Origin of the sequence: Marinomonas arctica, assembly GCF_003259225.1 — a bacterium.
Lineage (GTDB): Bacteria > Pseudomonadota > Gammaproteobacteria > Pseudomonadales > Marinomonadaceae > Marinomonas > Marinomonas arctica.
In genome coordinates, this window is the sequence record NZ_QHJF01000016.1 from 115,344 (window position 1) to 159,915 (window position 44,572).

The 44,572-nt window shown below is 44.5% G+C and carries 43 protein-coding genes and 1 pseudogene; 18 read left to right on the forward strand and 26 right to left on the reverse strand.

Annotated elements, in window-relative coordinates; genetic code table 11:
- Positions 1–11 precede the first annotated feature (11 nt).
- A complete protein-coding gene (locus DK187_RS11360; RefSeq protein ID WP_223232277.1) occupies positions 12–1,931 on the forward strand; it encodes an alpha-amylase family protein in 1,920 nt (639 codons plus the stop codon).
- A gap of 98 nt (positions 1,932–2,029) precedes the next feature.
- On the opposite strand, the gene DK187_RS11365 is transcribed toward DK187_RS11360, so the two are convergent.
- The 4 genes from DK187_RS11365 to prlC form a co-directional block, all read right to left on the reverse strand.
- A complete protein-coding gene (locus DK187_RS11365) occupies positions 2,030–2,845 on the reverse strand; it encodes a DUF3037 domain-containing protein (protein WP_111607463.1) in 816 nt (271 codons plus the stop codon).
- Entirely contained in the window at positions 2,842–3,552 is a 711-nt protein-coding gene (locus DK187_RS11370; protein WP_308422563.1) for a HipA family kinase, read from the reverse strand. Before DK187_RS11370 ends, DK187_RS11365 begins: the two co-directional genes overlap by 4 nt.
- Positions 3,553–3,586: 34 nt before the next feature.
- Positions 3,587–3,847: a YheV family putative zinc ribbon protein gene (locus DK187_RS11375; protein WP_111607465.1), complete on the reverse strand. Its 261-nt coding sequence runs from the start codon at positions 3,845–3,847 to the stop codon at positions 3,587–3,589.
- Positions 3,848–3,953: 106 nt separating this feature from the next.
- A complete protein-coding gene (gene prlC, locus DK187_RS11380) occupies positions 3,954–5,984 on the reverse strand; it encodes an oligopeptidase A (protein ID WP_111607466.1) in 2,031 nt (676 codons plus the stop codon).
- A 168-nt stretch (positions 5,985–6,152) separates the two neighbouring features.
- Between prlC and DK187_RS11385 the strand changes: the two genes are divergently transcribed.
- From DK187_RS11385 to DK187_RS11415, 7 genes are all read left to right on the forward strand, one after another.
- The gene (locus DK187_RS11385; protein ID WP_111607467.1) at positions 6,153–6,707 is read left to right on the forward strand and encodes a gamma carbonic anhydrase family protein; all 555 of its coding nucleotides are present in this window, start codon (positions 6,153–6,155) and stop codon (positions 6,705–6,707) included.
- Positions 6,708–6,777: 70 nt separating this feature from the next.
- Positions 6,778–7,407 (forward strand): RNA polymerase factor sigma-70, encoded by a 630-nt coding sequence (locus DK187_RS11390; protein ID WP_111607468.1) that lies wholly within the window; start codon positions 6,778–6,780, stop codon positions 7,405–7,407.
- Positions 7,408–7,599 (forward strand): zf-HC2 domain-containing protein, encoded by a 192-nt coding sequence (locus tag DK187_RS11395; protein WP_111607469.1) that lies wholly within the window; start codon positions 7,408–7,410, stop codon positions 7,597–7,599.
- 100 nt (positions 7,600–7,699) lie between these two features.
- Positions 7,700–7,981: a BufA1 family periplasmic bufferin-type metallophore gene (locus DK187_RS11400; RefSeq protein ID WP_111607506.1), complete on the forward strand. Its 282-nt coding sequence runs from the start codon at positions 7,700–7,702 to the stop codon at positions 7,979–7,981.
- 15 nt (positions 7,982–7,996) lie between these two features.
- Positions 7,997–8,884 carry an MNIO family bufferin maturase gene (gene bufB / locus DK187_RS11405; RefSeq protein WP_111607470.1) on the forward strand — a complete coding sequence of 296 codons (888 nt, stop codon included), beginning with the start codon at positions 7,997–7,999 and terminating at the stop codon, positions 8,882–8,884.
- On the forward strand, positions 8,877–9,632 hold the full coding sequence (locus tag DK187_RS11410) for an HvfC/BufC N-terminal domain-containing protein (protein ID WP_111607471.1): 756 nt from the start codon (positions 8,877–8,879) through the stop codon (positions 9,630–9,632). The genes bufB and DK187_RS11410 overlap by 8 nt, the downstream gene beginning before the upstream one ends.
- A 26-nt stretch (positions 9,633–9,658) precedes the next feature.
- Positions 9,659–10,132 carry a DoxX family protein gene (locus tag DK187_RS11415; protein ID WP_111607472.1) on the forward strand — a complete coding sequence of 158 codons (474 nt, stop codon included), beginning with the start codon at positions 9,659–9,661 and terminating at the stop codon, positions 10,130–10,132.
- A gap of 12 nt (positions 10,133–10,144) precedes the next feature.
- On the opposite strand, the gene DK187_RS11420 is transcribed toward DK187_RS11415, so the two are convergent.
- The 11 genes from DK187_RS11420 to DK187_RS11470 all read right to left on the reverse strand — a co-directional run bounded on the left by DK187_RS11420 (position 10,145) and on the right by DK187_RS11470 (position 22,081).
- The gene (locus DK187_RS11420) at positions 10,145–11,773 is read right to left on the reverse strand and encodes a methyl-accepting chemotaxis protein (RefSeq protein WP_111607473.1); all 1,629 of its coding nucleotides are present in this window, start codon (positions 11,771–11,773) and stop codon (positions 10,145–10,147) included.
- A 204-nt stretch (positions 11,774–11,977) separates the two neighbouring features.
- A complete protein-coding gene (locus tag DK187_RS11425) occupies positions 11,978–12,565 on the reverse strand; it encodes a biliverdin-producing heme oxygenase (protein ID WP_111607474.1) in 588 nt (195 codons plus the stop codon).
- A gap of 83 nt (positions 12,566–12,648) precedes the next feature.
- Positions 12,649–13,035: a YbaN family protein gene (locus DK187_RS11430; protein ID WP_188322987.1), complete on the reverse strand. Its 387-nt coding sequence runs from the start codon at positions 13,033–13,035 to the stop codon at positions 12,649–12,651.
- 84 nt (positions 13,036–13,119) lie between these two features.
- Entirely contained in the window at positions 13,120–13,578 is a 459-nt protein-coding gene (locus tag DK187_RS11435) for a pilus assembly protein (RefSeq protein ID WP_111607475.1), read from the reverse strand.
- A 96-nt stretch (positions 13,579–13,674) separates the two neighbouring features.
- Positions 13,675–14,466 carry a zinc ABC transporter permease subunit ZnuB gene (znuB, locus tag DK187_RS11440; protein ID WP_111607476.1) on the reverse strand — a complete coding sequence of 264 codons (792 nt, stop codon included), beginning with the start codon at positions 14,464–14,466 and terminating at the stop codon, positions 13,675–13,677.
- Between the two features lie 39 nt (positions 14,467–14,505).
- Positions 14,506–15,282, reverse strand: a complete 777-nt coding sequence (gene znuC / locus DK187_RS11445; RefSeq protein ID WP_111607477.1) for a zinc ABC transporter ATP-binding protein ZnuC — start codon at positions 15,280–15,282, stop codon at positions 14,506–14,508.
- The gene (locus DK187_RS11450; protein ID WP_111607478.1) at positions 15,279–15,815 is read right to left on the reverse strand and encodes a Fur family transcriptional regulator; all 537 of its coding nucleotides are present in this window, start codon (positions 15,813–15,815) and stop codon (positions 15,279–15,281) included. Before DK187_RS11450 ends, znuC begins: the two co-directional genes overlap by 4 nt.
- Positions 15,815–16,798 carry a nickel/cobalt transporter gene (locus tag DK187_RS11455; protein WP_111607479.1) on the reverse strand — a complete coding sequence of 328 codons (984 nt, stop codon included), beginning with the start codon at positions 16,796–16,798 and terminating at the stop codon, positions 15,815–15,817. The genes DK187_RS11450 and DK187_RS11455 overlap by 1 nt, the downstream gene beginning before the upstream one ends.
- 95 nt (positions 16,799–16,893) lie before the next feature.
- Entirely contained in the window at positions 16,894–17,505 is a 612-nt protein-coding gene (locus DK187_RS11460; RefSeq protein WP_111607480.1) for a MarC family protein, read from the reverse strand.
- A gap of 278 nt (positions 17,506–17,783) precedes the next feature.
- Positions 17,784–20,888 carry an efflux RND transporter permease subunit gene (locus DK187_RS11465; RefSeq protein WP_111607481.1) on the reverse strand — a complete coding sequence of 1,035 codons (3,105 nt, stop codon included), beginning with the start codon at positions 20,886–20,888 and terminating at the stop codon, positions 17,784–17,786.
- Between the two features lie 50 nt (positions 20,889–20,938).
- Positions 20,939–22,081, reverse strand: coding sequence for an efflux RND transporter periplasmic adaptor subunit (locus DK187_RS11470; protein WP_111607482.1), 1,143 nt, complete (start codon positions 22,079–22,081; stop codon positions 20,939–20,941).
- A gap of 235 nt (positions 22,082–22,316) precedes the next feature.
- On the opposite strand from DK187_RS11470, the gene DK187_RS11475 reads away from it, so the two are divergent.
- On the forward strand, positions 22,317–22,874 hold the full coding sequence (locus tag DK187_RS11475) for a TetR/AcrR family transcriptional regulator (RefSeq protein WP_111607483.1): 558 nt from the start codon (positions 22,317–22,319) through the stop codon (positions 22,872–22,874).
- A gap of 24 nt (positions 22,875–22,898) precedes the next feature.
- On the opposite strand, the gene DK187_RS11480 is transcribed toward DK187_RS11475, so the two are convergent.
- From DK187_RS11480 to DK187_RS11490, 3 genes are read right to left on the reverse strand one after another with little or no spacing between them, the layout of a single operon-like run.
- Complete coding sequence (locus DK187_RS11480) at positions 22,899–23,534, reverse strand: LysE family translocator (protein ID WP_111607484.1); 636 nt, start codon at positions 23,532–23,534, stop codon at positions 22,899–22,901.
- A 38-nt stretch (positions 23,535–23,572) separates the two neighbouring features.
- A complete protein-coding gene (locus DK187_RS11485; protein ID WP_223232276.1) occupies positions 23,573–24,139 on the reverse strand; it encodes a DUF1007 family protein in 567 nt (188 codons plus the stop codon).
- On the reverse strand, positions 24,136–25,098 hold the full coding sequence (locus DK187_RS11490) for a homoserine kinase (protein ID WP_111607485.1): 963 nt from the start codon (positions 25,096–25,098) through the stop codon (positions 24,136–24,138). Before DK187_RS11490 ends, DK187_RS11485 begins: the two co-directional genes overlap by 4 nt.
- A gap of 237 nt (positions 25,099–25,335) precedes the next feature.
- Here DK187_RS11490 and DK187_RS11495 point away from each other — a divergent pair, with 237 nt between their 5' ends.
- The 4 genes from DK187_RS11495 (at position 25,336) to DK187_RS11510 (ending at position 30,452) form a co-directional block, all read left to right on the forward strand.
- Positions 25,336–26,430, forward strand: a complete 1,095-nt coding sequence (locus tag DK187_RS11495; protein ID WP_111607486.1) for a GGDEF domain-containing protein — start codon at positions 25,336–25,338, stop codon at positions 26,428–26,430.
- Between the two features lie 110 nt (positions 26,431–26,540).
- Positions 26,541–29,294 (forward strand): DNA polymerase I, encoded by a 2,754-nt coding sequence (gene polA, locus DK187_RS11500; protein WP_111607509.1) that lies wholly within the window; start codon positions 26,541–26,543, stop codon positions 29,292–29,294.
- Between the two features lie 208 nt (positions 29,295–29,502).
- The gene (locus tag DK187_RS11505) at positions 29,503–29,886 is read left to right on the forward strand and encodes a hypothetical protein (RefSeq protein ID WP_111607487.1); all 384 of its coding nucleotides are present in this window, start codon (positions 29,503–29,505) and stop codon (positions 29,884–29,886) included.
- Positions 29,887–29,891: 5 nt separating this feature from the next.
- Entirely contained in the window at positions 29,892–30,452 is a 561-nt protein-coding gene (locus tag DK187_RS11510) for a hypothetical protein (protein ID WP_111607488.1), read from the forward strand.
- A 387-nt stretch (positions 30,453–30,839) separates the two neighbouring features.
- Here the strand turns inward: DK187_RS11510 and DK187_RS11515 are convergent, their stop codons facing one another.
- On the reverse strand, positions 30,840–32,003 hold the full coding sequence (locus DK187_RS11515) for an MFS transporter (protein ID WP_111607489.1): 1,164 nt from the start codon (positions 32,001–32,003) through the stop codon (positions 30,840–30,842).
- Positions 32,004–32,096: 93 nt separating this feature from the next.
- Here DK187_RS11515 and DK187_RS11520 point away from each other — a divergent pair, with 93 nt between their 5' ends.
- On the forward strand, positions 32,097–32,576 hold the full coding sequence (locus DK187_RS11520) for an Lrp/AsnC family transcriptional regulator (protein ID WP_111607490.1): 480 nt from the start codon (positions 32,097–32,099) through the stop codon (positions 32,574–32,576).
- Between the two features lie 619 nt (positions 32,577–33,195).
- Here the strand turns inward: DK187_RS11520 and DK187_RS21085 are convergent.
- The 4 genes from DK187_RS21085 to DK187_RS11535 all read right to left on the reverse strand — a co-directional run bounded on the left by DK187_RS21085 (position 33,196) and on the right by DK187_RS11535 (position 38,181).
- Positions 33,196–33,366, reverse strand: a complete 171-nt coding sequence (locus DK187_RS21085) for a hypothetical protein (RefSeq protein ID WP_162623500.1) — start codon at positions 33,364–33,366, stop codon at positions 33,196–33,198.
- Positions 33,367–33,376: 10 nt separating this feature from the next.
- Positions 33,377–34,996 carry an SNIPE associated domain-containing protein gene (locus tag DK187_RS11525; RefSeq protein ID WP_111607491.1) on the reverse strand — a complete coding sequence of 540 codons (1,620 nt, stop codon included), beginning with the start codon at positions 34,994–34,996 and terminating at the stop codon, positions 33,377–33,379.
- Between the two features lie 367 nt (positions 34,997–35,363).
- Entirely contained in the window at positions 35,364–36,584 is a 1,221-nt protein-coding gene (locus DK187_RS11530; RefSeq protein ID WP_162623501.1) for a PDDEXK-like family protein, read from the reverse strand.
- A gap of 211 nt (positions 36,585–36,795) precedes the next feature.
- On the reverse strand, positions 36,796–38,181 hold the full coding sequence (locus DK187_RS11535; RefSeq protein WP_162623502.1) for a DHA2 family efflux MFS transporter permease subunit: 1,386 nt from the start codon (positions 38,179–38,181) through the stop codon (positions 36,796–36,798).
- Between the two features lie 129 nt (positions 38,182–38,310).
- Between DK187_RS11535 and DK187_RS11540 the strand changes: the two genes are divergently transcribed.
- Complete coding sequence (locus DK187_RS11540; RefSeq protein WP_162623503.1) at positions 38,311–39,123, forward strand: AraC family transcriptional regulator; 813 nt, start codon at positions 38,311–38,313, stop codon at positions 39,121–39,123.
- Between the two features lie 297 nt (positions 39,124–39,420).
- Positions 39,421–40,281: a DUF6624 domain-containing protein gene (locus DK187_RS11545; protein WP_111607495.1), complete on the forward strand. Its 861-nt coding sequence runs from the start codon at positions 39,421–39,423 to the stop codon at positions 40,279–40,281.
- Between the two features lie 723 nt (positions 40,282–41,004).
- Here DK187_RS11545 and DK187_RS11555 read toward each other — a convergent pair.
- Entirely contained in the window at positions 41,005–41,865 is an 861-nt protein-coding gene (locus DK187_RS11555) for a DMT family transporter (protein WP_111607496.1), read from the reverse strand.
- A 130-nt stretch (positions 41,866–41,995) separates the two neighbouring features.
- On the opposite strand from DK187_RS11555, the gene DK187_RS21240 reads away from it, so the two are divergent.
- Positions 41,996–42,349: a GntR family transcriptional regulator gene (locus tag DK187_RS21240; protein ID WP_204355621.1), complete on the forward strand. Its 354-nt coding sequence runs from the start codon at positions 41,996–41,998 to the stop codon at positions 42,347–42,349.
- Positions 42,350–42,376: 27 nt separating this feature from the next.
- Positions 42,377–43,024, forward strand: coding sequence for an aminotransferase-like domain-containing protein (locus DK187_RS21245; protein ID WP_223232375.1), 648 nt, complete (start codon positions 42,377–42,379; stop codon positions 43,022–43,024).
- A gap of 271 nt (positions 43,025–43,295) precedes the next feature.
- On the opposite strand, the gene DK187_RS11565 is transcribed toward DK187_RS21245, so the two are convergent.
- A complete protein-coding gene (locus tag DK187_RS11565) occupies positions 43,296–44,084 on the reverse strand; it encodes a BRO-N domain-containing protein (RefSeq protein ID WP_111607497.1) in 789 nt (262 codons plus the stop codon).
- A gap of 173 nt (positions 44,085–44,257) precedes the next feature.
- Positions 44,258–44,572 (reverse strand): annotated as a pseudogene (locus DK187_RS11570) (transposase); the annotation flags it as partial.

Below are 44,572 nucleotides of genomic sequence, written 5' to 3' on the forward strand. Positions count from 1 at the left end.
ACTATATGGTCATGGATTTCTCTTTCGAAGCACAAAAAACACAGCAACGCCTGTTATCCGAATTGGATTTTAGTCCGCTCACTTCGCAACAAAAAACCACGTTCATCTCACGCTTAGAAACGAATTTTCAACCATTGTTTGAGCAAGTTTTTCCACTCTATCAGCACTGCTTTGATCTGCATTTTCACCTCAAAACCTTACTGCAATCTTTTATTGATTTTCAAAAGAAAAAACGCCCCGCACAAATCAAAGACAAATCAGAGTTTTGGTTCGAATCCAATCAAAATGTTGGTATTGCGGTATACGTTGATTTGTTAGCCGATGACCTAAGTTCTCTGATAGACAAGATTCCGTATTTTGAATCGTTAGGCATTAATTACGTGCATTTAATGCCACTGTATCTATCACCAGAAGGTAACAGTGACGGCGGTTATGCGATTTCAGATTATCGTACTGTGTCTCCTAATTTAGGCACCAACAAAGACTTAAAAGATCTCGCTGCCGCGCTGCACAAAAAAGGCATTCGCATGGTGTTGGACTTTGTGTTCAACCACACTTCCGATGAGCATCGTTGGGCCGAAGCCGCCAAATCTGGCGATAAAGAGTATCAAGAATATTATTACTTCATGGGCGAACAAGACGCCATGGAATACAACCAAACCGTACGCGAAATTTTTCCACAAATTCGTCGCGGTAGTTTTACCTATTTACCCGAATTAGACCGCCACGTCTGGACGACTTTTAACTCATTCCAATGGGATTTGAACTACTCCAACCCAGCTGTGTTTGTCGCCGTCGTAGAAGAAATGCTGCATCTTATTTTAAACGGCTGTGATGTCTTGCGACTCGATGCCTTAGCCTTTGTTTGGAAAGAAAAAGGCACAGTATGCGAGAACTTGCCGAAGGCCCACAATTTAATCAAGGCATTCAAAGCCTGCTTAGACATTGCCGCACCACAAGTGGTGTTTAAATCCGAAGCCATAGTTCACCCAGACGAAGTGAACAAATACATTGGTGCCGACGAATGCACCCTGTCTTACAACCCCTTGATGATGGCATTATTGTGGGAAAGCCTAGCGACACGTCAAACCAGCTTGCTTTATCAGTCCCTGGAGCGCAGTTTCAAGATCCCAGCACACACGACTTGGATTAACTACATTCGCTGTCACGACGACATTGGCTGGTTGTGGGACGACGCGCTCTCAGACCGTCTTGGTATCGATGGCATCGGCCATCGTCGCTTCTTAAACCAATTCTATACGGGACAGTTTGAAGGCTCTTTCGCGGCCGGCGTCCCCTTTCAAGAAAACCCAGTCAATGGCGACTGCCGAGTGTGTGGTACCTTAGCATCGCTGGCCGGTGTCGAAACCGCTATCGCCGCAGACGATCCGCTGCTACTGGATCATGCCATCAAACGTATTCGCGTACTAAACGGTATTAACTTCGCTATGCCAGGTATTCCATTGTTGTATCAAGGCGACGACCTTGGCGTGCTTAACAATAATGATTACTTAAATGATCCAACAAAAGTCGATGACAGCCGCTGGGTACATCGTAAGAAGCTCACCAACGACGATTTCGCGTTGGCTGAAGACATCAGTACCCCTCAGGGCAAAATTGCTCAGTTGATCCGAGAAATGATTCAAATCCGCAAAGCCAACCCACTTTTTGCGGCGCAAGAGTTTGAGCTGGTTTCTTTGGGCAGCGAACACCTATTCGCCTTTAAGCGACAACAAGGGGACAAGACACTCGTCGTCATCGCCAACATGAGCGAACACCTAATACCGCTGGAACGCCTTCCTCTTGGGAAATCACTCAGCGAATTAATGGGTCAAGACACCGCCATTAACTTACTCGACAAATCGTTGATTGATTTACCATCCCTGAACCTTATCGAGCCACTAGATGTACTTTGGTTAATCAAGGCTTAACGTTATATTGACTGTAAGCTTGATTTAACATGTAAAAAGCAAAAAAAAACGGACCGACGGTGAAGTAGGTCCGCTTTTTTGTGTTCAACATCACACAATCAGTGCTTCGCAAATTTCTCAATAGCTGCTTTATTCTGAATATCGACTAATTCACCAATATTGCTCAACTCACTTTTAACAATAGACCAAGCCTCATCAGCTTCTTTCGTCCTATTTTCGCTCAAAAAAAACGGGAGAAGGACTTTCTTGGGAAGCAATTCTAAGCTAGCCATACGATTTAAACGTACTTCATTACCATCAACCACTTCAAAAATTTCTTTTGGAGTAAGTCGATCACTTAGCTCAATAGGTTGAATTAGCTTTAATGGTTCGCCTTTTTCTCCTAATTGCGTAAAGTTATAAGTTGCTTCGAACCCACTTTTTGCAAACCTATGCTGCCTAAACGGTCTTTCTAGGTGCAATAAGTCTAATTGGGACCTTAAAAGGCCGCTGAGTTTTTGCCTACTTTTAGCCTGAGAACTTGAGCTGTGGCTAACCATACGAGCAAATATACTATCAAGTGTTCCGTCAATTGAGTCCGTTATAACGGTTCGAACTTCGCTAAAACGCAGCAAGGTTGCACGAGGCTTCACCAAGAAATCAAAAGCCTCTTGTGCGGTCATGTGATGGTGAGCTACTTGCTCTTGAATAAAAGCCAACTCTTTCTGATAAGAAGCCATGGCAAATTTAAAAACCTGCTTATCATCAATACGAAAAAATCTTGATACCCTAGCACCAATATCAGTAGTATCTAACTTGAACACAAAGAAATTATGGCTTTTTGAATAAAGAAGTACGCCCACATTGGCAAACTCGCCAGTTTCACTGTAGGGAGCAAAGCGTAGAACAACGTATTTGCAAGCATATTTTTTCATACAAAAAACCAAAAATCATCGTCAGTATAACGGCTTAAAGTGTTCTCTATTGCAACAAGATCAACATCTGCTTTAAGGGTGTTGATAGGTGAATCACTATACTGCCACTCTTCTGGCAAAGAACCAATAATGTTATTTAAATTAAGTAAAATATCCTCAACCTGTCCAATAAACTCGGCTCTAAACACCAAATCATTGAGCCATTTTTTGTTAATCTGATCATAAAAAAGATGATTTAAAGCATCACTTTTCGTGTATTTTTTATCAAAAGCATTATTGTGATCGATTACTCTAATACGCTTATCACTAACCAAAAGGTTCGTGTTATCACTATTTCTATCAGCATTTTTCACCCAATAATCAAAAAGGAAAATCTTTAACTTTTCCTCTTCAGTGACGATATGCTGCATCGTTTTAGGCTCAAACCACTGCGCCAACTGGATCTTCTTCGAACCAAAAATAGGGCCGCAACCTAGATCAAACTGAGTATCAAAATCTAATTCAAAATATAACTCTTCAGGTATTTCAACCAGCTCGTATTCTGCAATAGGAAGACCAAATGCCGTTGCTAAGTTAGCACATATCCACTCATTAATTTGACTCGAGCGAGGCAAGCCTTTAACAATAAAAGAATTCCCATCCTCATCCAAGCACTCATATGGATTGCTATAACCTTGTTCAACCTTTCCAATCACTTCCACTATCATTTTCACAATAAAGATCCCTCTAACTTGTAATAATCTAGTGCTTGGTCATACCCGGATTCGGTATAAAGTTAATCACCATTTCTTCCGCTTGCGGCGCACTGCTGTGCGGTTTATTGACGCGAGTCGGAATCTCGGTTGGCTGTGCTTGCACCACAGTCGACTGCTCATCCGTGTAACCACACACTATGCATTCGCGATATTGCTTTTCAACCTCATCATCGCGCCATGCACGAATCTTATCCATCTCACTACAACGAGGGCACACTGCCCCTGCGATAAAGCGTTTTACAGTCATAACCCTAGCCACCTTTAAAAAGTGACGCCCTTAACGACGTCATAAAAAAGCAGCGTCTCACCTGATAGCCATCAAGTGAGACGCTGCTTCCTTGAAAAAACAAAACCTACGCCGCGATGCCGCTGTGTCTCAATAAGGCATCGGTACTTGGCTCACGACCACGGAATTCCGCGAATAATTCTGCGGCTGGACGAGAACCGCCATTGGCCAATATGGTATCACGGAAGCGTGCACCGGTATCCCTATTGAAAATACCGTCCTCTTCGAATTTCGAGAAGGCATCGGCCGACAAGACTTCCGCCCATTTATAGCTGTAGTAACCCGCCGCGTAACCACCAGCAAAAATATGCGAGAAGCTGGTTTGGAAACGGTTAAACTCAGGTGGCGTTATCACGGCCACTTTGCTGCGTACGTCGTTAATAACGGATTGCACAGAAATGCCTTTTTGGTATTCCATGTGCAAACGGAAATCGAACAAAGAAAATTCAAGCTGACGCATCATCTGCATGCCCGATTGGAAATTCTTCGCCGCCAGCATCTTGTCTAACAAGTCTTGTGGCAATGGTTCGCCCGTTTCGTAATGACCTGCGATATGGGCCAGCGCCTCTGGCTCATAGCACCAGTTTTCCATAAATTGACTTGGCAATTCCACCGCGTCCCACGCGACACCGTTAATACCTGATACGGATGAAACATCCACTTGGGTCAACATATGATGCAAGCCATGGCCAAACTCATGGAACAAGGTGGTGACTTCGTCATGGGTTAACAAAGCTGGTTTGTTACCGATAGGTGGCGTAAAGTTGCATACCAAATACGCAATGGGTAGCTGTAAACGGTTGTCGCTCAAGCGACGACGAGTACGACAAGAATCCATCCATGCGCCACCGCGTTTTGCTTCGCGCGCGTAAGGATCTAGATAAAAGCGAGCAATGTCCTCACCGTCTTTGCTGATAGTGAAAAGTTGCAAGTTCTTGTTATAGCTATCAAATTCTTTTTCTTCGCGAATATCCACACCAAATAAGGTTTGTGCCACGTGAAACAATCCAGACAAAACCTTGTTCATTGGGAAGTAAGGGCGCAGCTCTTCTTGAGAAATACTGTACTTATGCTGACGCAATTTTTCTGCGTAGTAAGTCATGTCCCAAGCATTCAATGTTTCAACGCCATTTTCGTCTTTCGCAAACGCTGTTAGCTGTGCAAGATCTTGTTCTGCCGAGCTTTTTGATTTTTTAGCAAGATCTTCCAAGAAGTCGATAACTTGCTGTCCGTTGTCCGCCATTTTTGTCGCGACGGACAATTCAGCGTAGTTTTCAAAACCGAGAATATGCGCCATTTCATGACGCAATGCCAAAATCTCGTCGATCAAAGGCGCGTTATTGAATTTGATGTCGCCACCTTGATCTGAGGCGCGTGTGGCGAAAGCACGGTACATTTCTTCGCGTAACTCAGCGTTGTCTGCGTAGCTCATCACAGGCATGTAAGATGGAAAGTCTAAGGTAAACAGCCAGCCGTCTTTTTCTTTGGCTTCGGCCATTTGTTTCGCTTGCGCCAAAGCCGATTCAGGTAGACCAGACAGCTCGCTTTCGTCGGTGATTAACTTGCTCCACGCTTGTGTCGCATCCAACACATTCTCACCAAACTGACTACCCAACTCAGACAAACGTTGGCTAATCTCGCCATAACGTTTCTTGCTCTCGCCTTCTAAACCCACACCCGATAATTCAAAATCCCGAATGGTTTGCGTTAAGGCTTCGGTTTGTGCTGCGGTCAGAGTGTTGGCCGCATCGCTTTGCGCCAGAGTTTTATAGGCTTGGTACAAGGCTTTATTTTGCCCAAGATCTGTGTAGTACTGGGTCAGTTTTGGCAAACAAGCATTATAAGCGGCTCGCAATTCAGGTGTATTTTTGACTGAATTCAAATGGCCAATCGGCGACCAAAAATTGTTTAGGTCATCGTGCAATTGATCCAGTGGCAACACTAGGCTTGCCCATGTTGGGTGAGTGTTTTCACTGACACAAGCATCGATGGCTTCTTGATTGCGCTTTAGCAGTTGCTCTAGATCCGCTTCGATGTTCGCAACATCGACGTCGGTAAAATTCGGTAAGCTGGTCGCGTCCCATACAGACTGTGACATATCATGATATCCTTTTATATTAATTGAACGCTGTATTGCATTGATCAATACTATGCTTACTAAGATAGGTTGTCTTAATACTTTTTCAATGCATAAAACCCTATTGTGCTAATAGTTCCCTCATTTATTAACACATTTTACTAACAAGCTCCCTTTAAGAGAGAATTTATGGTGATGAAATCTTTCCGTGGTAAAACACCACAATTAGGCGACCGAGTTTGGGTCGATGACAGCGCGGTGCTTATTGGCGATGTCACCATAGGCGAAGACAGCTCGGTTTGGCCATTGGTCGCTATACGCGGCGATATGCACCGCATTCGCATTGGTGCGCGCACCAGCATCCAAGATAATTCTTGCCTGCATATTACCCACGCTAGCGCATACAAGCCAGAAGGTCATCCTCTGACCATTGGCGACGACGTCACAGTAGGTCATATGGCTATGTTACATGGCTGCACCATTGGCAGCCGAGTCTTGGTTGGCATGGGAACCACCATTCTGGATGGTGCGGTGATTGAAGACGAAGTCATTATCGGTGCGGGCTCTTTGGTACCACCGGGCAAGCGTTTGGAAACAGGCTTTATGTACATGGGGTCTCCAGTGAAACAAATCCGGCCACTTAACGACAAAGAAATCGAATATTTTCAGTACGCTGGATTGAATTACGTCAAATTAAAAGATGAATACTTAGCGGAGGCACAAGCGAGCTCAAAAAATACATAAAAAACACATTTGAAACGTAATAAAAGCCACACTCACAGCGTCTAAACACGACAAATACCGCGAGGCTGAAATGACTAACGCGCATCTTTCTATTGATAGGGACCATTCAGAGGCAGAAAACATCTTTCAAGATGCCGCTTTTATGGAAGCATTGCGTGTTCAGATGCTGAAATTTGCCAAACTGCAAGTACGAGACAGTCAATTAGCAGAAGACGCGGTGCAAGAAGCCATGTTGTCCGCTTATCAGCATATTGACCGTTTCGCGCGCCAAGCGGCATTTAAGACTTGGGTGTTTTCTATTTTAAAGAATAAATTGATTGATCTACTACGCAAAGAAAAGCGCCACACGGCTGCCAGCCAACTAGAAGAAGGCCCAAACCTAAGTGGTGACGCCTTGATCGAGCATCTTTTTGAAGAAAATGGCCACTGGCAGCAAGACGAGCGCCCTAAAAAATGGGATCAACCAGATCATAATGTAGAAAATGACGATTTTTGGCGTATTTTCGATGCATGCTTGGAGGCCTTGCCCGCAAAATATGGTCGGTTGTTTATGATGCGCGAATTTCTCGAAATGGATACGCCTGAAATTTGTCATAACGAAGAGGTGTCAGTAAGCAGCCTAAATGTCACCTTATATCGCGCTCGCCTGCGCTTGCGCGAATGCTTAGAAGATCACTGGTTTCAAAAGGAGACGTCGTAAATGATGAAGTGCAAACAAGCAACCCAAATGCTCTCTGAGAAGCTAGACCGCCCACTCAGTACCAAAGAAAAAATAAATTTGGCGATGCACACCGCCATCTGCTCACCTTGTCGCCAATTTGGTCAACAAATGGAGACTTTACGTACGCTGTCGCAAGCTTACACAAAAACAAAAGAATCCGATGAAAAATAATTTTCATTTTTTGTGTAATAAAGCCAAGATCTCTCACGTCAAAGACAATGTAATATCAAGATATACGCGTTTCCCTTTATACAACACCGAGGATCCACCCATGAAAAGCTCTAAACTCTCTTTGTCTCTTGCTCTTGGTTCAGCCATCGCTCTTTCTGCTGTGGCGGTAACCTCACCTGCCGAAGCCGCCAGTAAAGAAAAATGTTACGGTGTGGCACTTGCAGGTCAAAACGACTGTGCTGCAGGTCCAGGCACTTCTTGCGCTGGCACGTCGAAAACAGACTACCAATCTAATGCATGGAAATTAGTCCCTGCCGGCACTTGCGTGGAGATGGAATCTAAAACCTCTTCAACTGGCCATGGCCAATTGAACGCCTTCTAAGGCAACTGATACACCATGGTATTTACGCCAAAACAAAGCCAAGGCGCGTCAGCGCCTTCGAGCTTTATTGAAACCACTGGCATCAGCCTAAAACCTTCCTATTACCATGACATTTTAGACCGCCGTCCAGAACTTGGCTTTTTCGAGATCCATGCGGAAAATTATCTAAGCTTAGGTGGACCAGCACGCTACTATTTGCAAAAAATCAGAGAGCATTATGCGTTCACCATACACGGTGTCGGCTTGTCTATTGGCGCAGACGTACCGTTAGATCCGTCCCATTTACAGCGCATCGCACGGCTTGTTGATGAGGTGCAGCCCGAGGTCTTTTCCGAGCATCTCGCATGGTCGACCCACGATAATGTTTTTTTAAACGATCTATTACCCGTGGCTTATAACCAAGCCACATTGAACCGTGTATGTGAACACATAGATCAACTGCAATCGACACTAAAACGCCAAGTTTTAATTGAAAATCCGTCCACCTATTTTGAGTTTCACCGCAGTGATCGCAGTGAAATTGATTTCATTGCTGAAATGGCTCATCGAACAGGCTGTGGGCTGTTGCTAGACATTAACAACGTGGAAGTGTCTTGTTTTAACCATAGAAGTAACCCATTCGATTACATTAATCGCTTTCCAAGTCGCGCGGTGGGGCAAATTCACCTTGCAGGTCATAGCTTGGACGAAAACACCACAATACCACTAAAAATAGACAGCCACGACACCCCAGTTTCCCATGAAGTTTGGGACTTATATCAGCATGCCTTAACCACAATGGGTGACCGTCCGACGTTAATCGAACGCGACGGCCATTTGCCCACGCTATCGGTTTTACTGGCCGAAGCACGACAAGCGGACCACATACGCACAAACATAAGACAGGAAAGCCGTCATGAATAAGGCTTTTAGAGACGCATTATTTCATCAAGATATGGCTTTTTATGAAGAAATCAAAGGCCATTCTGATGAGGAAAAAGCCATTCGTTTTAACGTCTATCGCAACAATGTTTATGTGTCTTTAATAGACGCGTTAGCCGATATTTTTCCGGTCTCGCAAACGCTTGTTGGAGACGAATTTTTCCGCGCGATGGCACGGGAGTACCTTCAAGAAAACCTCCCTAAAACCCCAATTATCGGAGAATACGGGGCCACGTTTGCTGATTTCATTCGTGCATTTGAACCGTCGAAAAGCGTGCCATTTTTAGGCGATCTTGCTGACCTAGAACACAAACTCTTAACACTGACTCATGCACAAGAATACCCAACGCTTGAACATGAGCAAATCTCAGCGGCATTTAATAACACCTCAGACCCAACGAGATTGCTACTGGGTTTATCACCAAACACGAGTGTGATGTCTTCTTGCTATGCAATTGGTTCGCTGTATTTAGCCCATAAGCAACCTCGCAGACAAAATGTAGCCCAAATCCAGCCGTATAATAGCGAGTACTTACTCCTATCAAAGCGCTCTATTTATGGTGAGGTGTATATTATCAGTGAAGCCGAAGCGGTTTTTATTCAACGCCTTATGCAAAATAAAACACTTGAACAAGCCATTCCGGACGACGCGATGTTTGATACTGGAAGCAGTTTGGCAAAACTCATTCAATGGAAATTAATCACTCACGTGTCGGAAGCCGATGCCTAAAAGCAAACAGGCTAAAGGAGAAAATTATGGTGTCGTCTATGTTACAAATCAGTGAACGCTTATTTAACAAAATCCCCGAGTCGATGGTCTTGTTTATCGCACGGTTCGCCATTGCGGCCGTCTTTTGGCAGTCAGGACAAACGAAAATAGAGGGCTTTTCCTTAGATATTATCGCTATGCAAGCCCAATTAGGCTGGCCTCATCTCAAAGAAACAACCTTGTTTCTGTTTGAATACGAATACAACTTGCCGCTGATTCCTCCTATGGTCGCCGCTTTATTGGCCACGTTGGCCGAACATATTTTACCCATCCTCATCTTAACGGGCCTGTTAACCCGCTTCGCCGCATTCGGTTTAGCGGGCATGACATTGGTGATTCAACTGTTTGTCTATCCTGATGCCTACCCAACCCACGCCACATGGCTAGCCATCACGCTTTTGCTTATGTACCGTGGCGCAGGTGTTTTTTCTTTGGACCATGTCTTATCCAAACACAAATAAAAAGTTCACCCGTTACGCGGGCAAGGTAAACGTAGACGTTGCGTCATGGGTTTGCTCGGCCGCACCCGATAACGCGTCGGTAAGCTTGCTCAAGCGTTTTGATGTTTGCTCATTGCTCGTCGTAACGTCAACAATACGAGTAATGTGCGCCGCCATATCTTGCGCTTCTCTTGCCTGTTGCTGAGCCAATTGTGAGAGACCATCAAGGCTTTTCAGCGAATTGGCTGAATCGGCTTCTAATTGGCTAAGAGGCGCCACCACCGCTTCAATTTGCGTCACACCGTGACGCATCTTCTCCTGCCCTTCAACCATTTCATTAGCAATCTGCATAGACAAACTGCTAATAGTGGTAATTACCTTATCAATAGACGCCGTGACTTGTGCGGTATTAGTCGCCAAGTTACGTACCTCGTCCGCCACCACAGCAAAACCTCGACCACTTTCCCCAGCACGAGCCGCTTCGATAGACGCATTCAGCGCCAACAAATTGGTTTGCTCAGCCACACTACGAATGCTGTTTACAAACTCCGTGACGGTCGCTGCGCTTTTATTCAATTCCGCCACAGCATGAGACGTCTCTTCAATATAAGCGGCAACCGCTGTAATGTCTTTCGCCGCAGAAGTAATGACCTTTTTGCCATGTTTGGCTAAATCATGAGCCGCTTCCGCTTGATTGCGCGATACACTGACATGGTCGGCCATCACATTCGCGGCATTCGATAACTCGCTAACGGATAATTGAATCTCACTGGCCATAGTGGTCTGAGTATTAGACCCCTGATTCACATCCGCCACATTCATACGAATAGCACCAACGGCATCAACAACCGTTCTGGCACTCTTATCAATTTGCCTAATCACATCCGCTAAACTGACCCGCATACGTTTAACACTGTCTAATAGCTGACCAATTTCACCTTTTTGTGTCGATGTAATCTCTTGAGAAAGATCACCATGGGCAAAATTATCTAACAACGCCATCACATAATTAAGCGGATTTACGATACTACGGGTAATCAAAACCGACATAATCAAACCAATGAAAACCGCCAAAAGCCCTACTCCTACCGTGAGCCAAATAGCCAACTCGGATTCAGACAAGACCTCTTTCTGCCGAGCTTGCATCAAGCTGCGCTCATACTCGGATAACGCAGACGTTTGCTTTAAAAAGGTTTGTAGCTCATCACGAGTCGAACCCGCCATCCGTTTTTTCGCTTCTTCTAGCTCACCAAACTCCAAGGCCTCGACGGTAGCCTGAAGCGCATCTTGGTATACCTTTCGTTGGATTTTTAAACCCTCAACAACCGCTTTATCCTGAGGCGTTTGTACCAACAGAGCCATTTTTTCTAAACTGCTATCAAGATTGCTATTTCGCTCATCAATTTCTTTGTAAATAGCGACACGAGCGTCTCGTTCCTCTAGAACAAACAGCAACAACAGGCGACTGGCCAAGCTTTCAGCGTTAACGTTTAGCTCACCGGCCAACTCAACTAAAGCCGCGTTTTCATCCACAATACTGCGGATATTGCCTGATAGGAGCTGAAAACGACTCACTGACAACGCCACCACTAGCACCAGCAATACCAACAACACTAAATAACTCGCCCGTAGACGGCTACGGATACTAGTAAAACTCATCATGAAACGTCCTTCTTGGGAGTAGAAAATGGCAGAAAAATACACGGCTTGATCTAACTATATTTGACGAAATAACGCCCTACTTTATTACAGTGTACAGACATAAAATACGCAAATAATAAAGCCACCTAGGTTTTCCTAAGTGGCTTTTATAAAAACGGTGATCGATGAGGTAAAACCTAGAGAACGCGCAACAGGATGTAAAAATCAGACTAGGGCGGCTAAGGTTTTCTTGTAAAACGTAAACGCATCAATCGCCCCTTGTACGGCCAGCTGTTCCTGTTCTTCTGTTAATAACAAAGCGTCTAGCTGCGCTACGAACTTACGCCAATGCAATGCTCGCCCTTCTGGGTGAGCCGCTAAATGACGAGCACCATGATGTTCATCAAACGTCAATTTCTGAGTTTCTTTGTATAAAAATGCCGCACCAATATTCGACCCTTCGCTACAATACAGCCATCCTATCGCCTGATACGGATCCGTGACGCTTGCCAGTAAAGACGAATCAACGTCCATATTCACCCCTAAATCTCGAAGATCAGATTCAACGGCGGACAGTCTAGGTAAGGCTGCTAATCCAGGAAACAACGCTTGTAAATCATCGCGTTGATACAAAGGTGCAACCGATAAATGGAAAATATGCTGTAATCGCAAAAATTTTATGTAGTTTTCTTTATTGGCAAATGGCTCTGACTTCATCACCTGTGAATCGACACTGTCATGATTCGTACGCGTGGAATATTTTAAACGCTTTGCAAATGTCATGATGTCTTGATCTTTTTCTATTGTTTGCATATTGGGCCTCATTAAAATTCTTTCCATATAATAAAAACACGGCGTATCAATAGCCATCTTATTTATATTAAGAAAAAATAATACTAGTTAACATTATCATTTACCTTATTCGGCCTAGACCACATCCATAAAAAACCGACAAACATGCCTGATAAAGCAAAAAACAAAACGTATGAATTAACCTTACTATAAAATAATAAACATACACAAAAAAGCATACTGAATGTCGATAGTATTTTATTACTTTTCGAAATCACCTTACCATTATTCCAATTATATAAAGCTGGCCCTGTAAAGCGATTATTGTGCAGGTATCGATGAACCCTAGGGGAACCCTTTGATGACGACCACGCGCACAACAATATGAACTCGGTTGCAGGAATACCGGGAACCAAAACTCCCACAAAGGCCATAATTAAGCTAAGAACGGCAATGATTTTGTAAATAAGGGTTCGACTGCTCACTATCATTGCTCTTAGCTTCAACAGGATTTCCCTCACACTCTATTTTCTCCAAGATACCATGATGTTTAGCATGCAAAACCACATACTCTTTTATAATACCGAAGTATTTATCAGGTCGCCAACAAGCTGTCTATATTCATGTTGGAAAGAATTTCCTAGTCCAAAAAAATAAGGCAAAGGCGTTATAAAATTTTCATTAAGTAACAGGCTAATATTTAACATAGAAGTAGAATGGGAATCATCCAGTTTTATATTTTTAGAATAACTAGAAATCGAAAACGTTTGAAATGTTACATCAATGTTTGCTATGGAAACCATGCCATAAGACTGCTTTACAATGTCATGGCTTAACCATTGACTTTTATCCTCTTCTTTCAACGATAAAAATGCCTTCTCTGAAGGAAGTGCCTGAACAACATTGTCTAAAGTACGACCAACAAACACAATCACCACTGCAATTCTAATCAATTCAATTAACATCATTGAGCTAAAAATAATAACAGGGAAAAGACGAGGCCCAAAAAAACACCCAGGACTCTGCGTCTGCATCAAACTGCGTTCCAATGAAATGCATTAAAAAAGCCACGTTGATTTCTCAAAGTGGCTTTTCTACAGTTGCTTTCGCACAACCTTAACGCTAAAACCTTAACGCAAACGTTTAAACGGTAAGGTATAAGCGATCAAGAACAACAAGGCGGCGCATACGACAACACTTGGGCCCGTTGGCGTGTCCCAGCGATAAGACGCCCACAACCCACCACACACAGACAGACAACCAATGAAGCTAGCGAACGACGCCATCTGAATCGGTGTACTAGAAAGCTTACGCGCGGTGGCCGCAGGAATAATCATTAGGGAAGTAATTAACAACACACCGACGATTTTCATCGCCACAGCAATCACCAAAGCCACCAGCAACATCAGCAATAAACGAATCGCTTCAACCGGATAGCCTTCTACTTTCGCCAGTTCTTCGTTCACCGTGACGGCTAATAGCGGCTTCCAAAAAGTCACCAATAAAGTGATAACCGCCAAACCTCCGCCGTAAATCCAATACACATCGGCTTGATTAATCGCCAATAAATCACCAAACAAATACGCCATCAAATCAATACGAATATTGTCCAAAAAGCTCACCGCCACCAAACCCAGTGACAATGCTGAATGGGCTAAAATCCCCAACAAGGTATCCGTCGCGATAATGTGTTTCTTCTGCAAAGTGACCAACACCAAGGCCAAACCGACACACAGAACGACAATAGCCAAGTTCAAATTGATGTCTAATAAAAAGCCTAACGCCACCCCCAGCAAGGCCGAGTGCGCCAAGGTGTCACCAAAATACGCCATCCGTCGCCAAACAACAAACGCCCCTAGCGGCCCCGCGACGGCAGCCACACCCAATCCGCCTAACAAGGCTCTGAGCAAAAGATCTAACATGCTATTACAAACTCCAAAAACGGCTAACTAGGGTGATATTTAATGATGCTGACAATGGGCGTGAGCGTCGCCATCGTCTGACAAAATACTGCCGTGTTCATCATGTACATGATCGTGCTGATGGGCGTAAATCGCGATAGACTCGTCCGCACCAGGCACACCAAACAACGCTTGATAAGCGGGATGACCCGTTACATGCTGCGGGCTACCGGAACAACAAACATGCTGGTTGATGCACACAACGGTATCCGTTTTCGCCATCACCAAATGCAAATCATGGGACACCATCAACACACCGCAATGCAGCTCATTGCGAATGCTTTCAATCAAGTTATAGAGTTCCACCTGACCATTCACATCCACACCCTGCACCGGTTCATCAAGCACCAGCAGATTCGGTCGATTCAACAAAGCACGCGCCAGCAAAACACGCTGCGTTTCACCACCCGACAACACATGCACTTGTGAGTGGAGCAAATGCGCAATGCCAAGTTTTTCCAGCGTAGGAAGAATGTCTTGCTTATTCACGCCTCGAACCAACGCCAAGAAATGCTTAACGGTTAACGGCAAAGTCGGATCGATGTGCAGCTTTTGCGGCATATAACCGATGCGCAGCGTTTTGTGTCTTACTATCTCGCCAGAAGTCGCTGCTTGCAAACCTAACAAGATACGAATTAACGTGCTTTTCCCACTACCATTGGGGCCGATTAAGGTAACAATTTCCCCTTCGCTGATGCTCATATCGATATTAGAAAGTAACACGCGACCATCAAACGCAATGCCTATTTTATCAAACACCACTAAGCGTTTACTCATGCGCTTGTCCCTACCGCCGCAGCGTCAGTTGCCTTTGCTTTGCAATCGGCACACAAGCCTGTCAGCTCAATGGTTTCCGCACGCAACTCAAAACCCTGCTTAGCGGCTTTAGCGATCAAGGCCGCATGGATGTCTTGATAATCAAACTCCATCACATTGTGGCACTCATCACAAATCAAAAAATACCCCTTGTGGGCTCTGTCGGCATGGGCGCACCCCAAATAAGCATTCATCGACTCCACTTTGTGAATGAGGCCTGCTGCCAATAAAAAGTCCAAGGCTCGATAAACCGTCGGTGGCGCAGAATTAAAGCCTTCTTCTGCCAATTTCGCCAATAACTGATAAGCCCCTAATGGCCGATGACTTTCCCAAATCAACTCCAATGCACGACGACGCACTTTCGTCAAACGCTGGCCCTGTTCAATACACAAGGTCTCCGCCGTAGCAAGCGCAGTATCAATGCAATGATTGTGATTATGATCATGGGCATGACCCGCGTCATGATCATGCTGATGTGAATGTAATTTGGTCATTAAAACGCCCTTCCTGCATTGCTCAAGTAGCTCCAAATCATGGAACAACTGATGATAATCAAAGCGAAAGCAGCAATAAAACCGAAGACACGCGACACTCTTTGTCGCCAAATACGATGCTCACTACTTAACGCTAACCCAGTGTCACGCACCAACACGCTGACCGCAGCCAACACCGCAACCGTAATGGCCGTGCCAAGCGCCATGGCAAAGGTGGCGACGATGCCCCATAAAAAAATGTCCGTGCTTAACGAAAACAGCAACACCAACACCGCCCCCGTACAAGGTCGAATTCCAACCGCCGCCACCATTGCCCAAATACTACGACGCGCCGTTTTGGCTTCCTGTTCATGGTGAGCGCAACAGCCATGACCGTGAGAGCCATGATCATGATGATCGTGGTCGTGGTCATGGTCATGGTCATGGTCATGGTCGTGATGATCGCTAGAATGAGCGTGTAGATGATCCTGAGAGTGGTCATGACCACAACCAGACTGGCCTCGTAACAAACGCACCAAAATCCAAACACCGATTAAGCCCACCGCAGCAAAACTGGCAATCTCGAAAAAACGACTGATTTGCATGACTTTTCCGGCTAAAGAAAAGATCTGACTCAAGACTAAAATGACCGCTATCGCCATCAAAGCTTGCACGCCCGCACACAAAAACGCCAAACTCACACCACGCCGAATCGGCGCCTTGCTTGCCAACATATAGGCTGAAATCACCGCTTTACCATGGCCCGGACCCGCTGCGTGAAACACCCCGTAAAAGAAACTGGTGGTCATCAACCCCCACAACAAAACAGGGCTGCCCTCTTTGCTAATGGAACGCACCAAAGAGACTAATTCACGATGGAATGTCGCCTGCTGTGACAGAATCCACTGAATAAAGTCTTGGTAGAGGGAAAACTCCACCGCGGCATAAAGAGGCGAACTAAGACATAAAAAAGACAGAAGTAAAAAAGCGACGTTCTTCGCCATAATTGGCACTCACCCATGGTTAAAGATAATTTTGTTATGGTATAACAACTCAAACCTAAGGAGAAGCCAAAGCCTAGAAACGTCGCATTTATTCGTTAACCGACAGCGGGTTGTAAAAAGCCCATCACACCGCTCATGAAAATTTGCGCGGCCATAGCGGCCAAAATCAAGCCGGTGATTTTCGATAACACATTTAAGCCGGTACGACCCAGCATCTTCTCGATTAAAGAGCCAGAATACAAAATAATGGTCAAGGTACCCAGTGCTAACAACAAACCACATAGGCCGATGAATAAATCCCAACCTTGTAGCTCAGCGCCATAAACCAGAATCGTACCAATGGTCGCCGGTCCGATAATGGTTGGCACGGCCAGCGGCACCACAGACACATCATCACGCTCTTCGCTTGGCATGCCTACTGCATGGTTTCGGGTGCCGTCACGCACCAAACTCAACGCCGACATAAACAACAAAATACCAGAGCCAATCCGGAAAGAATCCAGAGTGATGCCTAACACCGCAAACAAACCACCGCCAAAAAACAGCAACACAATCGAAATCGCCACAGAGGCGATGATCGCTTTATTTGCCACGTGACGACGGGAAGTCGACGATTCGCCACGCGTTAGCGCAAGAAACATAGACAACACAAAAAACGGCGCAAACAGGAAGAAAAACTTAATCCACGTTGAAATCAATAAACTCATTTAAAAGAATCACCCAAAAAGCAGACAGCAAAGCCGAATACTTATTATCTAAAGCCCTATCTTATAGGATAAGGACCCACCCAATTTACCGCGCTTGTGACACAGCAAATAGCCATCTGAAAGCAGTCCCTATTGAAAGACAGTCTCGAAGAGAACACAGATGGGGGAATTCTAGCAAAGAATCAGAAAAAATGAGGGAGAAATAACATGTCATGAAAAAGAAAAACCGATACAAAGTGTGACTTTATATCGGCTTCTCCGTTTGCATGGCTGACTACTTAATGCGTTGTATTCTTAGTTTTAAAAAGCCCAAGAACCCAAGTAAAAAACACAGGAACAAACAACACACCAAGAAGGGTCGCCGAGATCATGCCACCGATAACACTTACGCCCAAAGAGTGCTGACTGGCAGCGCCGGCACCCGTGGCGATCGTCAAGGGTACAACCCCCAAAATAAAGGCCATCGAGGTCATAATAATCGGTCTAAAGCGCAGTTTAGCCGCTTGGATCGCCGATTCTTTGAGCGAATGTCCTTGTTGATAAAGATCTTTGGCAAACTCCACAATCAAGATCGCATTCTTTGCCGACAAACCAATAATCGTAATCAGACCCACTTTAAAGTACACATCATTCGACATGCCCGTTAGGAAAACAGCCAACACCGCCCCCAAAGCACCAATCGGAATAATCAAAATAACCGACAATGGAATCGACCAGCTTTCGTACAAGGCCACCAGCAACAAGAACACCACCAAAATCGAAATGGTCAGCAGCATAGGCGCCTGAGAACCTGCGGCTTTTTCTTGGTAGGACAACCCCGTCCACTCATAGCCGATGCCTTTTGGCAAGGTGCTAATGATGCGCTCAATTTCCGCCATGGCTTCACCAGAACTGTGTCCTGGCATTGGGCTGCCTGAAATTTTGTACGCTGGATAACCATTGTAACGAGACACCTGAACGGGTCCGATTTCCCATGAGCTGCTCGCAAAAGAACGCATCGGCACAAGATTGCCCTCGTCGTTCAACACTTGCAGCTCAAGTACTCGCTCCGGCGTCATACGGTCTGCTACATCGGCTTGCACCACAACACGCTGCAAACGGCCCGCATTGGTAAAATCATTTACCGTTGCGGAACCATAGGCGGTCGAGACCGCGTTATTAATGGATTCAAAACCCACACCCAGTGCCGTCGCTTTTTTACGATCAATATCGATTCGTAGCTGCGGTGCATCCTCTAAACCTTCCATCATGGCATAAGCAATGATAGGCGAGGCATTCGCTTGACCTAACACCACATTACGCGCATTGGTTAGCGCCTCTCGACCGAGGTTACTGCGGTCCTGCAAACGCAACGAAAAGCCGCCCGAGTTTCCCATGCCTTCGATTGGCGGTGGTGGCACCGCCATAGAACGACCATCGGTGATGCTGCCAGCAAATTGGTTGTACGCCATGGTTTCATCAAATAATGATTGTTCACGTTCAGACCAATCCGTGAAAGTCGGAAACAGCAAACCCGCATTCGCCCCCATACCAGAGAAGCTAAAGCCCATTACCGTTACCACATTCTCAACCGCATCCCGTTGCCCTAAAAATTGTTCGACGTCTTTCATGGTTTCGTTGGTTCGAGAGAACGTCGCACCAGCGGGCAGTTGAACATCGACAATCATGTAACCTTGGTCTTCCGTTGGCACAAAAGATTCAGGTAAACGCAGATAGGCATAACCAAGACCAAGAACCAGCACAAGGTACACCAACATAAAACGCCCAGAGCGATTCACTAGCTTGCCATTTAAGGCAGAATAACGATTCGTTAGCCCAGTGAACTGACGGTTAAACCAACCAAAGAATCCGCCTTTTTCATGATGCGCTTCTGTGTTGATAGGTTTTAGCAACGTCGCACACAAAGCTGGCGTAAAAGTAAGAGCCAAAATCCCAGACAGCATAATAGACACCGCCAGAGACATAGAGAACTGCTGATAAATAATACCCACCGATCCGCTCATAAAGGCCAGCGGCACAAACACCGCAGACAATACCAAGGTGATACCAACGATCGCACCGGACACTTGCCCCATGGCTTTAATCGTCGCGGCTTTTGGTGAAAGCCCTTCTTCCACCATAATCCGCTCGACGTTTTCGACCACCACAATGGCGTCATCCACTAAAATACCAATGGCGAGCACCATACCAAACATGGTCATCATGTTCACCGAGAAGCCCATCAGAGACATCACCGCAAAGGTGCCTAAGATACAAACCGGCACCACAATCGTCGGAATCAAGGTGTAGCGTAAATTCTGCAAGAACAACAGCATCACCAAAAACACCAACACAATGGCTTCTACTAGGGTATAAATCACCTTTTCAATCGCGGCGCTAACAAACTTAGAGGTGTCATAAGGAAAACTGATCTGAATATCATCTGGAAAATTGGCTTCCAGCTCTGCAGCACGCGCTTTTACTGCTTTCACCGTTTCAATAGCGTTGGCACCTGGTGATAACTGCACCGCGCCCATAATGGCTTTGCGACCATTTAAGCGCGTTTCAAAATTATAGTCTTGCTGACCTAGCTCAACACGAGCCACATCTTTAAGGTAAACGGCGGAACCGTCTGTGTTGCTGCGCAATACGATATTGCCAAACTCTTCTGGGTCTTCCAAAAAGCCTTTTACCACCAAGCTGGCCGTCAGCTCTTGTGCGTTATCGGCTGGTCGACCACCAAAACTTCCCGCAGGGACTTGCACGTTTTGGTTGCTGATCGCGGTATTAATGTCGCCAATTGATAAGCCATAGCTCAATAGTTTCTCAGGTGATACCCAAACGCGCATCGCCGCTTCGGTACCAAAATATTGCAGCTTACCCACCCCCTCAACACGACGAATATTATTGTTAATATTGCGTGCGGCGTAATCCGCCAAGGTCACAATGCTTTTAGAAGAATCATCACCTTTAAACGTCAGCGCATAGATCATCAAGAACCCGGAACTGGCTTGGTCAACTTGCACGCCTTGGGCAATCACACTGCTTGGTAAACGTGCCTCGGCTTTTTTAAGACGGTTCTGAATATCGACCTGAGCCAAATCTGGATCCGTGCCGGGCTCAAAAGACGCGGTAATCTGCGCGATACCATTGGCATTACTGGACGAATCAAAATAGAGCAAACCCTTCGCGCCATTTAACTCTTCCTCGATCACACTGGTAACCGAGTCCACTAACACCTGAGCGGACGCACCGGGGTACGTCGCGGTGACTTCAATCTGCGGTGGTGCCACCACCGGAAATTGCGACACAGGCAAGGTTGGCAACGCCAATAACCCTGCCAGCAAAATAAAGATTGCCATTACCCAAGCAAAGTTGGGCCGTGCAATAAAGAAATTAGACATGCATTAAGCCTCTAAAACGTCTGAACAGTTAAGATAAAGTCCGTAATAATCTAAAAATTAGAGGCCACTTTGGCGGAAGCCGTTACCTTCTCTCCCGCTTGATACATAGCGGCATTATCGATAATCACCTTATCTCCAGCGCTCAATCCTTGCGTGATACGCCACAGATTTTGCGACATTGAGCCGGTGACGATTGAGCGAGATTCCACCGCATTTTGATCATTGACGACATACACGAATGCCCCATTGTTGCTGCGCATCACCGCACGCTGAGGAATCAAGATGGCTTGAGCAGAATGGGACTGAACCGCTTCAACACGCACATACATGCCTGGCAATAACACTTTATTGGCATTTGGGAACAGGCCACGTAACACAACATTACCGGTTTTTTCATCGACCTGACTGTCAGAAAACAGCAGTTTTCCTTCAAAGCCTTTGTCGTAGCCGTCTAGCTTAGCCATCAACTGAGTGCTATTCGCTGAAGCGCTTTCTTCTACCGATTGTCGATATTTTAAGGTGTCCGCTACAGATTGCGTGAAATCGATATAAACCGGGTCAAGCTGCTGAATCGTAGCCAACAAGGTGGTATCGCCCTGACCCACTAACATGCCTTCGCTGACATTCGCTCGACCAATGCGGCCCGAAATAGGCGCACGAACCGTCGCGTAGTCGAGATTCAACTCCGCACTGTCTACATCCGCTTTAGCAGATATAACCGAAGCACTGGCGCTCAAATAAGCTGCCTGCGCCGCATCAAAGGTTTGCTTACTGACCGCTTGAGACTTCAACAAGGGAGTGTAACGGTCCACCAACACCTTGGCGTCAAACAAGGTCGCTTCGGCTCGAGCAAGTTCACCTTTCGCACGAGCAAGAGCAATTTTTAGTGACGCAGGATCGATCTCAAACAACACATCGCCCGCTTTCACATCAGAGCCTTCCACGAATTTTCTGTGCAACACAATACCAGGAACACGAGCACGCACTTCCGCTTCACGAATCGGCTCTACTCGACCAGGTAGAATGGCATTTTCTTCGTACTCAACAGCTTGTACCGTCATCACAGTAGCGGCTCTTGCGCTTGCCGGCGCGCTGGCTTGAGCCTCTGGCTCATTTGGGGTACAGCCAGACACAATCAATAACGCCACCAAAGCCGGTAACAACGTTCGCCCATTCATTAGAATTCGTATCATTGGTTAATACCTTACCTTTATAGCCAGAGATAAAACAGATTCTAATGGTATTGAAACAACCCAAATGAATCTATAGTGATTCATTTGATACATAGATAATTCTTTTTATTTCTGCTTTTTACCGGCATATAAGATTTCATATAAAAGATATTCTGCGTAAAATCACTAAGGCGCAAAAAACGAGTAACATGAACAACCATGAAATAGGTTATTCAAACGCAAATTGGGTATTGATATGGCTGAACAGGAAACAAACGAGGCATTACAGAACGCGCTAGCGCTGGCATTAGTGGAGCATCCACGTGCGTCGCTACAAGAGCTCGCCTGTGCTGTCGGTGTAAGCAAAGCCACCTTGTATCGTTTTTGCCCTACTAGGGAAAGTCTGCTTGAAAGGCTGCAAGCGAGCAGTCTTAACGCTTATAAGTCAGCCATCAAGGAGGCCAATTTAGATACCGCTGAGCCAAGAGAAGGCGTGCGCAGGCTTCTAGAAAATTGTTATAAAAACAAAGAACTTACCCTCTTTACCATCCAACACTGGCAACCAGAGCTATTGGAAAATTGTGAATGCATTCAGATGCAAGAAAAGCTCGACGCCTTTTTCTTGAAGGGACAACAAAGTGGTCACTTTCGGGTAGACATTAGTGCCGCTGCGATTACAGAATGCTTCCACGGTTTGTTCTTCACCATGATCGAAGCTGAGCGTCTGGGACGAGTGCCCAGAACAAGAGTGTTAACCATAATAGAATTGGTATTAATGGAAGGCGTTTGCACTCAGTCAAACTCGCCTTCCTAGTAGGATCACATAAGTCGCAACGTGTTAGCGCTGGCTTAATGCCAGTTTTACACCAAAGCCCAACAACAAGACGCCCGTTAAGCCGTCTAACACCAACGCCACTTTGGGTCGCGCCAACCAGACTCGCGCTTTATGAACCATAAGCGCCAAAAAGGTTTGCCATACCATCGCGATGATGAAGTGCAAAGAAGCCATGAAAAGCGATTGCGCTAATGCCGAATGACTCGGATCAATAAACTGTGGCAAGAACGCCATATAAAAGATAATTGGCTTCGGATTCAATACGTTAGATAAAATACCTTGGCGAAAACTGCCCCACGCTGTCAGTGATTTCGGATTTTTGGCGTCTTTAAACGTCATACCCACCGGCTTCATTGCACTGCGAATCGCTTGCACCCCTAGGTATACGAGGTACGCAGCGCCAACCAATTTGAATGCAGTAAACAACCCCGCCGAGCCGAGCAAAATTACCGACAAGCCTAAGGCTGACACCGTGGCATGGGCAAACAACCCCATGCAAATACCCAAGCTAGTCAAAAACCCCAAACGCCAACCACCAGACGCCGCGTTACGCATCACCAAAATAGTGTCCACTCCCGGACTCATGGTAAGAACCGTAATAGCGGCTAAAAAAGGCAACCATTGAAAATGCTCTAACATGTACTACTACCTTAAAACGCTCACATTAAAAAAGAGAACTAGGGCTTACAGGTCAAATCCACCCACATCGCCACGGACGTTTCTTCTGCTTCCCGCTCAACTGGCGTGCAGGTTTCAGACAACGAACCCGACAAGCGCACCAGCCCTTCTTCCAACGGTTCCATCGCAAAATACAATTCATCGTCACCAAACGCGAAACTCAGGGTTGAAGCCTCAAGATTGACGGGCGCTGGCAGTGCGATACCAAGACGAATCCACAACATCTGATCTCGAACGCGAACATCTAAGACCTGTACGTCGCTGGGCACAATATCAGCACCATCTTGCTTCATCTTGATAAAAAAGCCGTATTGCTGAAAACTTTTTAAAACCTCGATCATGTCGAGCTTTTCTTGCCCTGCTAGATCCCCATCGCCGTCCACATCGTATTCAGCAATCAAACTTGTTGAGGTAAACAGGTCTAAGCTCCATGTTGCTTCAAGGGTTTCAATGCTGCTTTGATCCACCTGAACGCGATACTGGGAGTCCACCCAAACATGAGGATGGGCCAGAGCCGAAGCGGTAAATAACACACTGACGCACAAACACAACCAAACTCGTATCATATTGTTTCCACCAAGGCCGGGGCGTATCTCACCCGAGCCTCTAAAATACGCTGAAACTCACGAGGATCATGCTGTTGCGCCAAACGTTCAGGATCATGTTTCGCGCCATGCCATGCTTCTAAACGAGACAACCAAAAACGCAACGCCGCGATTTTCAACATATAGGGCCAAGCCAGCACTTCCTCAACACTGACTTCTCGCTCATGCAGATAGGCTTTTATCAACGCCTTATATTTGGCTTTATCTAATTCGCCAGTTGTCATGTCGGAACACCAATCGTTCACCACAATGGCTAAGTCGTACATCACCCAAGAATGGCAGGCGTTGTAAAAATCAATGATCGCCGAGAGTTGATTGCCTTCAAACAAGGTATTGTTGTAGAACAAATCCCCATGAATGGTGGTTTTCGGCAGATCGGGTTGCTCGGCGATAAACGCATCAAACTCCGCGATTTGTGACAACAACAGCCGCGCTTGTGCAGGTTCCAATTGTGACGCAATCGCGTCACTCGTTTTATGCCACCACGCCATGCCTCGATGACTTTCTCGGTGCGTGGCAAAGTCTTCCCCTGCCGTATGCAGCTTCGCTAACACAGCGCCCATTTGGCGGCAGGTTTCTACATTCGTGCTGTCTAATCCACTGCCCGGAAAGCAATCCACAATAATGGTTGGGCGACCTTTCACAATGCGCAAACGCTCACCATGAATATCGATCAAGGCCGCCGGTACGTTAAATCCCTTGTGCTTTAAATGCGCCACCACGTCTAAAAAATACGGCACCTCATCGGGCTGAAATTCTTCAAACAAGGTCACCACATACTTACCCGTTGTGGTGGTCAAAAAGTAATTAGTGTTTTCGACACCACCAGAAATACCTTGGAAGGCAACCAGTTCGCCCAAATAATAATCGGCCACTAAGGCCCGCATGTCAGAGTCAGAGAGGGATGTGTAAACAGCCAAGTGGTACTACCTAATTTATTAGAAAATATTTGCTCAAAAAGGAAACGAAGCACTGAAGCGCCTATGCTCCACAATAAGTACCAAAAGGTCAATTCTAAGTACAGTAAATAGATGCGTTATTGCACGCTCCTAGTCTTTCAAGCACTTGCTACAATAGGAACATTTTTTCACCAAGAGACAACAGAATTCGGCGATAAAGTATGTATACTTTGAACAAGCAACTAACAAGACATAACCATGCCTAATTTAAACGACCACACCCGTATTTTAATTCCAGCTACATATCGACTGCTGGTCGTCACAATTTTGAGCAGCGCCATTTACGCGGTTTTATTCAACGTTTATTCAACGCCTTTTATCATTCATGCCTTCCAACCCGCTTTTTTCACCCTTTTGCATTTGATGTTGTTTATTTATCTTTACAGGAACCCTCAAAAAAGAATCCATCGGGTCATCAATACCTATGGCGCAATCATCTTATTGACGTCCGTACCAAACACCTTGTACTTCACCATCGGTGCTTGGCAAAATAAATGGCAATTCGTGGAAATATTTCCGCCTATTTCCGGCATGATTATTTTGAGTACTACCTTAATCATGCTCATGCTACCGGAAAAGCTCAACAGATTAGTGGTCATCACTTGGTCACTCAACTCGCTTCCCGTGCTGCTTTTTTTGTTGACTCATCCGGACGAATTACAAACCCCAAGAGGCTATGACTTACTGTTTCTATTTGGCCCAGCCAGTTTATTAATACTGCTGATTATCCCTTATCAACGCAGCATCAATCACCATATGAACAGTATTAATTTTGATTTAAAACATTCGCAACAACTGGCTGATCGGGATTTTTTAACCGACGTATTGAATCGTCGAGGGCTTGAAAACTGGCTCAACAAACTGGATTCTGGCAGCAAAATTTGTGTGTTATTGATCGACATTGATCACTTCAAAAATATCAACGACACGTTTGGTCATACCATCGGCGACCACGTCTTGGTCGAATTTGCGTCACGCCTGCGCACTATTTACTTCAACGACCATGGCTTGGCCCGCTGGGGAGGAGAAGAATTCATCATGGTGATTGTTAACCCAAGTGAGGATTTAGTCAGTACCCTTGGCCCTATTTTTAAACACACACTCAATCAACTGCCCTACCGACAGGTCGGCAAGGTCACCGCCAGTATCGGCATATCAACCATACAACCCAAAGCACATTTTCTCGACCTAGTGGAAGAAGCTGACAAAGCGGTTTATTACGCAAAAAGCAACGGTCGTAACCAAGTCGTTATTTACTCTAGCGCCTTAATAGAAACAAAAACGCCAGATTAATTCCTTTTTTAACTGTAAAAACACACTCAAACACATAGAATAGAGCCTATAACCGCCGATTAAAAAGAGGTTCTATTTTGGCTACGGATTCTAAAACACACACTCCACCTATGGTTCTGGTAGACGGCTCGTCTTACCTTTACCGAGCATTCCACGCGATTCCACCGATGCACACCAGCGACGGCCACCCAACCAACGCCACGCGCGGTGTGATCAGCATGATCCGCAGCCTCATCAAAACCTACCCAAATTCACCCATGGTCATCATCTTCGACGCCAAAGGCAAAACCTTCCGCGACGACATTTACAGCGAATACAAAGCCCACCGTCCGCCCATGCCAGACGACCTTCGCCCACAAATCGAACCGATTCACCGCATGGTGGAAGCCATGGGCTTGCCGCTGGTCATCATCGATGGCGTAGAAGCCGACGACGTGATCGGCACCATCGCCAAACAAGTGGGCGAGCAAGGCCGCGAGGTCATTGTCTCCACTGGCGATAAAGACATGGCGCAACTGGTCACAGAGAACGTCACCCTTGTGAACACCATGAACAACACCGTCATGGACATCCAAGGCGTGAAAGACAAATTCGGCATCCCACCCGAACTCATCATCGATTACCTTGCACTCATGGGCGATAAAGTCGACAACATCCCCGGCGTACCGGGCGTAGGTGAGAAAACCGCCCTAGCCTTATTGCAAGGTCTTGGCAGCATCAAAGACATTTACAATCGCCTAGACGAAATCGCCGATTTGGGCTTCCGTGGTTCTAAGACCATGAAACAAAAAATGGCCGACAACCAAGAGATGGCCGAGCTGTCTTACACCCTAGCAACCATCAAATGCGACGTGGAACTGCCCTTCGATCCACAAGATCTGAAAAACGGCGAAGCCGACAAAGACACCCTACGTGAGTGGTACACCAAGCTAGAATTCAAAACCTGGCTCTCCGATCTAGACAACGCGCCAAGCGTCGGAAGCGCCAGCGACACAGTCGGCAACATCGCCGCTGAACAAAAAGACGGCCAAGTCGATACGCCAATCGCATCGGATCTCGAAGCCAATTACGAAACCATCTTAGACAAAGCCAGCTTCAACAAATGGCTAGAAAAAATCCAAGCCGCCGAGCTGGTTGCCTTCGATACAGAAACCACCTCGCTGAACTATATGGCTGCCGAGCTGGTTGGCGTGTCTTTTTCCGTGCAAGCAGGCGAAGCCGCTTACGTTCCGGTGGCCCACGACTACGAAGGTGCGCCAGAACAACTAGACCGCGATTGGGTGCTAGAACAGCTGAAACCTTGGCTCGAAGACGATAAGCAAGCGAAAGTCGGCCAACACCTAAAATACGACGCCAACGTACTAAACAACTACGGCATCACCTTGCGCGGCATCGCCTACGACACCATGTTGGAATCTTACGTGTACAACTCCGTAAGCTCCCGCCACGACATGGACACCCTTGCCAGTAAATTCCTCGGCCACACCAACGTGAGCTTTGAAGACATTGCCGGCAAAGGCGCGAAGCAAAAAACCTTCAACCAAATCGACCTAGAGGTCGCCGCGTTTTATGCCGCAGAAGACGCCGACATCACCTTGCGTTTGCATCAAGCGATTTGGCCAAAAATCGAAACCACGCCAGAATTGGTCAGCATCTTTAAAGACATCGAATGCCCACTGATTCCGGTATTGGCAAAAATGGAACAAACTGGCGCCTTGATCGACCCAGAGCTTCTGCATATTCAAAGCAGCGAAATCGCTGGCAAACTGCAAGAACTGGAAATCAAAGCCCACGAAGAAGCGGGCGAAAGCTTCAACCTCAGCTCACCAAAACAGCTGCAAGTCATCTTGTTTGAAAAACAAGGCTTGCCCGTTATCAAAAAAACGCCAAAAGGCCAGCCATCTACCGCCGAACCAATCTTGCAAGAACTGGCGCAAGACTACGAACTGCCTCGCTTGATCATGGAACACCGCAGCCTGTCTAAGTTGAAATCCACTTACACAGACAAACTGCCAGAGATGATCCAGAAAACCGGCCGCATTCATACCTCGTACCACCAAGCCATTACCGCCACAGGTCGTTTGTCGTCGACTGATCCAAACTTGCAGAACATCCCGATTCGTTCTGCTGAAGGTCGTCGTATTCGCCAAGCCTTCATCGCACCTGCTGGCTACAAACTGGTCGCGGCCGACTACTCACAAGTCGAATTACGCATCATGGCGCACTTGTCGCAAGATCCGGGCTTATTAGACGCCTTCACCAAAGACGCCGACGTGCACAAAGCCACCGCCGCGGAAGTCTTCGAAGTCAGCTTAGACGACGTCACCAGCGAACAACGCCGCCGCGCCAAAGCCATCAACTTCGGCTTGATCTACGGCATGTCCGCCTTTGGCCTCGCGAAACAGCTTGGCATTGGTCGCCCAGAAGCAGGCAAATACATCAAACGCTACTTCGAACGTTACCCAGGCGTACAGCAATACATGGAAAACACCCGCGAAAGCGCGAAAGAAAAAGGCTACGTAGAAACCATCTACGGCCGCCGCTTGTACTTGCCAGACATCAAAGCGAAAAACGCCATGATGCGCCAAGCCGCCGAACGCACCGCGATCAACGCCCCCATGCAAGGCTCCGCCGCCGACATCATCAAACGCGCCATGATCAAAATGCACGACTGGCTAGCAGAAACCGACCTAGACGTGAAAATGATCATGCAAGTACACGATGAACTCATCTTCGAAGTGGCTGAAAAAGACATCGACGCCGCCAAAGAGAAAATCGTCGACATTATGCAGAATAGTAGTCAGATAGACGTGCCTTTGCTTGTGGAAGCGGGAGTTGGGAACAACTGGGACGAGGCGCATTGAGTGCCTCGGATCTAAAATAGCAATGCCTAAAAAATTAAATTTTTTGTTTTGCCATAAACTTTTAATTATAGTGAAAAAAAGGCATAAAGAATGATGTTCAGATGAGTTTTATAAAAAACTATGCTAAAAACACCTTTATAAGTGTATTCTGTCCAGTTATGAAAAAGACATACACAGAAGCATTAAAAACTGTTAAGAAGGTATCCAGATGAGTACTAAAAGCACATTTATCAAGAGCTTAGGGAGCTTATTTGATCTTTCTGATAGGAAGGGTTCCCATTTCGAAAGCTTAGGTAAATACAACACATTCGATATTGAATATGAGCAACATGCGCTGAATGTTTCAGAGGCATGGAAAGAAACATCAGATTTAATGGGTGAAGCCTACTTCACCTTAAATCCAATACAGGGTAAGTCGTTTTATTTGGCAAAAGCAAAAGCGCTGTCAAAAAATACTGTGTCCTATTTTAACCTGTCTGAAAACTTTTCATTGGACGCTATAGAAGAGCAGCTTCTTGAAGACTCACTAGTAGACAATTGTGTACACCTAAAAAAGAGTGTTAAAACAACACATTTCAGAACAAGGAGATAGTCATTATGGAAAGCAATACCGACAATAAGGACACAGAGTCACTATCTAATAATCTTGATAACAACATTGAAGAGCCTGATGCAGAGGAAGCTATTGAGGGTGTGATCGAGCGAGTAGCAAAATCGGATCCTGAAGCAGCCGCTAAAATTAGCACTTATATTGTTCAAAAAGTGCATCATGGCCCAATGCCTTCTCCCGAAGACATTGCATCATATGCACAAATTCAAAAAGATCTTCCTGAACGAATGATGGCCATGGCTGAAAGCGCTCAAAAAAATAAGGCTCAAAATACACAAACCATTCTAGATCTTAAGAGACAAGAAATTGAATTACATAAACAACAACTCAATACACAACATACACTCAAAACAAAAGAGCTGAGCAACCAGAAGTTGAGCCTATACCTAGCCAGTGTTGTGGTCATTTTATGTATTACAGGGTCTTTCTACTTGGCATTACAAGATAAAACGGCAGTGGCAATTGTAATAGGAGGCACTACCGTTGTTGGTATTGTTGGCGCCTTCCTGACGTCTAAAAATAAAGATAACGTTGATACGAGTGAGTAATAAGAAAAAATAGAGGGCTGACATCATCGCAGTAATATGAAGCAGATATAGCTCTTTGGGGTCAGGGTGACCAAACAATGTTTAGTCTAACCATCAACAATGATGTCACTGGCGAATCATTGTTAGCGTGAGAACATATGGACAATCCAGTAATCAGTCACATGTTAAGCCCTGCTACAGGGTCAAGTTTAGTACTGACAACCAACGCATTGCAACCAGCAATTATGAAGCTCCCCCCATCTAACACTTGCCCCCAAGTTAAAGTAGCTATCTCTGAATAGTTAAATAAACAGTCAAGCGTAACAATTATCTTAGCAAAACAACCAAATCTAACAAAAATCTTATCTGCAAAAATATTTTCTTGGGTATTAGCTGATTACTAAAAGATTAAACTGGTTTGATCAAATCTCCTTTCTGTACAAAAAGTAAAAAAATCAATGTGAGCAGCGAGACCGCTGCACCAGCAGCTAGTGCAACGATCGGAAAATTGAAGTTTTCATAGATGACTCCGAATAATACGGTACCAAGTGAGCCACCCACATAGGTGAAAACGCTATTCATCCCCATCAACTGCCCTTTTATTGGCGTTTTAAGTTCTCCAATCATAGTAATGATGGCACTTAAGCCAAGATGGTTAAAAAAGCCCCATATTAGGCAAATTACATACATGGTATGAACGCTTCGATTAAGCGTAAACAAGGAAAGATACACAGATAAAAGAAGCAAAAATATATAAAGGGATGCGCGACGAACGCCTATTTTATCTATGATAGGGTCTGCAAATGACGCCACCCCAAATCCGATTCCATAAGCCAACACTGCATATCCTGCCTCAATAGTGGTCGATCCAAACTCTGCTCTAAGGTATGTGCCGATATAGCTATAAGTGCCATAAAACGCCATCATATAAAGTAGGTTCATCAACAGAAGTGTTTTAGCATGCCGAATGTTGAACGGAGCTAAAATATTCCAACCTGCAACCTGAACACTTTTGTTTTCATTGCCAGCTTCCGTAAACGATGCTGACGTCATGCTAATAACCGCCAGTACAAACAAAGCAAAGGCCAGCAAGAAATAGTAAGAAGTTCGCCAACCAAAATTTTCAGTAAGCAACGAAGCAAGTGGAACGCCAGCAACGAGTGCAAGAGACCACCCAGTTAATATTCGCCCAACAATCTTTGTTTCTTGACCCTTTGGTGCAATGATAGGCGCTAAAGCATATATTGCAGGTAATGAAACGCCAGCTCCAAGACCTGCTAAACACTGGCCTACCATTAAAATGGGAAGGCTCCATGAAACAGCACTAACGGCAGTTCCAACTGTTACAAGCAAAAAGGCGCCCAGTAATATTCGATAAATTCCTAGCTCATCGATAAACCGAGCTAGGAACAAAGCAGACATTGCGGTACAGGCGTTATAAGCAGTAATAGCCCAAGCTACCTCAATCGGAGAAATAAAGAAGTCGTTGGCAACGTCTGCTAGAATTGGACTTAACAACAATGAATTAGAACCAATAATACCAACAGCTATCATGAGTATGTAACTAATCATAAACCAACCTCATCCTTAAAAAATAGATAAATCCATATAACATCCGGATTTTTAGATTAATAAACGTATATCATACGAAAAAATGGGCTGTCAATGAAAAATCAGCAAGAAATAGAAAAAAGCAGAGAAGACATATCTAAAATTGATATCCAGATTCTTGAGATAGTGTCTCGAGACGCCTCAATCAGCTCAGCAGATCTGGGAAAAGCGGTGGGGTTATCATCTTCATCAGCAAACGAAAGACTGAGACGACTCAAATCTGAAGGCTACATAGTGGCTACCGTCGCCGTGATCGACCCACTTAAGTTTTCCAGAGACTTTTTAGCATTTGTACGCTTAAAAATTGGGACGACAGGTAAACAAGATATAGTGAAGCAACTAGAAGCGATTCGCTCAGTAGAAGAAATCCACTCAATTGCAGGCGAATTCTCGCTACTACTCAAAGTGAGAACAGTGAATGCCGATGCAATGGAGCGCGTTTTTGAAGAGATCTATCAGATACCCAATATCATAGGATCCGAAACAGATATTGCGTTTCGAACCTACACAGATCGACCACCGCAACTACTGTAAAAAAAACAAAAGACAGGGCTGTTTGATTAATCTTTACTAACACTGTTTCAAAATGACGTGGGTATATACTGTGCTTTAGTGATAAACCGTAGACTCGATATTAATGACAAAGCCTACTTACGACATTATCTAGAAAATCCCACTCAGGGACAGTCATCGCAATGATATAAAACAGGCATAAAAAAAGAGCATGACAAATGCTCTTTTTTAAAATGAAAAATGATAGTTCGTGGCAGCCCTTTAGCTCTTTGGGGTCAGGGTGACTAAACAATGTTTAGTCTAACCATCAACAATGATGTCACTGGCGAATCATTAGTAGCGTGAGAACATATGGACAATCCAGTAATGAGTCATATGTTAAGCCCTTCTACATGGTCAATTTTAGTGCTGACACCAACGTATTGCAACCAACAACAAACAGTCCGTAATTAAAGAAGGTAAAATGAAGTCCGTGCTGCAGTAGAAGCTATTTGCCTGACAAATAGCTTCTACTGCCACTGTTATTCTATGTTCAGCGGAACCGTCTCAGTAGCACTAAAAAATAGTGAGGCATAACGATTTTCTAAGCAATTGGGGTCAGATGAAAATTAAGCTCTCTTCCTTGGCTTTCGCCCTCGTTTCATAGGCGAAACATGCCTGTTAGCATTTCAATATCTTCTTTAAATCTATCATTCACCAGTGTCATGTCGGACTGGGGGGCTGTGCGTACTCGACCTAGTTCTTCATCTGATATATGTACTTTTAACAATGTTTGGTATCGTTTGGAGCGGTCTTTTTGCTGGCGACTCAATTGCGTTTCTTTATATAGTCGGCTCTAATACGGGATTAGATAAATTTTTCTGCTTCTCAATGGCTAAAGACTCTCTGAACTCTTCTGCTTCTGCTTTCATTGTCCAGTGAATATCTGTGATTCCTTCTGATTGAATTACTGATTTGATGTCTGATAGTGACAGTCTAAAGAACTCTTTTCGTGGGTTTACTTTATTTACAGAGTTATTATTGAAAGATTTATGTAACGCATTTTCTAAAGAAGGGGCGTCTTTTGAAAAGATCATAGCATGAACATCAAAGGAGAAAGGTACAGAAGCATCACCTAGTTCTTTAACGCGATCTAATGGGTCAAGTCTTCTAGTCATGCCAATTTTGTAAACATTTTCACCAAAGCTGCCAATATTACTAATAACATACACATGACCTTGCTTGGTTTGTTGAGCCATAGAAATTGCACGCTGACCTTTTAGTTCGGCATCTTTAAGCTTTAATTCTAGTTCTGCCAGTTGAGACTCATATTGTTGCTTTTGTTCTTCAGATGCGTTTTCGAGCTCTTTTCTGGCTTTTTCGAGAGCTTGTTGAAGCATTCGTTCTTCTTTTTCAGCTTCTTTAATGGCTTTTTCCATTTCTTTGCGCGCTTTTTCTTCTTCACGAATTTGTTCGCGAATTTCTCTTTGTTCTGCAAGCTCTTGCTGTCTCAATTCATGGGTTGCTACAGCCCATTTTAGCTCATCAAGACGAGCATCTAGGAATTCACGTGAAATACGAGCGTTTCTAAACGGTTTGCCGTTGTGGTTGACTAAAGCGAATGCATCGGTGATTTCTTGTTTAATTTTGCCAAAGTTGTCGTGTTTAACCTTAGACATGGCAGAATCAACTTTGCCATTAAATGCATCTATGACGAAGTAAATGGCGTACTTTCTTCGGTTTAGCTCTGCGTAGTCGCAGTCAGCAGCTCTATCGCTACTGATTAATTCTTTGATACGTTTGCGTTGGATTTTAAGCTGTTCACCAGCCTCTTTGTGACTGTATTCTTCAGCAAGTTCGTCTAACACTGTATGGTTAGGAATGATGTAATCATCTTTGTAGCCATCAATAGCGTTTTGCATGGCTATGATTGCGCTTTCGTATTGGTCTGCCTTGGCTTTTGCTTCCAGTGCTTCGCCTGCAATTTCTTGGGCTCGCTTGTTGGCGTATTCAGTTATTCTGTCTGATTCAGCTAGGGCTTCTTTTTTGAGTTGATCTGCTTTTTCTTGAGCTTTGGCTTGAATTTCTTTACTTTCCGCTTTTGAGTTTTGGGCGTCCATTTTTGCTGCGCTAGTGATTTCGTATGCTTCATCCTCGCTTCTTTGAATTATCAGAGCGGATTGTTTGTCGGCTTCATCCAGTATCTTTCGAGCTGTTTCAGTGAGTTTATGGGCTTCTCTGCTAAGTTTTTCTGCCTCGGCCTCAATATTGGTTATAGGCGCAAGCTTTTCTTTCAGTTGTTCGATTTCTGTGATTGCTTGCAGATGTTTTACATTTAACTTTGCTAGCCTTTTCTTAAAAATACGAGCCCTGATCCAGAAAAATAATGTAAGAATGAGGGGGGTAATCAAAATAAGAAGAGCAAAAATGGTTGCTCCGCTGTTTGATGGGTCCTGTTCCATATTCGTTAATCCTTATAAATTTAGATAATTATTGTTCAAGAAATGACAAGTTTTTTACTGCAAAAGCTAGCTTCCTAATAAACTATAAACCAGTTTTAAAGGCATGACACGTCACGGTTTCAATTTTTAACGGTTAAAAGTCAATGTTGTCTGGGGAAATGATTGTGCATTAGTTCGGTGTTTAGTTCATAAACAATTTGAACAATTGGAGTCAGATGAAAATTAAGCCATAAAACGACAAAAGCCATGCTGAGCATGGCTTTCTACTTCGTATGTCTTCGGTGGGCTGCCTAAGCAGGGATATCCGAAGCTCTCACGAACTATGCTAGTGAAGATAAGTATATTTTTCAATATAACTAAGTCACCACTAGCTAGTTAGACCTGACTCAATCTTGTTTTTCATCAATGCTACTTCCTGTACGATCTCATCGACAAAACCGTCTATGAACTCAGGATCGTGCAAGAGGGATATCTGGTCAGAGCTAAGTTTTTTGAAGTCCCAATATTCCCCTTGATAAGTGATGTATTTATAAATTGGCCAATAATCATTGCCTTCGCAGTCGAGAGTTATTGGTAAAGATTTAATGATCTCATCATTATTTGACGTTTCTACCCCCAAGGATAATGCATCACCACTTTCACATATAACAGATAAATAACTGTCAGAAATACTCTCGAATGGGACTTTAAAATCGACATGATTTGTCCCTGACCTAGGTGCGAAGAACCCACTAACCAAATGCTTCACAGCCTCTTCACTATGATCCACCTTAAGCTCAAACCTTTTAGCCAACTTCTCTCCAAGGCGCTCCCATAGCGATACCACTGCTTCACTCTGTAGTTGAATTTTAGCTTCTTGAAGAACATCCACCACATCGATGCTTTGTGTTTCAATCAGAAGTCTCTTTAGTGCTTCAAGCAGTGCTTGGTTATTAGTCATGTTAGTGAGCTCTTTTAGAATTTCCGTATATTGGATCAATGACTCTCGTAAAGCCGGTTGGGTGGCTGATTTTTCAATAATCGCGTTCACCCAATGTAAGACATCAACGCTGTAACTGATATTGACTGTCGTTTGCTCATAATCGTTTAAGCATTCCGATTGACCTTTGACAGATTCAGGCGAAGGGGCGCGACCATCAAGTGTAAGATATACAACCGTGATACTTTTGAAGCCAAGCTGTTTAACACTTAAGAAATACCTTAAAAGTTGCTGATCTTGATCCACTGCATCGATTTTGTTTTCAATTATGATGGCTTGCTTGGTAGTAAAGTTAGCCAGAAAAATATCGATATTCTGATATTCGGCTTTGACATCAAAATCGAAATTACCATCGGTGACTTCGACCTGACATACGTTTTCAAGAAATCGCTTAAGTGGAAAATGCGCTAACCTGTGCCTTCCCTCTGGATTCAATAAGTCTGTCAAAAATCGAGAATGCAGTCGAACTTCATCGTTCTTGCTACGCAGCACACTAAAAAGGTTATAGTGCTCAGGTTCTGCTAATAGGGCTTGATACTGCTTTGCTAATGACAGCAGTTGTCTTACTTTGGATAGCTTTGTAGTAAAATTTATTTCGTCTTGTCTCACCTTCACTCCCTGATTTTTATAAACGCAAAGAACACTTTAACAGTTTGCTCTGGTTTAACAATTGCTTCAATTTAAACAAAGAGTCGATCAAGACTATCGCGGTCGCCACTCTAAAAGGAGCCAGAGAGTTTAATCCATCTAGCTCGGTTTCCTACCGCGTTTTCTTAGCACCACTCGCCTACCCGTTAGCTTCTCCCCTTATTTCAACTTTCTAAGCCTTTGACTTTTCTAGTGAACTTGCAGGTATGAGGCAAAGCAATGTAACGACCGCAAGCGCACCAACCGTTTGATGAAACGCTGTGGTCATTTCCCACTGGTAGAAAAAGCCAATTGATGACGTTCCGATGGCTCCTCCCAAAAGGGTCAGTATTCGAGACCAAGCACTGGTATCTGGTGTTTTTCCCTCCGGAACATAATGATATAGATGAGTCATGGTAAGCAGGGTCATTAGTCCAAGGCCAGCGCCACGCAGTAGCATACCCAATACCATCAACGGCATTAGGTCAAAGGCAGAATCACACAATAATGGCAGGGTTCCAATCAGGCTGATTAGCACACTTATCATTGCAACCTTTGATGTAGAAAAACGAGAGGTGAGCTTTTGCAAATAGGAACGAGATAGCAGAGCCCCCAAGCCACTAGCGCCCAACATCGCACTTGCACCCAACGTGGAGTACCCGTAACGCTCGATAAAAATGGACGGTAAAATAAATAAACTAGAATAAAAAACTAAGCTACTAAGAAAAAGTAACAGGGCCGTGTTTCTAAACGGCGGAATACGAAAAAGCCGTACATCTAAAATGGGGAATGACTTAGTCAGCGCATAGTGAACATAATAACCAATCAGACTCAAACTCAGAACAACTAAGCCCAGAGCCGAAACGCTAAAAATGTCCAAACTCTCAGAACTCACTTCAGAAAGCCCATAGATCACTGTGGCTAAGCCACAAGCAAATAGTAGATAGCCTTGTATATCTAATTTTGTCCGTTTATCGCTGGTACTATTTGGTAGGTAACACCATGCTAAGAGTATGGCAAAAAGGGAGATAGGAATATTTAACAAGAAAATCCATTTCCAACTGACAGAATTTACAATAAACCCCGCTACTAATGGGCCCAAAATAGGAACAATAACAGCGGGAATAGCCACTGAAGCCATTGCAGCCTGAAACTGTTCCCGACCCACAGCATTCAATAATACGGGCTGCATGGAGACCATTAGAATTCCTGCTCCCACCCCCTGAAATATACGAAAGGTGACTAATGAATTTATTGATCCTGCTGTAGCACAAGCCACAGAGGCCAATAAAAATAGAATCAGCCCCAATAACCACACAGATTTATTGTTATATCGCTTCATTCCCCAAGCACAAAGAGGCACTGTCACCGCAGCAGCGATACCGTATAAGGTAACCACTTTTTGTAGCGCTTGCACGGAAGAAGCAAAGGCATCGCTTAGCGCAGGAATCGCGATACCTAACGCTGTAGAGTCCAATAATGGAAGAATAATGCCGAGGATAAGCGTTAATATGATTTGGTGATTAGAAACATCTCCTATAAATCCCTTTTGCTCTGTCCTACGTTCACTGGCTGGCATTCTCTTCTCCTTGTAGAGATACATGAAAATTTCATACTAGGTCACAGCCTCAAGAGCTGGCCTCTGTTATATTTGTATCAAGAAGTGCGATGAAAGAATGTCGAAGGAATGTCAAAAGGTATTGAGACTATGTCAAAGTCACGTGTACGAGATGTTAGACAAGAGGCGGATCGCTTTAAACCCTCTGCTGATAAGCCAATACGGGTAAAGGCTCGTTCAATGAGCACCTCAGTGGACGTCACACCACATCATCATACTTGGGGGCAACTCGTCTTCTCTGATGCTGGTATCACAAAAGTTTCTACGTCGGATAGCACACACCTCGTTCCCCCCAATCATGGATTATGGATTCCCCCTAATATGGAACATGCTGCCACCTTGTTAGAGCATGCAAAATTGTTTTCTGTTTATCTTATCTCCCGTGAAGAAGCCGATTCTGAATTAATGAGTCCCGAGGTATGGAATACCTGCCAAGCATTTGAAATAAGCCCTTTATTGCATGAACTCATTGTGAAGTTGAGTGAAAATACTGAAGAGGATTTAATTAATAAAGAGTACCTGGCTATTTGCACATTGATTTGGGGAGAGTTGAGACGGGCGCGTCCCTTGTCGCTTGGCGTTGTACTTCCCAAAGAAAAAAGACTAAAGACACTTTGCCATACCTTTCTAGACTCACCCTCTTCAAGCATTAGCTTGAAATCATTATGCCAACATAGCGGGGTAAGTTTGAGTACGGCATCAAGACTGTTTCAAAATCAATTAGGCATTAGTTTTAGCCAATGGCGGCAACAGGTCATTTTGGCAAATGCTCTCGCACTGGCCGCACAAAAAATGCCAATCAATCAGATAGCTTACGAGTTAGGTTACTCGTCACCTAGCATTTTTAGTGCGATGGTAACTCGCATGATGGGAGTACCGCCTAAAGTTTTTTTTAAGTATTAGTCATTTCAGAGCAATTGAGGTCTGATAAAAATTAAACTGTCATATTTTATGCTCGCGAGAATATGCAGTACGCTTTGGGTTCATAACCAGACTATTTATCAACAATTGCCCACAATTGAAAAAACCTATTTTCCTTGCAACCCGTACTGGAAGTTTTTAGAATCATATACAGTGCTTCAGGGCGCATCCGACTCGCGGAAAAAGGTTAACCTTACCTGTAATGCTCTACCCTTTTATATGACATTTTAGCTTTCTGTGCTTTCGCGAGTTAAGTGCAACCTATGTAGGAGAGCTTAAATGAAAACCTTGCCAAATAACCCCAGCATTGAATATCTACATCGCGCCGCACGTACTTTACGCTCTAAACATCGCGCAGGCGATCCAAGTGTCGTCGAGCTGATCAGTCATTTCGATACTTCTTTTCAAAATTTGCAAACTGAGCAAGTCTTATTGCAACCTTTTTCTATTCTAGATGCACAGAGGGTCATTGCTCGACAGTATGGTTTTGCCAGTTGGCGCCGCTTGAAGTTATTCATTCAAAAATCCACTCAACCAAGTACAGACTATGATCCAGCACTGGCGGAGCAGTTAACTCGACGCAACGCTATGCGTGTCGCTCTGATGCGCCGTTATACATCTAAAAAAGCTGGCTGGTTCGACCACTTAGATAATTTCAATGAAGAGTCCGTCGAGATGCTCGAAGCGAGCTATGATAAATACGGATGGCTCAGCCCTCAAATCGTTGGACGAGAAGGGATGGAGGCGTGTTACTGGTTAGGTATTAACTGCTTAAAGAACAGTCAATTTCAATATCGAAGTGCTGAATTAATGCGTGAGGCTTTGCCTTTAGGCGAGTGTTATGGAATGTATTACGCCGTCTCGATTGACCGTTGGTTATCTCTCTCGTATAAACCATCCATCTTTGGCGCATTCAATGACTTCAATGAGCGCAGTGATCGGGTGGAATACAGCGACAATGTCGTCGACCCAAAGAACCTAAACAAGAGACGCGCGCAAGTAGGTTTGATGAATTTAAACAAAGCCAATGAAGAATGGGCTGATATGATTCGCCAGCGTAAAGCTTACCGATACACCAAAGATGAGTGGCAGGCACTAAAACGCAAATGGGCACTAGAAGGTGGCTATATTGCTGCGTAGCAGCCATTAGCCTATGCACATCATTGCAGTCTGATAACTTTCTATCTGACTGCAATTCTTCGACATATATTTTATTTAACTACCCCACCTGATACGTGTACTTTGAAGAAGGCTTGATATCCTTTGGCGCGATCTTTTTGCTGGTGACTCCATTGAATATAGAGACCATGGGGTTGCCAAAGCTCACTTTGTCGCTCTAAAACAATGCTAAAACTCTCGGATGTTTTGAGCAACGTTATGAAACATTGTGATATGTTATCTAAAAAGGGAATCATGAATAGCGCGGCAGCATACAGGATATACCGCTACTTTTAGAGTAGAAGCAGGCTTGGGAATGAACTGGGACGAGGCGCATTAGGCGCCTCTAAAACGAAAACCCCAGCTCAAGGCTGGGGCGAGTATTTAGGTCTTTGCGAAAGGTCATTAGCTAAACGCTCATTGAAGCCAAACGCCAACCTTATGATTAATTCTAGGCGCTACGCTCCCACTAGTAAACACAACATAAAATGGAAGGCAAGGATGCCAAATACTATTAACAATCAATCAGTATTAATAAATCAACTTATCTCCAACAAACGGCTCGAAAGCTACAAGGCTGTTTTTCATTGTTCAAATTAGGCTGAGCTTATCGGTGCATATCTCTGGAATATTGAGGTGTGCTCAGCTCTATACCCGCTTCTAACCAGCGCTGAAGTGACTCTTAGAAATTCAATCGATCACGCATTAACAAAATTTCTTTGCTCCCACCACGCACAAGACGGCTGCCAGTGTCACCCACAGCATGGTTAAACTGATGCTTTCTTGTAGTAGCCAAGCCGCCAGTAAAAATCCTATAAATGGTTGAATTAATTGCAACTGGCTCACCGCCGCAATGCCACCTAGCGCCAGCCCTCTATACCAGAAGATAAAGCCAAACAGCATGCTAAAAAGAGAGACATAGCCCAGCCCCAGCCATGCTGATGTCGTTACCGAAGCGAATGAGCTGGGCCATAAAACATACAGTAAGGGCAGCATGACGGGCAAAGACACGACTAAAGACCAGCAGATCACCTGCCATCCGCCCAATACCCGAGATAAGCGTGCGCCTTCCGCATACCCCATGCCGCAGGCAACAATCGCCGCCAGCATCAAACTATCCCCGATTAATGAAACTTCACCCACACCCAGGGCTGCATAGCCCATCACTAAGGCCGCTCCCACCAATGAAAAGAGCCAAAACGGCCAGCTAGGGCGCTCTCCTCCTCTTAGCGCGGCAAACAATGCCGTACAGATGGGAAGCACGCCCACAAACACCACACAATGCGCAGAGGTGACATATTGCAGTGCAAACGCCGTCAGCAAAGGAAAGCCAACCACGACTCCCATTGCACTCAGTAAGAGCGTTGCAATTTGCGAGGCGTTAGGGCGTGGTTGTTTGAGTAGCAGTAAAAACAATAAACCTAATATTCCAGCAATCGAAGCGCGAGCCACCGTCAAGAAAGTAGGATCAAAGCCTTGCAGCGCGATGCGTGTTGCCGGTAGCGAACCAGCAAAAGTCACCACGCCCACGAAGCCACTAAGCCAACCTTGTGTTGCCTGTTTCATATCATTACTCCCTAAAAACAATGGCCCTATAAAACCGAAAAAATGGCGATAAGAGGAGATACAGACCGACACAATTTAAAAAAACTGTTATGGTTATATTGGCAGTACAATTTGAAAATAGAGGAAGAGTATGGCTCGTGCAGGCACATTAATTGAATCGGTCATGAAGGATATTGAGTCAAAAATCGCGTCGCGGTCCTACTTGCCCAATACGCGTTTACCTTCCGTTCGCGCCCAAGCGAAAGCCATGCAGGTTTCGATCTCTACCGTTGTCGAAGCCTATGATAGACTCGTAGCGGAAGGCTGTATTGTGTCTCGTCCCGGAGCAGGCTTTTATACCTCTGGCCCTATTGCGCCCTTAAACCTCACTCGTATTGGCCCTAAAGTAGCACGGGAGATCGATCCGTTATGGGTCTCACGAGAATCGTTGGAGTCAACAGCAGGTTCACTGATGCCAGGCTGTGGCTGGCTCCCCTCTGAATGATTCTATCAATCAGGCATAAAGCGCGCGCTGCGAAACCTTGCCAGAACCCATTCCTTAGATTTAACCGAATATGCGCCTCCGAAAGGCTCCCAAGCGTTTCGTCATTTCTTACAACGTCGAATGTTGAACCACAATATTGAGGTCTCTGCTGAACAGATTATGCTCACTGAGTCTGGGACTCATGCCATTGATTTAATTGGGCGCTTTCTCCTTTCACCAGGCGATACCGTGCTGGTCGATGATCCCTGCTACTTTAACTTTCACGCTTTATTAAAGGCACATCGAGTCAAGATTATTGGAATTCCCTACACGCCCAATGGGCCTGACTTAGAACGTTTTGCACAAGCCATAAAAGACCACAACCCTAGGCTTTATCTCACTAATTCAGGTGTCCATAACCCCACAGGGGCTCATTTAGCGCCACATGTTGCCCATAAATTACTCACACTCACCCAAGCATCGGAACTGGTTATTGTTGAAGATGATATTTTTGCCGACTTAGAAACCACTCGCTCACCACGTTTAGCGGCCTTGGATGGTTTAAATCAGGTCATTGAAATTGGTAGTTTTTCCAAAACGGTATCCGCTTCAATACGCTGTGGTTACATTGCCGCAAAGCAAGATTGGATAGAGCAATTGGTGGACTTAAAACAATTGGGGTCAGATGAAAATTAAGCTCTAATAACAAGAATGAAAAAACAAACAAAAAATTAATATCAGATAATAAGAATAGAATTAAAAACAATTGGGGTCAGATGAAAATTAAGCTCTAATAACAAGAATGAAAAAACAAACAAAAAATTAATATCAGATAATAAGAATAGAATTAAGTATTTAACAGTATATCTAATTCTTTATTATAGTATAAAAAACAATTGGTTGACCCTAAATAATGGTGTTTCAGACAAGAAGCGACATTATTCATGATCGACCAATTTTTTGATGCTTATCGGGCTTTTTCTAAAGCTTGTAGAATAACCCAATCTGGAAAAATATTGACCTTGTTTTTGCCTTCTAGCCTACTGTTAATAAGTCCTCCCTGGGAACTTTCGATAGCAATCTTATATGCCCAAGCATTAACTTCATTTATTGTACGTACATCACAAGGGAGATTTTTTTCTTCTAAATATTCTTTTACAGAATATAGAGAGTTATTACGCTTTTCTAATCTATTTACACGATTTTTAAGATCATTGTTTTCTTTTTTAAGAACATGTATTTGCTTTGTATTCTTAATCGTTTCATCAAATATTTTACGCTGCACTACCATTTGCCGCTGAAGCTCTTCTGCTTGACTTAGTATTAAGTCGACAGTTCTGATGTCATTAGACCTTACATTAACAGCATCTGATGGTGGCGGGTATACCCCATATTTCATTATCGATGGTATAGCTTCATGATAGAGCCAACGTTGAAATTTTTTACCAGCTTCACTCTTATCATTTGATAATAATCTATATAGTCCAGGTTGAGTCAAATAAATCTCATTTGGTTTTTGACTGTCCTCGGATGGTATTTCTAGGTACTCATCATTATCTATATATGAAAGTACACCTTTCGCAACTGTTGACATTAGCTTCGAAACATAACGCTCATCTATAGCGCGATTCTCTAGATTAAGAGTAGCTGTAATATCTTTTAATGATATATATAAAATGCCCCCTAACTCTAATGTTGATATGTGGCTTTCGCCTTCACGTCCTTGGTAGCAAATATTTACTAGAGAATGATCCATAAAATCTCCCAAGATTAAAAATACTCTTATTCTAAATTAACAACATAAATAAATCACGAATCTTTAGAGAGTTATGAAGCAATTGAGTTCAGATGCTGAGGTATCCCCACAAATTTACTCATAAAAGATGTTAACAGGCCACAACAATTGTAACAATTGGGGTCAGATAAAAATTAGACGCTCTTTGGCTTTCGACCTCGCTGCATAGGCGTCACTCGCCTACCCGTTAGCTTCTCGATCTCCTCTTTAAAACGTTCGTTTCCCAGTGCCATATCTGAATGCGTAGCAGATCGAATTCGTCCGAGTTCTTCTTCTGGGATGTGGTATTTGAATAAGGCTTGGTAATGCTGAGCTCGCGTTTCCTGCTGAAAGCTAAGCTTGAGATAAAGTTCATGTGGTTGCCAGAGCTCACTTTGTAGATCCAGTGACTCCTGAGCATGAAAGCGATAGCTCGACCATTGGTAGTCAGCTGGATGAGCGACCATATT

What these genes read in the sequence shown, in the direction of transcription:
- DK187_RS11360 (WP_223232277.1), top strand. Translation starts at nt 12, where the DNA reads ATGGATTTCTCTTTCGAAGCACAAAAAACACAGCAACGCCTGTTATCC.
- DK187_RS11365 (WP_111607463.1), bottom strand. Translation starts at nt 2,845, where the DNA reads ATGAAAAAATATGCTTGCAAATACGTTGTTCTACGCTTTGCTCCCTAC.
- DK187_RS11370 (WP_308422563.1), bottom strand. Translation starts at nt 3,552, where the DNA reads ATGATAGTGGAAGTGATTGGAAAGGTTGAACAAGGTTATAGCAATCCA.
- DK187_RS11375 (WP_111607465.1), bottom strand. Translation starts at nt 3,847, where the DNA reads ATGACTGTAAAACGCTTTATCGCAGGGGCAGTGTGCCCTCGTTGTAGT.
- prlC (WP_111607466.1), bottom strand. Translation starts at nt 5,984, where the DNA reads ATGTCACAGTCTGTATGGGACGCGACCAGCTTACCGAATTTTACCGAC.
- DK187_RS11385 (WP_111607467.1), top strand. Translation starts at nt 6,153, where the DNA reads ATGGTGATGAAATCTTTCCGTGGTAAAACACCACAATTAGGCGACCGA.
- DK187_RS11390 (WP_111607468.1), top strand. Translation starts at nt 6,778, where the DNA reads ATGACTAACGCGCATCTTTCTATTGATAGGGACCATTCAGAGGCAGAA.
- DK187_RS11395 (WP_111607469.1), top strand. Translation starts at nt 7,408, where the DNA reads ATGATGAAGTGCAAACAAGCAACCCAAATGCTCTCTGAGAAGCTAGAC.
- DK187_RS11400 (WP_111607506.1), top strand. Translation starts at nt 7,700, where the DNA reads ATGAAAAGCTCTAAACTCTCTTTGTCTCTTGCTCTTGGTTCAGCCATC.
- bufB (WP_111607470.1), top strand. Translation starts at nt 7,997, where the DNA reads ATGGTATTTACGCCAAAACAAAGCCAAGGCGCGTCAGCGCCTTCGAGC.
- DK187_RS11410 (WP_111607471.1), top strand. Translation starts at nt 8,877, where the DNA reads ATGAATAAGGCTTTTAGAGACGCATTATTTCATCAAGATATGGCTTTT.
- DK187_RS11415 (WP_111607472.1), top strand. Translation starts at nt 9,659, where the DNA reads ATGGTGTCGTCTATGTTACAAATCAGTGAACGCTTATTTAACAAAATC.
- DK187_RS11420 (WP_111607473.1), bottom strand. Translation starts at nt 11,773, where the DNA reads ATGATGAGTTTTACTAGTATCCGTAGCCGTCTACGGGCGAGTTATTTA.
- DK187_RS11425 (WP_111607474.1), bottom strand. Translation starts at nt 12,565, where the DNA reads ATGCAAACAATAGAAAAAGATCAAGACATCATGACATTTGCAAAGCGT.
- DK187_RS11430 (WP_188322987.1), bottom strand. Translation starts at nt 13,035, where the DNA reads ATGATAGTGAGCAGTCGAACCCTTATTTACAAAATCATTGCCGTTCTT.
- DK187_RS11435 (WP_111607475.1), bottom strand. Translation starts at nt 13,578, where the DNA reads ATGCAGACGCAGAGTCCTGGGTGTTTTTTTGGGCCTCGTCTTTTCCCT.
- znuB (WP_111607476.1), bottom strand. Translation starts at nt 14,466, where the DNA reads ATGTTAGATCTTTTGCTCAGAGCCTTGTTAGGCGGATTGGGTGTGGCT.
- znuC (WP_111607477.1), bottom strand. Translation starts at nt 15,282, where the DNA reads ATGAGTAAACGCTTAGTGGTGTTTGATAAAATAGGCATTGCGTTTGAT.
- DK187_RS11450 (WP_111607478.1), bottom strand. Translation starts at nt 15,815, where the DNA reads ATGACCAAATTACATTCACATCAGCATGATCATGACGCGGGTCATGCC.
- DK187_RS11455 (WP_111607479.1), bottom strand. Translation starts at nt 16,798, where the DNA reads ATGGCGAAGAACGTCGCTTTTTTACTTCTGTCTTTTTTATGTCTTAGT.
- DK187_RS11460 (WP_111607480.1), bottom strand. Translation starts at nt 17,505, where the DNA reads ATGAGTTTATTGATTTCAACGTGGATTAAGTTTTTCTTCCTGTTTGCG.
- DK187_RS11465 (WP_111607481.1), bottom strand. Translation starts at nt 20,888, where the DNA reads ATGTCTAATTTCTTTATTGCACGGCCCAACTTTGCTTGGGTAATGGCA.
- DK187_RS11470 (WP_111607482.1), bottom strand. Translation starts at nt 22,081, where the DNA reads ATGATACGAATTCTAATGAATGGGCGAACGTTGTTACCGGCTTTGGTG.
- DK187_RS11475 (WP_111607483.1), top strand. Translation starts at nt 22,317, where the DNA reads ATGGCTGAACAGGAAACAAACGAGGCATTACAGAACGCGCTAGCGCTG.
- DK187_RS11480 (WP_111607484.1), bottom strand. Translation starts at nt 23,534, where the DNA reads ATGTTAGAGCATTTTCAATGGTTGCCTTTTTTAGCCGCTATTACGGTT.
- DK187_RS11485 (WP_223232276.1), bottom strand. Translation starts at nt 24,139, where the DNA reads ATGATACGAGTTTGGTTGTGTTTGTGCGTCAGTGTGTTATTTACCGCT.
- DK187_RS11495 (WP_111607486.1), top strand. Translation starts at nt 25,336, where the DNA reads ATGCCTAATTTAAACGACCACACCCGTATTTTAATTCCAGCTACATAT.
- polA (WP_111607509.1), top strand. Translation starts at nt 26,541, where the DNA reads ATGGTTCTGGTAGACGGCTCGTCTTACCTTTACCGAGCATTCCACGCG.
- DK187_RS11505 (WP_111607487.1), top strand. Translation starts at nt 29,503, where the DNA reads ATGAGTACTAAAAGCACATTTATCAAGAGCTTAGGGAGCTTATTTGAT.
- DK187_RS11510 (WP_111607488.1), top strand. Translation starts at nt 29,892, where the DNA reads ATGGAAAGCAATACCGACAATAAGGACACAGAGTCACTATCTAATAAT.
- DK187_RS11515 (WP_111607489.1), bottom strand. Translation starts at nt 32,003, where the DNA reads ATGATTAGTTACATACTCATGATAGCTGTTGGTATTATTGGTTCTAAT.
- DK187_RS11520 (WP_111607490.1), top strand. Translation starts at nt 32,097, where the DNA reads ATGAAAAATCAGCAAGAAATAGAAAAAAGCAGAGAAGACATATCTAAA.
- DK187_RS11525 (WP_111607491.1), bottom strand. Translation starts at nt 34,996, where the DNA reads ATGGAACAGGACCCATCAAACAGCGGAGCAACCATTTTTGCTCTTCTT.
- DK187_RS11535 (WP_162623502.1), bottom strand. Translation starts at nt 38,181, where the DNA reads ATGCCAGCCAGTGAACGTAGGACAGAGCAAAAGGGATTTATAGGAGAT.
- DK187_RS11540 (WP_162623503.1), top strand. Translation starts at nt 38,311, where the DNA reads ATGTCAAAGTCACGTGTACGAGATGTTAGACAAGAGGCGGATCGCTTT.
- DK187_RS11545 (WP_111607495.1), top strand. Translation starts at nt 39,421, where the DNA reads ATGAAAACCTTGCCAAATAACCCCAGCATTGAATATCTACATCGCGCC.
- DK187_RS11555 (WP_111607496.1), bottom strand. Translation starts at nt 41,865, where the DNA reads ATGAAACAGGCAACACAAGGTTGGCTTAGTGGCTTCGTGGGCGTGGTG.
- DK187_RS21240 (WP_204355621.1), top strand. Translation starts at nt 41,996, where the DNA reads ATGGCTCGTGCAGGCACATTAATTGAATCGGTCATGAAGGATATTGAG.
- DK187_RS11565 (WP_111607497.1), bottom strand. Translation starts at nt 44,084, where the DNA reads ATGGATCATTCTCTAGTAAATATTTGCTACCAAGGACGTGAAGGCGAA.